The following is a 54,605-nucleotide window of genomic DNA, read 5'->3' on the forward strand; positions in this document are numbered from 1 at the left end:
GTCGCCGAGCGACTCGGATACGAGCCGCCGAAGTTGGTCGAGTCGCTGATGAACGATGCGCTAGACCCGAACACGCACCGCATCTCGTTGCTTGACGAGGTACGGTACGAACCGTTCGCCGCTGACCTCGCGTAATCCGGCATGATCGGGCTAGATCGCGGGACTCTCCAGCTACAGCACTCGCGTTCAACGAACATCTCGGAGCGCTCACGCCGGTGAGCGCTCCTCAACGGGCTCTGATCCAGCCAACGATTGCGTTCTCCGATTGGAAGAGCAGATTTCCGATCAATTCGTCCCAGTCACGACGGGATTAGCCTAGAACGGATGNTCCAGCCAACGATTGCGTTCTCCGATTGGAAGAGCAGATTTCCGATCAATTCGTCCCAGTCACGACGGGATTAGCCTAGAACGGATGGTGGTGAGTCAGGCCTCGGTACCGGGACCTTCGGTTTCGGTGTCGTACTCCCAGTAGCCGTTTTCGCGCATCGTTTCGCCGACCCGCTGATGCATCGTCTGGATGTCCTCGATCTCGTCGCTATCGACGTTGTCGAAGATCTCCGCCAGGCTGACGACCCGCTCGTGATTCAGGCGAATGGGGTCGTCGCCGTGTTCGTCGACGAACGCCGAGACGTCGAGCGGGAAGTCCTCGTGCTCGTCGACCTTCTTCGCGATGACTGCCTGTCCGTACTTGCGCATCCCTTCGCTCCCTTCCTCGCCGTCGGGGTCGTGGGGCCAGTCGGCCATGATTCAAAACTGGTCGGTCGCCGCAAAAGCGTTGCTGCTCACCGCTCACTCTCTGCTTCGGATCCCAACATACTCGTTTCACTCGCTCACGCGGTTGCTCGCGCACGAAGCGCTCGCAGGATGGTTCGCTCGGAAACGGTGGGGATGGGATTCGAACCCATGAGGCCATAGGCCACCTGTTTTCAAGACAGGCGCAATCGTCCACTCTGCCACCCCACCGCAGCCACGACTACCTCCGCGGGCATCTAAGGGCTGTCGGTGTCCGCTTTCCGCAACGAGAGATCGCCGTCTTCCTCAACAAGCGTCGCATCCAGATCGTCGAGACACGCGGCGGTATGCTGGGGCACGTCACGTCCGGCCCGATGGCGCGCACGGACGAGCGCAAGCGCACCCGTGAGGTCCGCGCCCGTCTCGATCACGGAGGTCATCGGTCCGTAGTCGACGTCGAGCCCGGCGTCGTTCGCGCGCGCTGTGAGTGTCTCAACCGCCGGCGGCGTGTAGGCTTCCTCGAAGTCGATCGGCGCGGAGAAGCCGGCGGCGTAGACTCGGCCTTCAGAGGCGGGCCCGAGCACGACGTCGCTCCGACGGAGTTTCATCATCAGCCCATCGATATCGCCGCGCGTGAGGAACGGGGCGGTCGGTTCGACGGCCATCGCCGAGCTCTCCTCCTCGCTTTCGAGCAGATGCGTGATCGTGTTGCCGACGCGACCGGCGAACGTCGATCCGGCCTGCGTCTCGTAGCGCACGCCATCCGGGTTTTCGAGCGCGGCATCGGCGAGCGCGCGCAGTTCCGTCTCGGGATCGCCTGACTCGTTGGGGCGGTAGTTGACGAGCAGGTCGCTCGCGCTCGTCTCGACAGCGCGGAACACGTCGGCGCACATCGCCGCGTAGAGGTCGGCAGTCTCGCTCTCGGTGAGCGGCGTCGACGACGCGAGATCGGCCAGCACGCCCTCGCTCGGCGCGTCACAGAGGACGGCGACTGTAGTCATGGACGCACTCGGCGCGCGGCGCTCTTGAACGCCGTGGCTCGCCCGTCCGATCGCGGGATTTATTCACGCCGGCGCTGTCACTCGTTCCCATAGATGGTTCCTGATATCGATCGTATCGACGGCGACAAACCCGACGAACGATCACGGAGCGCCTGAGATGTGGCTTTCACGGCTGCTCGCCGGGTTCGTCACACTGCTCGTCGCCATCGCTGCCATCGGTAGCCTCGCCGTCCTCGTGCTGAACGCGCTCGCACCGACGACGATCGCCGTGCTCGCGCTGGCGATCGTTGCCCTCGTCGCGATGAGCGCCGTCGGCGCGCGCTCGCGGCGATGGCTGTCGAACCCCTACTGGTAGCGATCAGTCCTCGGTCGGTTCGGCGCTCGTCGGCGCGTCGGGGTCGTTTTCCGGGCTCGATGGATGATAATCTGTGTCGTACTCGCCCACGTCGCCGTCCAGGCGATCGGGGTTGACGCGCCCGCCGAGCAGCATGAAATCGACCATCGTGAGCGCGGCCATCGCCTCGACGACGGGGACGCCACGCGGCGGGAGCACGGGGTCATGACGGCCGATGACCTGGGCTTCCTTCTCCTCGCCCGTCTCCCAGTCGACGGTGGTCTGTTTCTGCGGGATCGAGGTCGGCGCGTGCAGCGTCACTTCGCCGCGGATCGGCTGACCGGTGGTGATCCCGCCCTGGAGTCCGCCGTGGTCGTTGCCGACGGGGATCGGGTCGCCATCGTCGTCGAACTCCCAGTCCTCGTTGCGCTCGCTGCCGCGATAGCGCCGGGCCTCCCGGCCGAGCCCGAATTCGAAACTCGTCGCGGCGGGCACGCTCAGCATTGCCTGCCCGAGTCGTGCCGGCACCGAGTCGAACCGTGGCGCACCGAGCCCGCGGGGCGCACCCCGAATTTCGAACTCGATGGCCCCACCGATCGAATCGCCCTCCTCCTGATATTCGTCGATGCGCTCGCGCATTCGCTCCGCGGTTTCGGGATGGGCACACCGGACCTCGTTCTCCTCGACGTGTTCGCCCATCGCCTCGAAACTCACGTCAGGAGCCTCGATCTCGCCGATCTGGTTGACGTGCGCCCGGATCTCGATGCCCTCGCTCGCGAGGATTTTCTTCGCGATCGCGCCCGCCGCGACCCAGTTCGCCGTCTCGCGGGCCGACGAGCGCCCGCCGCCGCCCCAGTTCCTGGTGCCGAACTTCGCCGAATAGGTGAAATCGCCGTGTGAGGGTCGCGGCGCGGTAATGAACGGCTCGTACTTGCCCGAGCGGGCGTCCTTGTTCTGGATGACCATCCCGATCGGCGTTCCGGTGGTGTAGCCGTCCTGTGTACCACTCTTGATCGAGACGGTGTCGGGCTCGCCGCGGCTGGTCGTGATCTGTGACTGGCCGGGTTTGCGCCGGTCGAGCTCGCGCTGGACGTCCGCCTCGTCGAGTTCCAGCCCCGCGGGACAGCCCGAGACCGTGACACCCATCGCTTCGCCGTGGCTCTCGCCGAAGGTCGTGACCCGGAAGAGCCGACCGAACTCGTTGCCGTTCATGGCTTCGCGTTGGCGCGCAGGGATTTGAACCCACTTTTTTCTGCGTCGGGTGCGCGCTCCGCGCGCACCGCTCCTTGAAAAACCTGGACTAAAAACACCTGCTCACTCGCGGTGCTCGTTCGCAGTGAACCGCGCTCGTTTCACTCGCGCGGATGCTAACACCTCCCGCAAACCGCCCGCCTCCGCCGAAGCCCTTGCATCCCTTCGGGATGCTCGCCCTTCATCCACCAGGACCGCCCGCCCCGCCCCGCTCCACACCACTCCGCCCGCAAACGTTCCCTCCCCACAAACACCGTCGTTTCAGTCGAGACTCACGTCGGCACCAGCATCGGCGAGCATAGCGAAGAAATCCGGAAACGAGACGTCGACGTGCTCCGCGCCGGCGACGGTGGTCGTCCCGTCGGCGACCAGCCCGGCGATCGCGAGCGCCATCACGATCCGGTGGTCACCCCGGCCGTCGACGCGCGCGCCCTGGAGGGCCGAGTCCTCGCCGTGGATCGTGAGCGAGTCCTCCCGCTCGGTGACGCTCGCACCCATCGCTTCGAGTTCGTCGGCCATCGCGCTCACGCGATCGGTCTCCTTGTACCGGACGTGTTCGGCGTTCACGAGCCGCGTCTCGCCGTCGGCCGCGGCCCCGAGAACCGCGAGCGTCGGCAGGAGATCGGGCGTGTCGCCGACGTCGATCTCGACGCCCGACAGCGGCGAGCGCGCGATCGAGATCGTCCCGGCGTCGCGCTCCCACGCGATCTCCGCGCCCATCCGGTCGAGGATCTCGACGATGGCGCTGTCGCCCTGCGCGCTCGGCCGCGCACCCTCCACGGTAAGTTCATCGTCGGCGGCGAGCGCGCCGGCGGCGAGCAGATACGAGATCGACGAGAAATCGCCCGGTACGCGATATTCGCCGCCCGCGTCGTAGGCCTGCCCGCCCGCGACCGCGAACCCCTTTCCGCCGTTCTCGGTCTCGACGCCGAAGTCGGCGAGCAGCTCGCGAGTGATTTCGACGTACGGCGCGGATTTCAGTTCGGTTTCGAGGTCGATCTCGATCCCCGCCTCGGAGCGCGCACCGGCCATGAGGAGCGCGGTCACGAACTGCGAGGAGACGTCGCCAGGCATCGAAACCCGCCCGCCGTCCACCGGCCCGCCGACGACGAGCGGGGCCTGGCCGTTCGCACGCGTGCTCTCCGCACGCCCACCCAGATCCTCGACCGCAGCGAGCAGCGGCCCGTGCGGGCGCGAGCGCAACGATCCGTCGCCGGTGAGCACGGTCAACCCCTCAGCGAGCGCCGCCGTCGCCGTGACGAGACGCATCGTCGTCCCACTGTTGGCACAGTCGACGACATCGGCTGGCGTCTCGGGATGGCCGAATCCCTCCACCTCGATGCGCTCACTATCGTCCGCGATTCCCTCGACACGCCCACCGAACGCCTCGACGGCCCGCGCCGTCGCGCGCGTGTCGGCGGAGACGAGCGGCCGCTCGATCCGCGTGGTACCGTCGCCGTAGCCCGCCGCCAGGATCGCCCGGTGGGTGTAGCTCTTCGACGGCGGTGCTCGGACCGTGCCGCTCACGCGCGAACTCCCGATGTCGGCGTTCATACCCGCTCCTCGGACGGCGGGGCTATCAGACTGCCGGACCTCCACTTTTTTACTTGCTACGAGACGGCGTAGTCATTTGGATNGGTGCGCGCTCCGCGCGCACCACTCTCTGCTCGCGGGCGTGCGAGGCGGCTTCGCCGCCTCGAACTCGCGGCGCGTAGCGCCGCGCATGGCCCGCTCGCACGGTATGAGGGACCGGAGGTCCCTCACTACTCGCAAAACCTGGACTAAAAAGGACCGCTCGCTCCCGACGGTCGCTCACGGTGAACCGCGCTCACATTCGTTCGCGCGGACGGTTCATTCACAGCACCGCACCAACGCCGCCCACATACCTCCCCAGCCGATTCGCTCTGCTCACTTCGTTCGCGTCGCTCATCCCTCGCACAATGTTCGCGCTCGGTGCTCACTTCGTTTCGCACACGAGCGCGAGCGCGCGCCACAGCAACCGCCAGCGATGCATCGTCCATCGTGGTTCACGCGCTCACCTCAACTGGTCCCGTCGGGCGCGTCGACGCCGATGGGGGTCGGAGTTCTGGGGTCGGCACCTTCGCTGACGTAGATGGCGCTGTTGATGAGACCGAGATGGCTGAACGCCTGCGGGAAGTTGCCCCGCTGTTCGCCGGTCTCTCCGTCGACCTGCTCGGCGAACAGACCGAGCGAGGTCGCGTGTTCGAGCACGTCCTCGTAGAGTTCGCGGGCTTCCTCGCGACGGCCGGCCAGCGCGAGCGCATCGACCAGCCAAAACGAACAGAGAACGAATGGATTCTCCTCGCCGTCGAGCCCGTCGTCGGTGTCGTAGCGATAGACGAGTCCCTCGTCGGTCGCGAGATGGTCCTGGACCGCCTCGATCGTCCCGAGAATCCGGTCGTCGTCCGGTTCGAGAAAGCCGACGACAGGGAGACGGAGCAGCGATGCATCGACGTTGTCGGTTCCGAACGAGCGGGTGAAATTCCCCATCTCCTCGTCGTAGCCCTCGTCGAGCACGCGCTCTTCGATCTCGGCACGGACAGCCTCCCACTCGTCGGTCGGGGCCTCGTAGTCGGTCGCCTCGGTCATCGTCAGCGCCCGATCGATGGCCGCCCAGCACATCACCTTCGAGTAGACGAACTGCTTGGGATCGACGCGATCCTCCCAGATGCCGTAGCCCGGTTCGTCCCAGACTTCACAGACGTGATCGATGACGTCACGGAGCACCGCCCAGTTCTCCTCGGTGAGAGTCTCGCCGTACTGCGTCGTCTCGTGGACCGCCAGAACGAGCTCGCCGTAGACATCGAGCTGGCGCTGGTCGCCCGCCGCGTTGCCGATGCGCACCGGCGATGACCCTCGATAGCCTTCGAGATGGTCGAGCTCCTCCTCGTCGGGGAGTTCTTCGCCGTCGACGCCGTAGAAGGGCTGTTCGACCCGTCCAGGTTCGCCCTCGGCGATCCGGGCGAGACACTCCTCGAAGAAATCCTCGACCTCCCCGGCGTGGCCGAGTTCGTGGAGCGCTTGCACGGTGAACGCCGCATCACGGATCCAGTTGAACCGGTAGTCCCAGTTGCGCTCGCCGCCGATCGTCTCCGGCAGCGAGGTCGTCGGCGCGGCGGCGATGGCGCTGGTCTCGCGACGCATCAGCAGTTTGAGCACGAGCTCCGAGCGGATCACGAGCTCGTGCCACGGCCCGTAGAACAGACAGCGCTCCGAATCCGTGCAATGGTGAACCCAGCCCTTCCAGAACTGGGTCGTCGCCTCCAGCATCGCCGCCGCTTCATCGTCGTCGAGTCGTCCGCGCTCGCCTTACTGACAGACGAACCAGACGGTATCGCCCTCGTCGAGCGTGACGGTTCCCGTCGCCGTCGAACCATCGGTATCGAGCGCGACCGAGCTCTGGCAGAACAGTTCCTCGTCGTTGCCGGTCGCGAGCACGCCGCCGTCGACCGCTTCGACGGTCGTCTCGGCGCGCGCGTAGTCGAAGCGCGGCGCGAACTCGACGTCGAATTCGATCGAACCCTCTCCGCACTCGACGCGTCGGTAGAGGGCGTGCTCGGCGATATCGAGAGTCTGCTGCTCGCCGACGATCGGCATGAAGTCGGTGAGGGTTGCCGTGCCGGATTCGGTCGCGAGGGAGGTCTCGAGCTCGTTCGTCCGCTCGACGTACTCCTGATCGCTTTCGAACTCGCCGGTGGGCTGGACCGCGAACTGTCCGCCGACCTCGGGATCCAAGATACCGGCGAAGACGCTCGACGATTCGATATGTGGAGACACCACCAATCGACCGTCCCGTCGCGCCCGACCAGCGCGCAGGTTTCGAGGTTGCCGACGACACCGTAGTCGCCGATCGGCAGGAAATCCATACGGAAGGCTGCGGTGGCGGCTTCATAACGCTCCCGCCCGTGAGACGCCATCGTTTTGTCGGCCACACCCGAATTTCCGTTATGGATCCGGATCTCTCCGCGCTCGACGCGGAACTCGCCGACGACGATGCCGATGGTTACCTGCTCGATGCCGATTCCGACGATCCCGACCAGCGCTATCTCTCCGGGTTCGTCGCACCCGACCCCTTCGTGACCCTCTACGACGGCGACACCCACCTCCTCGTCTCGGCGCTCGAATACGGCCGCGCGAAAACCGAGAGCCGTGCCGCGACCGTCTCCCGTCACGCCGACTATGCCGACGACGCTGGCGGGCGCGAGGCGAACACCGAACTGCTCGGGCGCTTTCTCGACGATCACGACATCGACTCGCTGCTCGTTCCGGAGCGCTTCCCGGTCGGAACCGCCGATGGCCTCCGCGAACAGGGCATCAACGTGACCGCCGAGGACGACGGGATCCTCGTCGACATCCGCTCGGTCAAGACCGACGAGGAGATCGAGAAGGTCAGAGACGCCCAGCAAGTCAACGAGCGCGCGATGGTCGCCGCCGAGAACGCCATCCAGGGAGCCGACGTCGAGGACGGCCAGCTCGTCGCCGACGGCGAACCGCTCACCTCCGAGCGCGTCAAGACGGCCGTCGAGACGACGCTGCTCCAGCACGGCTACAGCTCCGGCGAGACGATCGTCGCCGGCGGTGCCGACGCCGCCGACCCGCACAACGACGGCAGCGGTCCCCTCGCCGCCGGTGAGCCGATCATCGTCGACATCTTCCCGAAGAGCACCGACACGGGCTATCACGCCGACATGACCAGGACGTTCGTGAAGGGTGAGCCGAGCGAGCGCGCCGAGGAGTGGTACGAGCTCTCGAATGAAGCCCTCGACGCAGCGCTCGACGTCGTCGAACCCGGCGCGACCGGCGAGGAAGTCCACAACGCGGTCTGTGACGTCTACGAGGACGCTGGCGAGCCAACGCTGCGCGACGATCCCGAAACCGAGACGGGCTTCATCCACGGAACCGGTCACGGCGTCGGACTCGCGGTCCACGAGATGCCGAGCCTGAGCTTCGAGGGTGGCGAGCTCGAAGCGGGCAACGTCATCACGATCGAGCCCGGCCTCTACGACCCCGACGTCGGGGGCGTGCGCGTCGAGGACTTCGTGCTCGTCACCGACGACGGCTACGAGAACCTCACCGACTACCCGAAGCGCCTCCGCATCGAGTAGCTCCCGACAACGTTTTTCAGCGACACGGCTGTCGGGAAATACATGCGCCGCCCGTCGTTCGATTCGTTGGCCCTGGCGATCGGTCTCTTCGCGGGTGCTGTCGTCTTCGTCGGGGTCGTCACAGCGACCAGAATTCGTTTTCTCGCCCCCACCCCGCTCGTCACCGGCATCATCACACTGCTCGTCGTTTCCGGCATCGCAACGACACGGACGAATCTCGTGTCGTGGATCGTTGATCACCGAATCCACACCACGCTTGCGCTCGGCATGTCCGTCATCACGGCCGTTGTCGGAATCCTGGTATCGTTCGGAATCGTCCCCAGTGAGACTGGGAACAGGCTATTGCTCGTCATTCTGGCTCCCCTGATAGCCGCGTTCCTCGTATACATCACGACGATGCGCCGCTATGAAGCATATCTGCACGATCACGAACGCGTGCTCGCCGAGTGGACCGCTGCGCCCGATACTCGCTACAAACGGATCGTTCGAGGATTGTCGCTCGTCGGTGCAGCGGTGTTCTTCGTTGGCGGAGTGCTGATCGTTCTCGAATTAGATACGGAAGCGAGCTTTATTGGACCGCTGGCGGGCGTCTTGCTCGGGCGCGCAGCAGTAATCGGACGATATCGACGATACACGCTCTACGGGAATGGCCTCGTAATTCGGGTTTCGGGCTCTGTGAGCGGGCTGTTCGTCCCCCGTGACCAGCTCCGCTCGGTTTCGCGCTCGGAACGTGCACTCACCATCCGCCGAGGATTGCCGTGGCCACTCCCGATTCGCTGCTCGACCGCGGATCTCGACGATCCATGTGGACTCGAAGCGACGCTCCGTAAGTGGATCGGCTGACTCGAAGGGGCTTTTGCCAGCCGCTCGCAACGGCGCACAATGACCCTTCTCGTCGTCGGCGCGGGCACGATGGGCGAGTGGTTCGCCCGCACGCTCGCCGAAGCGACCACAGTCACCCTCACCGACACCGATCCCGAGAGAGCCGCCGCAGTCGCCGACCGCCTCGATGCGCGGTCGGTGGCGCTCGACACCGACGAACGGTTCGACACCGTCTGTTTCGCCGTGCCGATGCCGGCGGTCGAAGCGGCCATCGCCGAGCACGCGCCGACGGCCGAGCGCGCCGTGATCGACGTCACCGGGAGCATGGCCGAACCGATCGAGGCGATGCGAACACACGCACCCGATCGCGAGCGACTGAGCCTCCACCCTCTGTTCGCGCCCGAAAACGCCCCTGGCCGGATCGCGACGGTCGCCGACGCGGCCGGCCCGGCGACCGACGAAGTTCGCGCGGCGCTGGCCGCCGAAAACGAACTCTTCGAGACGACGCCCGACGAACACGACCGGGCGATGGAGACGGTTCAAGCCGGCGCGCACGCGGCCGTGCTCGCCTACGCGCTCGCCGCCGAGGACGTCCGCGAGGAGTTTCATACCCCCATCTCCGGCCCGCTCGACGACCTCGCGAGCCAGGTACTGTCTGGATCGCCGCGGGTCTACGCCGAGATCCAGGAGCGATTCGACGGCGCGGAAGCGGTCGCCGAGGCCGCGGAGCGCATCGCCACGGTCGACGGGACGGGTGTCGAGGAGCTGTACCGCGAGGCGCGCGAGCAGCGATGAACGACGACCAGCACGCGGCGATCCGTGCGAACGCGAACTACCTCCGGGAGGTGCGCCCGATCGACCCCGAGGAGATCGACGAGTACGTCACCGGCCAGCCCCACCCCGCCGTCGTCCGGGAGGTGCTCCGCGAGTCGGCCGCCGAGCTCGACCTCATCGAACGCGACGACGGCACGTTCGTCCCCGTTGCCGAGGAACCGATCACGACCGATTTTTCGGGCGTCGCGGCGCTGCCCGAACCCCATGTCAGAGCGCTCGAAGAGCTGCTCGTCGACGAGTACGGGGCCGGCTGGCCGACGGGCGACTCCGGGGAACGCCTCCGTGAGCGGATTCGGACGTTCAAGGAGTCGTACTTCGCCGGCGAGTCGGTGAACTACGACCGCGAGACGGCGCTCGCCTACGCCATCTATCACCACCCCGACTACTACGCGACCGTCCAGTACGTTCTCGCCGATCTCGCACGCGATGGACTGCTTCCGAAGGGGCTCCGCGTGCTCGACGTCGGCGCTGGCGTCGGCGGACCGGCGCTCGGGCTCGCCGACTTCCTCCCCGACGATGCGCTCTGCGAGTATCACGCGGTCGAGCCGAGCGCCGCCGCGGACGTGCTGGACGCGCTGCTCGACGACACGGACAAGAACTTCCATCCGACCGTCCACCGCACGAGCGCCGAGGGGTTCGATCCCGACGGTGAGTACGACCTGATACTGATGGCGAACGTGTTGAGCGAGATCGACGATCCGACCACGGTCGCACGACAATACATGGACGCGCTCGCGCCCGACGGCTCGCTCGTCGCCATCGCACCCGCCGACCGCGAGACGTCGATCGGTTTGCGGGGGATCGAACGCGCACTCGCCGACGGCGGTGAGCGAGCCGGTGGCTTGCGAACGACGGAAGACGAGTGGAGCGAGTCTTCCGGTAGTGAGCGCGCCTCCGGCGCGCGATCCTCGTCGGTCGAGCGAAGTGAGTCCGACGGTAGTCCGGCGACGGCGTACGCACCGACCGTCCGCCTCTGGCCCGGTCACGCACCGACCGACAGGGGCTGGTCGTTCGACGTGAAGGGCGATCTCGACGTGCCACCGTTCCAGCGCCGCCTCGCCGAAACTGCCGACGAGGGCGCGGCGTTCGTCAACGTCGACGTCCAGTACTCGTATTCGATCCTTCGCCGGGACGGAGCGCGCCGCATCGAGTTCACGCCCGATCCGAATCGCGTGGCGAAGATGGCCGACAGCGAGCGCCACGTTTCCAGTCGGGTGGACTGTATCGCCGCGAAGCTCAGCCACTCGCTGTCGGACGGCAATCCCTTATTCAAGATCAGCGACGGCAGCGAGGCGGTCGATCACTACGCCGTGCTGACCCGCGAAACGACACTCAACCGGGCACTCTCGGACGCGGACTACGGCGCGCTCCTGGAGTTCGAGAACGTGCTCGTGCTCTGGAACGACGACGAGGAATCGTACAATCTCGTCGTCGACGACGAGACGATCGTCGACCGGATCCCCGTCTGAGCTACTCCATCGACTCGTCGACCACTGCCCGCAACCGGGCGCGCTGTTCCTGCTGTCGTTCGTGCCCGTCGCGCCCGAGGAGTTTCGAGAGCAGCGCCGGCCCCTTGTGGCTCCGCTGACCGGTTTCATCCGGCTGTCCGTCGTCGCTCCCACTCATGCTCCGAAATAGGTCACGACCGGGTAAAAAGCCACGCTCGCGGTGAGGGCGACGATCCCGACGACGAACAGCGCTTGCGTGTAGAAGAGCAGGCGGCCGTTGTCGGCGATGTCGGCGGCGTTGCTCTCGGTCCACGAGGCGAGTTCGACGAGGAAGTCGAGCTCCCAGTCGGCATCGTCGCCCGTCGCCAGCGAGACGGCGTACGCGCCGCTCGGGCCGACCACGAGGTCGGATTCGCCGTAGGTGAGCACGCCGACGATGGCCGAGAGAACGAGTGCGAGCACACCGACGGCGGCGAGAAGCGGTTGAAAGGTGACGGCCGCGAGACCGGCGGCGGGAACGACGACGCCGAGCAGCAGCGCCGTGATGCGCACCGTGCGTAGCGCCTTGTCGTCGATGTCGTCCATCACGGACTGCTGGCTGTTGAGGACGTCCCGTAGTTCGCGATAGACGGTCTCGCGGCGCTTGCTCGACCAGCCCCGTCGCGGCGCGTCGGATCCCTCACTCATCCGTTCGTTCTCGCACAGCGAAGCGATGACCCTTAACGGTGCGCTTTTGCGCTGGGCCACCGCAGACCGGACATGCAGATCCTGCTGACGAACGACGACGGCATCGAGAGCACGGGGATCGCCGTGCTCGCCGATGCGCTCGCCGATCACGGCGAGGTGACGGTCGTCGCGCCCGCCGAGGACCAGAGCGCCGTCGGGCGCACGCTCTCCGATCGGGTCATCGTCGAGGAGCACGACCTCGGCTATGCCGTCGGAGGAACGCCCGCCGACTGCGTGGTGGCAGGTCTGGGCTCACTCTGTCCCGACGCGGACCTCGTGGTCTCGGGCTGCAATCAGGGCGCAAACCTCGGCGAGTACACGCTCGGGCGCTCGGGGACGATCAGCGCCGCCGTCGAAGCGAGCTTCTTCGACGTCCCGGCGATCGCCGTCTCGCTGTACGTCCCCGGCGGCGACATCGACTTCCGCGAGTACGTCGCTCGTGAAGGCGAGTACGAGGAGGCCATCCGGGCGACGAGACATCTCGTGACGAACGCGCTCGGCGACGGGATCTTCGAGCGTGCCGACTATCTGAACGTCAACGCACCGGTCCCGGCGGCCACCGACGGCGAGCACGCCGGCATGGAGATCACCTACCCGTCGGACGTCTACCAGCTGACCGCCGTCGGCGACGACGGCGACCTCACACTCCGGGATCGCATCTGGCAGCGGATGGCCGACGGGGCGATCCCCGACCCGGAGGGCACCGATCGTCGGGCGGTCTTCGAGGGGCACGTGAGCGTCTCGCCGCTGACCGCACCGCACACGACCGAAGCCCACGACGCACTCAGCGCGGTCGCCGAATCGTACGGGCGGTAGTTCGAGCCAGCGCTACTCCGTATCGAGAAGCCCGTAGTGGCCCGGTTCGTCGTCACTTTCGGGATCGCCGAAACAGAGTTCGTCGGCGTTCGTGACCAGCCACGGGATCGCCCAGTCGAGCAGGATACCCTCCGTCTCGATGTCGAGTTCGGTGTCGGGTTCCAATCCTTGCAAGAGGCGAGCGATCTCGTAGACGGTGTACATCGCGTCGGGATCGAGCACGTCGGCCGGCTCGCGGAACTCGAAGGGACGCAACCGGTTGAAGGAGGATTTCTGGCGCGGCATACCGACAATAGGCCGGAACGGCCTAAATCCTCGGCGGTGTCGGGTTCGATCAGCCGGCCAGCAGGCGTCGCCATCGTCGTTCGGGCTGTTCGTGATGTACGCACGACGAAAACAGAACGGATACGAGAATAATCGGCGGAGGCGGTTTGCGGTGCGGGTGCGGTTTTTCACTACGTTTTTGCCCGGCTGAGCGAGTCGAAGACGAGCGAAGCCGGGCAAAAAGTAGGATGGACTCGTCGGGATTCGAACCCGAGGCCTTCTCCTTGCGAAGGAGACGATCTACCACTGATCTACGAGCCCGCGTCCCGTTCTACCCGGGCGGTCCGCTTGTATGTTGTGTTTGCCCGCGACGCCGGTTCGTCCCCAAGACGCCGAGGCGACCGGTGAGCAGCCCGAGCAGGAAGCCGGTGAAATGCGCCACCAGTGCCACACCCGGCGCACCGGTCAGTAGCGTGACGACGACCGCGAGCAGCGCGAACAGCACGAGCTGGGTGCGCCGGCGTAGTCGGAGCACGTCGAGCACCGAACTCGACACCGGGTTGGCGGCGACGAGATAGCCGAGGAAGGCGAAGATCGCACCGCTCGCGCCGAGCACGCGACTGCCGGGCAACAGCGTGATCTGGGCGAGTCCCGAGAGCGCGCCGGTCGCGATGAAGAAGGCGTGATAGCGCGCGGTCGTCGTGAACGACTCGACGATCAACCCCACGAGGACGAGCATGGCCGCGTTGCCGAGCAAATGGGGCAGACTCCCGTGAGCGTAGATGCTCGTCAACAGCGTCCACGGTCGGAGTGGGACGGTCGGCCCGAGTACGAAGAGAAACCCCATCGCGCCGATCAGCCCGGCGACCTGCTGGCCGAGAAAGACGACGGCCATCACCGCGAGCGTCTGGACGGTCGGACTGCCCCCGAGACGAGCCATACGCCCTCCTCACGGCTGGGGATGGAAAGCGTTGCGGGTGAAAACCGGTAAAATCCTCAGTCTTCGAGGACGATCTCGATGCTGACGTCGTTTGGCACCTGAATGCGCATGAGCTGGCGGAGTGCGCGCTCGTCGGCGTCGAGGTCGATGAGCCGCTTGTGGACGCGCATCTCCCAGTGCTCCCACGTCGCGGTCCCCTCACCGTCGGGCGATTTCCGTGCCGGGACTTCGAGCTCCTTCGTCGGCAGCGGGATCGGCCCGCTGAGGTTGACCCCGGTCTTGGTGGCGATCTCGCGAACGTCGTCACAGATGTCGTCCAGATCCTCGGGGCTCGTGCCGGCGAGGCGGACTCGCGCCTGCTGCATTATGCTTCGTCGACCGAGAGCACTTTGCCGGCGGCGATGGTCTGACCCATGTCGCGGATGGCGAAGCTCCCGAGTTCGGGGATCTCGCCCGATGGCTCGATGCTGAGCGGTTTCTGCGGGCGCACGGTGACGACGGCGGCATCACCCGACTGGATGAAGTCGGGCTCCTCCTCGGCGACCTCGCCGCTTGCCGGGTCGATCTTCGAGTCGATCGACTCGATCGTGCAGGCGACCTGCGTCGTGTGGGCGTGGAACACAGGCGTGTAGCCCGACGTAATCACGCTCGGATGCTGCATCACGACGACCTGTGCCTGGAACGTCTCGGCGACCGTCGGCGGGTCGTCGGCCGGACCACAGACGTCACCGCGGCGGATGTCGTCCTTGCCGATGCCGCGGACGTTGAAGCCGACGTTGTCGCCCGGCTCGGCGTTGGGGACCTCCTCGTGGTGCATCTCGACGGTCTTGACCTCGCCGCCGACGTCGCTCGGCTGGAAGGAGACGTTGTCCCCGGTCTCCAGAACACCGGTCTCGACGCGGCCCACCGGTACCGTACCGATGCCCGAGATGGTGTAGACGTCCTGAATCGGCAGCCGAAGCGGCGCGTCCGTCGGCGGCTTCGGCTCGGGCAGGTCGTTGAGTGCCTCCAGCACCGTCTCGCCGTCGTACCACGACGTGTTGTCGGAGCTCTCGGCGATGTTGTCGCCCTCGAACGCCGACACCGGGATGAACCCCGCGTTGTCGGTGTCGAAGCTGACCTGATCGAGCAGGCCCTTGACTTCCTCGACGGCCTCGTCGTAGCGGTTCTCCTCGTAGTCGACGAGGTCCATCTTGTTGACCGCGATGATGAGCTCGTTGATGCCCAGCGTGCGGGCGAGGAAGACGTGCTCCTGAGTCTGGGGCTGGACGCCGTCGTCCGCGGCGACGACGAGCACGGCGTTGTCGGCCTGGCTCGCGCCCGTGATCATGTTCTTCACGAAGTCGCGGTGGCCAGGGGTGTCGACGATGGTGAAGTAGTACTCGTCCGTGTCGAACTCCTGGTGGGCGATATCGATCGTGACACCGCGCTCTCGCTCCTCGGCGAGGTTGTCCATCACGTAGGCGAACTCGAAGCCACCCTTGCCCTGTTCTTCGGCTTCCTCTTTGTGCTGTTCGATGACGTGCTCGGGAACGTTCCCCGTCTCGTAGAGGAGTCGTCCGACGAGCGTGCTCTTTCCGTGGTCGACGTGGCCGATGACGGCCAAGTTCTGGTGTGGTTTGTCTGCCATTGGTGTCTCACGCGCAGGGGCGCTATGTCGGATGTTTACTGTGGTTCCGGTTAAAACGATTACGATACCTCCCGCAGCGAATCGGGCGCACACGGCCGATTCGACCCGACTGTCGACGGTTTCGGTCTCGTCTCAGGGCAGTCGGCCGATGTCGGCGAGCACCGCCGACGCCGTCGCCCGTCCGCCCGCACCGCGCCCGCTGAGGTTCAACTGCCCGGCGTGGCGCGTCTCCAGCTGGACGATGTTCTGGGTGCCCGTCACCGCGAGCGTCCCGTGCTCGGGGACGAGTCGCGGGCCGACGCGCACGGTCGGATCCTCGCCGTCGGTGACTTCGCCGACGAGTCGCACCGTCCGTCCGTCCTCGCTCGCCAGATCGAGCGCGCTCGGCGTGAGTCGCGTGATCCCCTCGACCTGCGCATCGTCGAGAGTCACGTCGCCGTCGCCGAGTACGTTCGCGAGGATGACGCACTTGAGCGCGGCGTCGGTGCCCTCGACGTCGAAGGTAGGGTCGGTTTCGGCCACCCCGAGATCCTGGGCCTCGGCGAGCACGTGCTCGTAATCCAACCCTTCGGCGCTCATTCGTGAGAGGACGAAGTTCGCCGTCCCGTTGAGAACGCCACGGACCGCCGTCACGTCCTCCGAACCGAGATCGGCGATGGTCGAGAGGATCGGGATCGCCCCGCCGACCGTCGCCTCGAACAGGACCGTTCCCGCGCTGTCACGTTCCGCGGCGCGGAGATCGCCGTAGCGCTCGGCAACCGGTCCCTTGTTCGCCAGCACAACGTGCGCGTCGCGGGCGAGCGCGCGCTCGGCGTGGGAGAACCCGGGTTCGGCGTCGCCGAGCGTCGTCGGCGTGGCCTCGACGAGGACATCGTACTCGCTGGCGAGGGCATGCTCCCGGTCGCCTGATCCGACGGTGCCGCGCTCGGCTTTGCGATCGAGAACGGTTGTGACGTCGAGACCGTTCTCGTCGACGGCAGCGCTCGTCGAGTCGGCGATCGCAGTCACACGATGGCCGTAGCTTCCGGCGAGTTCGCAGACCGCGCGCCCGACCGCACCACAGCCGACGACGGCGATGTTCATCGGTCGCCCCCTGCGAGCGGCTCGACGAGGTGGAGGTCCTTCTCGTCGGCGAGTTCGCGAACGGTATCGAGCGCGCGCTCGCGCTGGCCGGTCTCGGTCGCGAGCCGGAGTCGCGCGCTCGACGGTTCGTCGGTGCCGGCCGGTGCCGAGAGCGCGACGTCGGCCACGGCGGCGTTCGCCTGCTCGACGCGCGAGAGCGTATCCGAGAGGTCGGTCTCGACGAGATCGCCGATGAGCACGACCGAAAGTTCCTCGCCGTAGCGCTCCGCGCCCGCCCGGATGACGTTGACGCCGGCCTCGCGGAGCGCGCTCACGATCGTCTCGAAGCGCTCGGGCGTCGCCTCCAGATCGACCTCGACGGGGATGTGGCCGCGCGGCGTGAGCGAGCCGCGCTCGTGGAAGATCGAGAGCAGATTGCCGCCGTTGTCGGCGATGGGTGCGAGCGCACGGAGCAGCTCGCCGGGTTCGTCGACGAGTTCGAGGCGCACGGTGTAGGCCGAGCGCGATTCCGACGCGTCGCTCATCGTTCCCCACCCGTCGGCCGCTCGACTCGATGCATACCACGCTGTCACACAGCGGCAGTGATAAACACCAGCGTTTCCGCTCGCGTCCGAACCGTTTAGGCCGCCCGCGCTGCTATCGGCCGCATGTCCGTCGCCTATCAGATCGTGGACGTTCTCATCGCAGGGGTGGTCGCCGGCCTCTCGGCGTTCGTCCTCAGCGCCATCACGCCGCGATTTTCCGTCACCATTGGTGTGATCCTCGCGAGCATGTATTACTTCTCGCGCAACCCCTGGGGCTCCCAGAGTGGTGACGATCTCAACCGCCGGATCGACGATCTCTACGATCGCTATCTGCCGTTTTGAGTTGATCGAGCCGCCGTGTCGCGGCCGCGGTGCGGTGGCTGTGCGGTGGTGGTTTTCGGTTCCTGGCGGATGAAGGGCGAACGAGTGAACGTAGTGAGCGAGTGAGGGCTTCTGCGGTGCTGTGCGGTTTGCGGTAGCGGATGTCCGGGCGAGTGAAACGAGCGCGGTTCACGAGAGACGTGGTCCGAGACGCCAAAGGCGTCTCGTCATCACGAGAGAGTTCCGCCCTCTCGAACGACTTCGCGTCTCTCTGGCTCTCGTTCACTCCCTGCGGTCGTTCACGAGAACACTGCGAACGAGGCCGGAGGCCGAGTGAGCAGGTCTTTTTAGTCCAGGTTTTTGCGACGAGCGGTGGCCGACCGCAGGGAGGCCACCCGAGGAGTAAAAAAGTGGAGTTCTAGAAGTAGTCGACGCTCGCGGGCAGTTCGAGCTTCATGCCCTTGCGCTCGCGGATTTCCATGATCGTGTCGGGCTGGAGATTGTCGGCCATCACCTGGAAGCCGGCGTTCTCGGTGTTCCAGGAGGCACGACCCTCGGTGGCCGAGCGGATGTCGGAGGCGAAGCCGATCATCTCGTCGACCGGGGCGACGCCCTCGACGACCATCAGATCGCCTTCCTGATACATGTCGTCGACGCGGCCACGGCGACCCTGGAGCTCGCCGGAGGCGGGACCCATGTGCTCGCTCGGGACGTCGATGCGGACGTTCTGGATCGGTTCGAGCATCGAGATGCGGCCGTCGATGAGTGCGCCGTGGACGGCCTGGCGAACGGCCGGAATGACCTGTGCCGGACCGCGGTGGATGGCGTCCTCGTGGAGGCGGGCGTCTTCGAGACGGATGAGCGTCCCCTGGACGGGTTCGGCGGCCAGCGGGCCGTCATCGAGTGCCTCTTCCCAGCCCTCGACGACGAGTTCCATCGTCTCGTTGAGATGCTGGATGCCCTTCGTGTCGTCGACGAGGATGTTGGTCCCGTGGATGGTCTCGATCTCCTGGGAGGTGTCCTTGTCCATGCCCGCTTCCTGGAGCGCCTCGCGGCGTTCGGTTTCGGGCATGTCCATCGACGCCTCGCCGCGTTTGAGCGTCTCGGTGATCTCCTTCGAGAGCGGTTCGACGGTCAGATAGAACCGGTTGTGCCGGTTCGGCGACTGACCTTCGACCGTGTCGGAGGGCTGCTGGACGGCCTCGCGGAAGACGACGATCGGCTCACCCGTGGTGACGGGGATACCCTGATTGCGCTCGATACGCTGGGTAATCACTTCGAGGTGGAGCTCGCCCTGCCCCGAGATCAGGTGTTCGCCGGTGTCCTCGTTGATCTCGATCCGGATCGTGGGGTCCTCCTTCGAGACCTGCTGGAGTGTCTCGATCAGTTTCGGGAGGTCGTCCATGTTCTGTGCCTCGACGGATTTGGTGATCACCGGCTCGGAGATGTGCTCGATCGACTCGAACGGCGTCATCTCCGACGACGATACCGTGGAGCCGGCGATCGCGTCACGAAGGCCGGTGACGGCGGCGATGTTGCCTGCGGGGACGCGCTCGACCTCCTCGCGCTCGCCACCCATGAAGATCCCGACCGACTGGATGCGGTTCGTGCCGGCGGTGCCGGAGACGTAGAGGTCCTGACCGCGTTCGAGCGTTCCCGAGAACAGTCGTCCGGTGGCGATCTCACCGGCGTGGGGGTCGATACCGATGTCGGTCACCATGAAGACGACATCACCCTCGTCGTCGACGAGACGCATCCCCTCGGCGAGTTCGGTCGTGTCGTCGCCACGCCAGACGGTCGGTACCCGTTCGGGCTGGGCCTTGACCGGGTTCGGGAAGTGTTCGGCGACCATGTCGAGCACGACCGTCGAGAGCGGCGAGTATTCGCGCAGCTCGTCGATCTCGTCGTTGCGGTTGTAGTCGATGATGTCGGCGAAGTCGATGCCCGTCGCCTGCATCTGGGGGACGCTGGTCGCCCAGTTGTAGAGCGCCGAGCCGAAGGCCACAGTCCCGTCCTGAACGGAGACCTGCCAGCCTTCCTCCTCGTATTTCTCCTCGGCCATCCCACGGATGAGCTCGTTGACGTCGCCGATCACGGTTTGGAGGCGCTCCTGCATCTCCTCGGGGCCTTCCTGGAGCTCGTTGATGAGCCGGTCGACCTTGTTGATGAACAGCGCGGGTTTGACGCCCTCGCGGAGCGCCTGGCGCAGCACGGTCTCGGTCTGGGGCATCGTCCCCTCGACCGCGTCGACCACCACCAAGGCCCCGTCGACCGCGCGCATCGCCCGCGTCACGTCGCCGCCGAAGTCGACGTGACCGGGGGTATCGATGAGGTTGATGAGGTGGTTGGTCTCTTGGTACTCGTGGGTCATCGAGACGTTCGCCGCGTCGATGGTAATTCCCCGTTCCTGCTCGTCCTCCTCGGTGTCCATCGCCAGCTGCTCGCCGGCGAGGTCCGAGGAGATCATGCCCGCGCCCGCGAGCAGGTTGTCGGTGAGGGTGGTTTTGCCGTGGTCGATGTGTGCGGCGATGGCGATGTTCCGGATGTTCTCCGGATTGTCCATCAGCCGTTCGCATTCCTGAACGATCTTCTTACGTCGGCCCATTATGCGAATTCGTATCGGAAGGAGGGTCAAAAGGGTGCTGTTTCCAGTCCCGGAGCCGATGACGTCGGGAAATTCGGCCGGCTTCGCTACTCACGACGAATAGAAATCGAACGACGAACCGTCGTGACACACAGCGCCCGACGAAAGCGGAACGGGATCGAGAGTCCGGCCCGATCACGAACTCCGGCGGGCGTCTTGCCCCCGACACAAGAATCATACCGCCACAGCCCGTGTTAATAGAACACATGGACGTTCGCGTGCATTCGCCCGGTCCGGCGGACCCGTTCCTGGGGGCGCAGGATCTCTTCACGACCGAACACGACCTCGCGCTCCCGGTTCACGTCCACGTTCGCACCGATCCCGATTCACGGACGTGGAGCGCTCACTACGACGACCGGCATGTGCTCAACATTTCCCGTCAGACCGCGACCAGCGCGATGGCGCGCCCGCTCGCGCTCCACGAATACTCACATATGCGTCGGTACGAGCAGTCGCATCCGTCACATATCCAATCGACCACGGAGGCGCTCACGCTCGCGCTCGCGGGCCACTCGGTCGAGCGCCGGCGACTCGTCCACTGCCATCAGATCGCGAACCACATGAAGGACATCTACGCCGACGACATCACCCTGAGCGTTGGACCGGCCGACAGGCTCGTGTCCTTCCTCGAATCGAGTCTCGCGGGTGCGATCGCCGACAGACCGGTCGACCCGCCCCGCTGGACGCGGCTGACGCCCGCGGCCGACCCCGAGATCACGGCCGTCAACGCGGCCTTCGCGCTCGCCCTCCTGGAACGCCACGACTGCATCGCCGACGATCACCGCCTCTACGACCTCGCCCACGCCGCCGCCAACGACGCTCCGGGAACCGATCTCGCAGCGTTCAAACACCGCTTTCGAGAGCTCGTCGACGATCCCGACGAGAGCCAGTACCGACAGGCGCTCGTCGACGCGACCCGCGAATACGCCCTCCAGACGGGTTCCGCCGCCGACTGACGGACCCGACACCGTGCTCAATCGGCGGTTTCGTTCCCGTCGGCCGGCTCGCCGGCCGGGAACTCCTCGACGGCGACGGTCGATCGCTCCGTCGTGGTCCGTTCGGTCGCCGACGGGGTCGTTATCGGCGTGTTCCGTGTCGACCGCGCTGTGTCCCGCGTCGACGAGCGATTGGGTACCGATGCGTCCGTCGTCGGTGGTGCGACCGTCACCACGATCTCCGTCGAGGGGTCGGTCGGCGTTGTCGGCGTCGAAACGTTCCCCGAGCCGCCACCGTCTCCCGGCACACGCCCGTCGGTCGGTCCACCGGTGTCGAACGCACCCATCACGACCGGATAGGCCACCGCCCCGGCGACGGCGACCAACACGGCCACCAGCACCACCGTCGCGACCGTCGTAGTGATGCCGTCAAGCGACGATCGTTCAGGGGATGCGGCTCCGTCGTTCGACCCGAAGCGTCGCTCGCCGTTGCTTGACGCCGTATCGGACGACCCGAACAGCGATTCGTCCTCGTCGCCGAAGACGAACCCGTCGTCATCGTCGCTCATCGGCCCACCCGTGCTGGACGGACGGTGGGGGGACAAGGGACGCGGGACGCAGTCGATGCTGTCATCGGTTGCACTCGACCGCGCGGGGAGTTAGCTCTCCGCCTCGGGCTGCCAGGCATAGCAGAGGTTGCCGCCGAGGATCGAGAGCACCACGCCGAGGACGGCTCCGAGCGGCGTGCCGACGAGCGAAACGACGACGGAGACGACGCCGGCCACGCCGAGCAGCCCCGCGAGATCGGGTTCGACGAGCGCGAAGACGCCACAGAGAAAGGTCGCCGTCGCCGCGACGAGTGCGAACGCCGACGGGCTGGCTCGGGCGAACGTGATCCCCATCGAAAATATCAGCACGAACGCGACGGTGACGCCACCGAGTGCCAACAGCACGCCGCCGAGAAACGGCCGCGATGCCCGCCACTCGCCGAACCGTGCCCGATGGGCCGACAGCCCCAGCCGTTCGGTGCTCATCGTCGCCTCTGACGATCGCTCGCCAACACGGGGGTGCCGATGAGCGCCGAGCCGTTCGTGCTGTTTTGCCGAGCGGTCGGGGCCGCCGTCTCCGTGGTCGCCGATGCGTTTCCGGCTCCCGCTGCCGCGGCCGTGGCGGTTTCCGTGGTCGTCGCCGTCGGTGCATCGGTTGCTGTCGGCGTCGGCGAGGCGGTGTCAGTTGCGCTCGTCGACGGAGCGTCGCCCGATGGAGTCGGAGTGGGCGTCGCCGTCGTCGGTTCGGCTGCCGTCGTTGGCTCAGCCGTCGTCGGCTCGGACGTCGTAGTCGTCCCGTTTTCGTCGGGCATGCTCGTCTCGTTCCCTGTACTCGTCCGGTTCGGACTGCTCGTCGCGTTCGCCGATTCGTTCGTGCCGTTTGCAGCCGCAGTCGACACGTTGGTCGAGGCGTTGCTCGCGTTGGCCGAGGCGTTGGACTCGTTCGCCGAGCTGTTCGGCGCGGTGATGGTGAGGGTTCCGGTGGTCTCGTTCGCGCCGGCCGTGATAGCGTGGTCGTACTCGCCCGGGCTCAGTCCGTCCGTACCGATATCGGTGAACGAGACGGTCGTCTCGTTGTCCGGACCGAGCGTGACGTTGCGCTGGGCCAGCGTCTCGCCGTCACGGCGATAGGTGACGGTCGTCTCGTCCTCGATGTAGCCCGCGTTCGTCACGGTCGCGTTCACGTCGTAGCTCTCGTTTCGCTGGACCTCGGCGGGTGCCGCAAAGTCGCTGACCGTGAAGTTGTTGGTCGTCACGTTCGGGCTGATGACGCCCTCGTCGGTCAACAGCGCGAGCGCGTTCGCCGTGATGAGGTCCAACACTGGCTCGATCGGGTTTTTCGTACACTCGGGGGTCCCCGAGACGCTCGTCGATTTCGTCCCGCCCTGCATCGTGAGCTCGAGGTTCTCGATGGTGATCGACTGCGCGGACAGCTGATGCGTGTTCGTCACCACCTTGCTCGAATCGATCGGCGGACCGGGCAGCGGCCCCAGATCACCGATCGAGAACAGGAAGTCCTCGCCGGGACACGTCGACCACTTCTTGCGTGCCGCCGGGATGACGACCGGATCCTTGCCGATCCCCAGTCGTCCGAAATACGCCTCCGAGGCCGTCAGCGAGAGCCCGCCCGGAGCCGACGCCGACGATCCCTTGATCGTGAGATGTGACGCTCCACCCGGGCCGCCACGGAAGTTCTTGTACATCGTCAGCCCCTCGATATTCACGTTGCTCTTGAACGAGAACTTCCCCGCCGGGACGCTCTCGCGGTTCGAACTGTCGGTCGTGACGTTTTCGTGGTTGAAGCCGCTGCCCGAGAACTCATCGGCGACGACGACGGTGCCGTCGATCCCCTCCTGTTTGGGGAAGTCGCGGGCTGCCGCCGTCATGAACGGATGGGCGAACGCCCCGAGAACGATCACCGAGACGAGCAGGAGGGCGATCGACGCGGTTCGGCCGCCCGCACCGCCGCCGTCGGCGCTCGTCGCACGCCGCACGCGCGATCGAGTCCCGAACAGTCCGTCGTCCGACTCCTCGGCAGCCGTCTCGTCGTCGGTGAACTCGAAATCGGCCTCCGTGGTCCCGCCGGAGCCGCCCCCGCCGTTGTCCCCGTCTTCGGTGTCCTCGTCACGCCAGGCGTAGCAGAGCACGCCGCCGATGATGCCGAGACCGGTACCGATGACGAAGCCGCCGAGCGCGCCGTAGAGCGAGAAGATCGAGAACACGACGCCGAAGATCCCGAAGATGTCGGCGTTGCCGGGACGAGTGAGCGCGAAGATGCCACAGAGGAACACCAGCGCGGCGAACAACAGCCCGATCGGCGAGAGCGTCTCACCAATGAGGATGGTGTCGGGCGCGATGTTGATCGGAATCCACGCGATGACGAGCGACGCCACCACCAACAGCGCACCGCCGGCGAACGGCCGGCCGCGCCGCCAGCGGTCGAACCGGGCGCGTCGCGTTCCAACCGACCCGTTACCACCGCCCGACCCGGACTGTGTCATTTCAACCATTCTGTGTGTCGTGGTGGAAAAACGTATCGACCGTCGTTAGCTCAGCGTGACGTCGCCGTCGTCGGTGTAGTCACCGTCACCGTTGTTGTCGTACTCGGCGGCGAGCGTGAGACCCGGAATCGAGATCTCGTTGACCGCCTGGTAGTGGGCCCGGATCGTCGCGTTCTGGAGGACGATCCCCGGGTTCGACGCGTTCGAGAAGTCAAGCGTCTTCGGACCACCCGTCGCGCTATCGACGCCTTCCTGACGCTGTTCGCCCGTCGATGGGGCGACCTGCTTGAACGAGTCGCTGTATTTCGCGTTCTCTTCGTCGATCAACAGTCCGTTGAACGTCGACGAACTGGCCTGAAGCTTGGTCTGTTTGACGAGGAGTGAATCCGCCGTCACGGTGTCCGTCGAAGTGATCACGATACGCGCGTTACCGCCGATGGCCGGCACGTCCTCGAGCTCCTTGGCGAGTTCGAGGCCGTCGATCTCGACCGAGGAGAACTCCGCGGTCGCCACCGGGACACCCTCACGCTCGCTCGTGTCGCTCACGCCCGGATAGAGGTACAGGTCGTCGCCCCGGAGCTCGTCGGCCTTGATCGTGAACCCGCCGATGCCGCTGATCGGTGCGGCGAAGGCCATGCCGCTGCTCACGATGAGCATCGCCACGAGCGCGACGACGCCGAACGACACCGCCGTCCCCTTCGCCAAGACTTTCTTATCGTACATGGTGTATCACCTGTTGTCGAGTGCGACGCCCGAACGGTGTGTGCCGGCAACCCACCGCCATCGGTGGCTCCCCGCGTGTGCGGCCGGGGGACGCCTGCGTGGAGGCTTCCGCATCGCGTCGACGTCCCACGCTACGACACCGTCCATGACACCCGTACTAACCATACCCATGCCTGTGACTGTTCCCCCCGCTATACATGGTTGTTTATATAACAGTCGTTGCTGTCAAAGCGATGGCTGACCGAACGGCAAGGATCGAAAACCGAAAAGAACTGTGCGAACGGTCAGCGGGCGGCGGCCGCGACGCGCTCTTTCTCCTCTTTCTGGTTGACGGCGTACGTCTGGACGTCGTAGTTCGCCGCACCGGTGAGCTGCTCGGCGAGCGCCTCGTGGGCGTCGGTCGGCGACTTGAACGAGGCGCTGTGGGTCCCTTCGGCGATGAACTTGAGCGCCTGATCGACGCGGCGCTGGGGAGCGACGTCGACGGCCTGGGGGACCGAGATCCCGCCATATTTCAGCCGGACGGTCTCCTCGCGCGGGGCGGCATTCTCGACGGCGCTGACGAGCACCTGCACCGGGCTCTCCTCTGTGCGCTCGGCGATGAGATCGAAGGCGTTGCGCACGATACGGGTGGCCTGCTGTTTCTTGCCCGTGTTCTCGTCGGTCTGCATCAGTCGGTTGATGAGTCGCTCGACGATGGAGATCTCGCTTTTCTGGAACTGCTTGCCGGCGTGACGACCCATCGTGTGCTCGACCGGCGTCACGGTGATGTAGCGCTCGGTGCTCGGATCGTCGTACTCGATCCCGGTCACGTCCCAGCGCTCGAACAGCTTCGCGCCGGTCGCTTCCTCAGCGCCGGCGGGCTGGTCGGGCTCGGGGGCTTCGGATTCGCTCATCGGACGGGTTTCTCCGCGTTACCGCGCACGAGTTCGATGAGCGAGACGCCGTTGACCTTCTCGACCTTGTAGTTCACCGCAGAGAGGTCGCCCATCGCACGACCCTTCGCGCCGCCGATGCCGGCGATCGTGACCTCGTCGTGCTCGTCGATGAACGAAATCGCGCCGTCGCCCGGACAGAAGGCCGTGACCTGCTGGCCGTTCTTGATGAGCTGGACCCGCACACACTTGCGGATCGCGGAGTTGGGCTGTTTGGCCTCGATGCCGACTTTCTCCAGGACGATGCCCCGACCCTGCGGCGCGCCTTCGAGCGCGTCGGTCTTCTCCTTCAGTCCGCGGGCGCGTCGGGCGTACTTCGAGTCGGACCACCGATGATTTTGGCGGTCCTTTTTGAGTTTCCGCGCAGCGTACTTGCCGTTGGCCATATACCCCTGCTATCCGATGGGCGCACTTATGCCTCCCGTTTCAGGCCGCCCCGAGCGCCGACGGGCGAGTTCCTGGAACGAGTCGGTCATTGAACCGAGTCAGTAGCGGTGGCGCGCGATGAATCCGGCCGGAGGCCGGAGAACGCGCGAGGGATGAGCACCACAGCGAGCGGAGCGAGCGAGGAGCGCAATCGGCTGGGGAGGCATGTGGGCTGTGCGGGTAGTGCGGTTGCGGTCCCTCATTGTCGTCGGTTTTCGCAGCGTTGCGGTGGAACACCGAACGCGACACTAACTTCACAGATACAATAGAGTGACGAACACGGCACCGATAGCAGGATTTCAGGGAAAGCTCAGATCGTTCGATTCAGGCCAGTTCGATGTCGTCGATGTCGAACTGACGCTCCGCCAGCCGGCGAGCGGTCTCGATCGTCTCGCCGTCGCGGCCGATCGCGACGCCGGTGTCGGCTCGATCGACCTCGGCGTAGGCCACGGTCGAAGCGTTCTCGCTGATCGTCACGTTGTGCACCACCGCGGGTGCGAGCGCGTTGGCGACGAACAGTTCGGCCGTGTCGGCGTTCTCGACGAGCGAAACCCGCTTGTCGAGGCGCTCTTCGACCTGCTCGACGGTCGTCCCGTCGGGGCCGATCGCGTCGCTCATCTCGCCGGTGGCCACCAGAAAGCAGACGCGGTCGTCGTCGACGAGACAGTCGACCGCGCTTGCGCCCGTGACGTCCTCGAACAGGGCGATGTGTCGGAGTGCGGTGTCGGAAAGCGTGACGCGCATGGTGAGTGAAGTGTGGTTCGGCGGGCGATGCGGGGTCGGGAGTCAGTCCGCGCGGCCGGAGCCGTCGGTCGTCGCGCCGCCCATTCGGAGGTTGACGTCGCCGGTGCCGAGCTTGATCGGCTTGCCGACGATGACGTTCTCGGTCACGCCGTCGAGATCGTCGACCTCGCCGTGGACCGCGGCGTCGAGCAGGTGGTTGACCGTCACCTCGAAGGCCGCGCGCGCGAGCACGGAGTTCTTGTTGCCCGAGATGCCGTGGCGGCCGATCGACTCGATCGTCCCCTCGGCGGTCATGATATCCGCGACCAGCATGAGATGGCGGATGTTCACGTCGCCGAGCCCCTGCTCTTCGAGCGTGTTCATCGTCTCGTCGATGATCGTCTCGCGGGCGGCCTCGACACCCAGGTTTCGGTAGACCTCGTGGATGTTGTTACAGGTCGTCCGCGAGGCGTCGACGCCCTCGATGTCGAGTACGTCGCCGAAGGCCGACCCCTCGGTGTAGAGGATGAACTCCTCACCGTCATCGACATCCTCTTTGCGGATGACGACCCGCGATACCTCCTCGATGCCCTTGAAGACGATCTCGCGCAGCTCCTCGACCAGCTGGAGCAGACGGCGATAGCTCGGCTCCGCGGGGCCGAACTCGATCGTCGTGCCCGTCTGCGTGACCTCCACGCCGAGTGAGTCCTCGATGATCTCGGCGACCGTCTCGGCCGAGATCATCCGCTCGTCCAGAGTCTGCTCGTTCAGGTTCACCTGCACGAGCATGTCGGCGACGTTCGTCGAGACGTCGCCGAGCGCCAGGATCCGCGTCGATTCGATGTTCCAGACGACCTCGTGGGCTTTCTCCCGATTCTCGGCGTGCTGATCGTCGAGATACACCGTCATCATCGGCGTATCCGGCGTCTTCCGCGCGTCGACGAGCTCGATGAGCCTGGGCAGCCCCTGCGTGACGTCGATCTCGGCGACGCCCGCGTAGTGGAACGTGTTCATCGTCATCTGCGTTCCCGGCTCGCCGATCGACTGTGCCGAAACCGTTCCAACGGGATCGAGCGGTTCGACACGCGTGTCGAGATAGCGCGATTCGACGGCCTCGGCGATCGAGACCGCCTGCTCGTCGGTGACGTCGCGCCCTTCGATGCTCTCGTACACCTCGTCCTTGAGCCGCTTCGGGAGATCCGTCCCCTCGACGGTGCGCTCGATCGCGTTCGTGATCTCAGTCATCGCCCACCTCCGGGACGTCGATCGGCGAACTCGGCCGATCGCGGTCCATCCGATCGTCGGCGCTCTCCGAGAGGTTCGTCGCCTGCTCGCCGGCGAACTCCTCGCCCTCGTCCTCGAACTCCGCGGCGAGAACGCGGTCGGCGATCTCGTCGACGTCGATCTCGTTGTCGTCGCTCGACGAGACCTTCACCGGACTCGTGTTGTCCTCGCCGAACTCGAACTGGACGATGTTGTCCGAGGTGTCCCGAACAGTACCGTCGTACTGCGTTTCGAGCTCGGAGAGTGCGTTGATGAGGCGGCGCTGGAGATAGCCGGACTTCGAGGTTCGCACTGCGGTGTCGACCAGCCCCTCACGACCGCCCATCGCGTGGAAGAAGAACTCCCGGGGCGTCAGCCCGCTGCGATAGGAGTCCTCGACGAAGCCGTGCGCCTCGGCCGAGAGATCGCCCGGCTTGAAGTGACTCAGCGTGCGACCCTCGTAGCCGCGGTTGATGCGCTCGCCACGTACTGCCTGCTGGCCGACACAGGCGGCCATCTGCGTGAGGTTGAGCATCGAGCCACGCGCGCCCGACTCGGCCATGATGACCGCCGGGTTGTCGTCGTCGAAGTGCTCGTCGGCGATGTCACCCGCCGAGTCACGGGCCTTTCCGAGCGTCTGCATGATCTTCATCTCCAGGGTCTCGTCGACCGTCCGCCCGGGCAGCGATTCGAGATCGTCGTTCTCGTAGGTGTCGATGAGCTCCTGGACGCGCTCGTAGGCGTTGTCCATGCTCTCGTCGATCTGTGCCTCGGCGGCGTCGGAGATCGACTCGTCGTCGATACCGATCGAGAAGCCGAAGTGCATGATGGCGCGCATCGCCAGCGAGGCGACCTCGTTGATGAACACGCGGGCACGCGTCTCGCCGTACTGCTTGACGATCGTGTCGACGATCTCGCCGCCGAACGCGCCGACGGCGTCCTCGTCGATCGTGCCCTCGACGAGTGCGCCCTCGTCGATCATCACTGTGTCGCCCGTCGAACTCGTGAATTCGAGATCGAGCGCGCTCGGCAGCAGTTCGGAGAAGATCGTTCGGCCGGTCCAGTACGGTCTCCCCTGCTCGTCGTCGTCATCGGGCTCGGGCAGCGTGTCGACGCCCGTCGCGCGCAGCAGGTCGAGCGCCTGCGTTTCGTTGAACCGCGGCAGCCCACCCATCTCGGGATCGTCGTGGGTGAGGAGATAGGTGCCCGAAACGTGGTCCTGAATCGCACCGATGATGTTCTCGCCGAACCGCGGCGAGAGGATCTGTTCCTGGACGCGCATCAGCACGCGCGCCTCGGCACGCGCCTCCTCGTTCTGGAGGGCGTGCATGTTCATCTCGTCGCCGTCGAAGTCGGCGTTGTACGGCGGACAGACAGTGGTATTCAGCCGGAACGTCTTGTACGGCATCACGACCACCTCGTGGGCCATGATACTCATCCGGTGGAGCGACGGCTGGCGGTTGAAGATCACGATGTCGCCATCGGAGAGATGGCGCTGGACCTGCCAGCCCGGCTCGATGCGCTCGGCGAGCTCCTCCTTCGCCTGATCGAGAATCTTCATCACCTTTCCATCGGGCCGAATCACCCGATTCGCACCCGGATGCGCCTCGGAGCCGTTCCGGACGTACTGGCGCGCCTCCTCGATGTTCTGCTCGTTGACGTTCATCGTCTGGGTCATCTCGCGCGCGACCCGTTCGGGAACGCCGACCTCGTTCAGGCTCAGTGTGGGGTCCGGCGAAATCACCGTTCTGGCCGAGAAGTTCACGCGCTTGCCCGACAGGCTCCCACGGAATCGACCCTCTTTCCCTTTGAGCCGCTGAGAGAGCGTCTTCAGGGGCCGGCCGGAGCGGTGACGGGCCGGCGGCGTGCCCGAGATCTCGTTGTCCATGAACGTCGTCACGTGGTACTGGAGCAGCTCCCAGAGGTCCTCGATGATGAGCTGGGGCGCACCCGCCTCACGGTTCTCCATGAACCGCTGATTGATGCGGATGATGTCGACCAGCTTGTGCGTGAGGTCGTCCTCGGAACGCTGGCCGTTGTCCAGCGTGATCGAGGGGCGTGCCGTCACCGGCGGCACCGGAAGCACGGTCAACACCATCCACTCGGGCCGCGAGCGCTCGGCGTTGATCCCGAGCACCTCGATGTCCTCGTCGGGGATGGCCTCGAACCAGTCACGGATGTCCGACGGCATCAGCTTGTTCAGGTCCTCCTCGGAGAGATCGACGTCGAGCGCGCGCTCGATCGCCTCCCGGCCCTCCTCGCGCGGGCGGAACTCCCCACCCAGAATGTCGTTGATCCGCGAGAGCTCGATATCCGTCGCGTCGGCGAGCTCCTGGGGCGAGGTCGCCGGCCGCTCTTCCTCCTCGTCGGGCTGCATCGCCTCGGCGATGAGCTGGGGATATTCGGCGGCGAGCACGTCCTGGACCTCGTAGTAGGTCGTCGGCTTCTCGTGCTGGACATCGTACTGCTCCTCGCCGCAGTACGGACAGCGATCGGCCTTCCGTGCCTGCCGGATCGCCGCCTTCGTCACGTCGTTGACGTCGTCGTCGAGATCGCGCGCCCGCTGGAGGCGCTCGGCGAACTCGTCGCGCTCGTGCTCGTCGAGCAGCAGGCGCGAACACTCCCGGCAGGTTCCCCGGAGGAGCCGCCGGATGAGCTTCGTGAAGCCGACGTGGATGACGGGTGCGGCGAGCTCGATGTGGCCGAAGTGGCCGTTGCAGGAGCCCGAATGCTGGCCACAGGTCTTACACTCCAGCCCGGGATCGATGACGCCCAATCGCGGGTCCATCAACCCCATGTCGATCGGGTAGCCGTCGTCGTCGTAGGTGTCGGCGGTGATGATCTTCGTCGCGCTCATGTCGCGATACTCCTCCGGGTTCATCAGCCCGAAGTCGATCGCGCCGATCTCTTTCGGTGTTGCGTTGGTACTCATGGTTGTCGTGATCTCAGACCGCGTCCAGCAGTTCGAGCCGCGGGGCGATGCCGAGCGCCTTCATCTCGTCGAGCAGGAGCTTGAACGCGTAGCTCATCTCGATCTCGTGGATGTCGGTCTCCTCGCCACAGTTCGGACAGTAGACACGGCGCTGTTCGACGTTCTCGACCGCACTCATCCCACATTCGCCGCAGACGTAGATGAACTCCCTGTCGGACTCGTCGAGCAGGCGCTCCTTGAGCGCCATCGCCGCACCGTGCCCGATCAAGACGTCGCGCTCCATCTCGCCGACCCGGAGCCCACCCTCGCGGGCACGCCCCTCGGTCGGCTGGCGGGTGAGGACCTGCACCGGCCCGCGGGAACGGGCGTGGATCTTGTTCGAGACCATGTGGTAGAGTTTCTGATAGAAGATGGTCCCGACGAAGATCTCGGCGTCGATCTTTTCGCCTGTCACGCCCGAGTGCATGATCTCCTTGCCGCTCGAATCGAAGCCGTGCTCTTCGAGCGACGAGCGGAGCTCCTCCTCTTCCTCGCCGGTGAAGGCGGTCCCATCGACGCGGCGGCCTTCGAGCGAACCGACCTTGCCGCCGAGCATCTCCAGAACGTGACCGACCGTCATCCGCGAGGGCAGCGCGTGCGGGTTGACGATCAGATCGGGGACGACACCCTCCTCGGTGAACGGCATGTCCTCCTGCGGTGCGATGTGGCCGACGACGCCCTTCTGGCCGTGTCGGGAGGCGAACTTGTCGCCGAGTTCCGGTACTCGCTGGTCGCGCACGGAGACCTTCGAGAGCTTCGAACCGTCCTCGCCCTGCATCAGCGTCACCGTGTCGACGATGCCCGATTCGCCGCTTCGCATCGTCACGCTCGTCTCGCGGCGTTTCTGCGGGCTGAGACCGCCCATATCGTCCGGCTCTTCGAGGAATCGCGGCGGGCTCGTCTTCCCGAGCAGGACGGCGCTCTCGCCGACCTTCGTCTCGGGGTTCACCAACCCGTCCTCGTCGAGATGGGTGTAGGCCTCCTCGCCGTGTGCGCCGCGCACGTCGTCGTCGGGGATCTCGAAGCGATCCTCCTGACCGCCGGGATAGCGGCGCTCCTCGCCCTCGTAGGTACGGAAGAAATGCGAGCGCGCGAGCGCACGGTCGACCGACCCCTCGTTGAGCACGAGCGCGTCCTCGATGTTGAACCCCTCGTAGCTCATGACGGCGACTACGAAGTTCTGGGCCGCCGGCCGGTCGTCGTAGCCGATCTGCTCGGTGGTCTGGGTCTTGACCATCGACAGCTGCGGGTAATGCAGCAGATGCTGGCGCGTGTCCGGGCGAATGCGGTAGTTCGCCGACGGCAGCCCGAGCGACTGCTTGATCATCCCCGCACCCATCGTGATCCGGGGGGAGGCGTTGTGCTCGGGATACGGGATCATCCCCGCACCGATCCCGAAGATGAGCTGCGGGTCGATCTCCAAGTGAGTGTGATCCTCGGTGAGGTCCTCCTCGTCGACGCCGACGAGGATGTCCTCCTCTTCCTCGGCGTCGATGAACTCGATATACCCTCGCTCGACGAGCTCCTCGAACTCGGTGTCGCCCTCGGTGAGTGACTCGACCTCCGATTCGGTGATGAGCGGCTCGCCGTCTTCGACGATGATCAGCGGCCGGCGGGCCCGTCCCGCGTCGGCGTTGATGATGACCTCGTTGGTCGTGTCCTTGACCGAGACGTTGACCGTCCGGCCGACGTCGCCGCGTCGGCGTGCCTGCCGGACCTGGGTTGCAAGCTGTTCGGGGTCGGCATGCGTGCCGACCAGACTTCCGTTCACGTAGACTTTGGCGTCGCGTGCCTGGCTTTGGCTACTCATATCAGTCTCCCGCCGATGTGACGCCCTCGATACCGGGGATGCCGTCGACCCCCATCGAGGACAGTTCGCGTTTGAGTTCCCGTTCGTCGTCGACGTCCTGCGACAGCTCCATCGACTGCGCGAAGTTCTTCACCAGCCCACAGTTCGGGCCTTCGGGCGTCTCGGAGGGACAGATGCGCCCCCACTGCGTGGCGTGCAGATCGCGCGCCTCGAAGTGTGGCTGACTCCGCGAGAGCGGGCTGCGGAGCCGCCGGAGATGCGAGAGGACGCCCATGTAGTCGGTGCGGTCGACGAGCTGGGACACGCCAGAACGCCCGCCGACCCAGTTGCCCGTCGCGATCGGATGCTCCAGGCGCTCGGTGAGAACGTCCGAACGAACGACCGTGTTGACCGAGAGCTGCCGATTGCGCATGTTCGCGCGCTCCAGCTGGTATTTCACGTCGCGCGCGAGCTTGTTGAGCGCCGTGCGGAACAGGTCGGTCATCAGATCGCCCGACACCTTGAGGCGCTTGTTGGCGTAGTGGTCCTTGTCGTCGGCCTCGCGCCGGTCGAGCGCGAGCTCGAAACAGGCCTCGGCCATCCGACAGAGGTAGAACGCCTTGTTGATCCGGGTCTCCTCGTCGGGAACGCCCTCCTCGTGGAGATGCGGCAGCAGGTAGCGGTCGATGACGTAGTTCGCCCGCTTCAGCTGGTAGTTCTTCCCCTGGCCGGAGGCGACGCGCTCGCCGAGGGTCTCGATGGCTTCCTCTTCGGTCTGGACCTCGGCCATCTCTAGGTTTTCGAGCATGAACTTCACGACCTCGGGATCGTCGCTGACCCGATGGACGATCTCCTCGTCGGATTCGAGGCCGAGCGCACGAACAAGGGTGACGAAGTCGATCGATCCCGAGACGCTCGGGAAGGAGACTTCGAGGAGCCCCTCACGATTTCGCTCGCAGAGCACGAGCGCGCGGTAGCCACGACGCTGGCTGAACGTCTTGGCGACCTGGATCTCGTCGTCGTATTTCGTGTCGTACTCCGCGAGGATCTTGTTCGGTGCGAGATCCTCGCTGGTCATCAGCACGCGCTCGGAGCCGTTGACGATGAAGTAACCACCGGGGTCGGCGGGATCCTCGCCGAGATCGATGAGCTCCTCGTCGCTCGCATCGGCGATGTTGCACTTGTCCGAGCCGACCATGATCGGCATGCGCCCGATCTGTGTCTCGGTCGTGTCGACGACGCGCTCCTCCTCTTCCTCGCCGCCGACGACGACCGCCATCTCCATGAAGACGGGCGCGGCGTAGGTGATGTTCCGGAGGCGCGCTTCCTGGGGGTTGAGCCGTTCTTCGCTCCCGTCGGCCTCGCGGACGCGCGGCGTCACGACACGGACGTCGCCGAGTTCGACGAAGACGGGCTCTTCGCCCTCCTTGTCGCCGATGTCGGTGTCGATCGTCTCCTTCTCGTCGACGACCTGCTGCATGCCGCCGTTGAGAAAGGCGTTAAACGAGCTGAAATGGTGTTCTGCGAGCCGTTCACGGGAGAAATACTCCCTCGATATCGAGCGCCGTAGTTCCCTGTTCATTATTCGATGACGAGTCGATGGACCACCGCACGGTCGGTCGTTCGCGAGTCCCGTTCGATCCGGACGACGTCGCCGGTCGCCGCCTCGTCGGGCAGCGCCGGATCCGTCCGTTTGATCTTCGGAAGGTCGGTGCGACTGATGTCGTACTCCGCGAGCAGCGCGTCGATCTCGTCGTCGTCGATGAGGCGATGCTCGGGAACGAGTGTGTGTTGGCTGACCTCTACCATGTGTACCTATCCGGGGGAGAAGTTGCTATCACGAGAGACTACAGTCCATATATCACCGGCGAACTTAAGCATTGCTACCGACGACCCGAACGAGTCGCCGACAGCGCAGCAGTCGTGAGAGCCGCGCTTGCCCGGCCCGACGCGGCCATGGACTATAGCGCTTTGGGCCACCGTGGGCGAGGTCGTTTGAAAACCCTTAAGTTCGTCTCCGGAGTACGGATGGTTGTTGCCCGGGTGGTGTAGTGGCCCATCATATCACCCTGTCACGGTGATGACGCGGGTTCAAATCCCGCCTCGGGCGCTTTCTGCCGACGCCAACTCGTGAGCGAGAGGAGCGAAGCGACTGGGGGCGACGTCGAGGGCGTCGAATGCCGATCGTTTATGTGGTCCGGCATGAACTACATACCCAATGTACGAACTGCGGCAGCTGCGGCGCGTGCTTGAGGAACCGAAACTCTTCGTCCGTGAACTGAACCGGCTCTACTACACCCGTCTCAACAGCCGGGAGTACAACCCCGACGGCGTCGACGTCATGGCCGCCGACTGGGACAACCTCCTGCTTCTCGATGCCTGCCGATACGACGCCTTCGCCGCCCGTGCCGATCTGCCCGGTCGGCTGGAAAAGCGGCGCTCGCGCTCGTCGATGACCAGCGAGTTCTTCGCAGCCAACTTCGATGGACGCGAGATGCACGACACGGTCTACGTCACCGCCACGCCGATGCTCTACTGGAACCGCAACCGAGGCGACGTCGAGGCGAGCTTCCACCGCGAGATCAACGTCTGGCGCGACGGTGGCTGGGACGAGGAGTTCAACACGGTCCGCCCCGAGACGGCCGCCGAACACGCCAAACGCGCCGCCGAGGAGTATCCCGACAAGCGTCTGTTCGTCCACTTCCTCCAGCCGCATTTCCCCGCGATCGGCCAGACGGGTCGCGAACATCCCGAGCTCAACGATCTGCGGGCGTGGGACGCCATCAACAGCGGCAGGCTCGATCTCCCCGATTCGGTGCTCCGGCGTGCGTTCGTCGAGAACCTCGATGCGATACTCCCGCACGTCGAGGACCTCCTCGAAACGCTCGGCGGCAAGACGGTCGTCACCGCCGATCACGGCCAGATGATCGGCGAGCGCTCGTTTCCGATCCCGTTCAGGGAGTACGGCCACCCGCCGGGCATCTACACCGACGAGCTGCTTTCGGTGCCGTGGCACGTTCACACCAACGGTCAACGCCGGGAGATCGTCGCGGAGGAGCCCGAGCACGAGCCCGAACGCGGCGACGAGACGGAGCCGGCGGACATGGGCATGGACAACGATGTGGTGGCCGACCGACTCGAAGATCTCGGCTACAAGATGTAACTCCCGATCCGATCGGGAACCGTATCGCGAACGAGCAGCGTCGTGTCCGTGAGCGTCAGCGGGGTGTTCGAGGATCCGTGGCGATCAGTGGAGGGGACGGTTCACGACTGCCGCTCGAACGGCTGCGTGTCGGTGCCGCACGCAAAAAACGGGACGACCCGTCGGGGGTCGTTACTCGTCGAGCGTTTCGGGGTCGGTGGTGATCGAGACCGAGTCCTCGATCGATGCCTGGACGAGTTCGCCGGTGTAGGTGTACTCGTCGCGGAAGCTGCCGACGCCGCCCGAGACCGAGCTGTTGTCGTCGGAGATCGGGTCGGTCGAGTCGTCGGCGTGTTCGAGTTCACCGGTGACTTCGAGCGAGTAGTCGGTGCCGCTCCCGTCCTCGCCCATCACCGTGATGGTGCCCGCGTCGCCGTCGAGCTTGATCGTCGCACGGTCGTCGACTTCGAGTGAGACGATCTCGCCCTCGTACTCGTAGGCGTCGCGCCACTCGTTGACGCCGCCCGAGGCGCTCTTGCCGGAGATGTCGTCGTTGGAGTCCTTGGTCGCCCCGCCAGTCCCGGCCTTGTCGATGTTGCCGCTCGTCTCGACGTCGTAGGGGATGCGTCCGCCCGAGGTGTCGGTATCCGTGACGACGAAGTTGGCGTTGTCGGATGGTTCGGGGACGTCGGACTCGTTGACGTCGCCGCTCAGTTCGTCGTCGGAGCCCGCACCGTCGTCGTTGTTCGACGAGTTGTCCGAATCGGACGAGGAATCCTTGGAATCGGAGTCGTCGCTCGATTCCGAGGAGGAGTCGTTCGACGAGGACTCACTCGACGAATCGTCGCCCGACGACTCGTTACTGGACGAGTCGCTGCTGGACGAGTCATCGCCCGAAGAGCTGTCGGAGCTATCCGAATCGGAACCGCTCGAACCCGACGAGCCGCTGTAGCTCGACGAGTCGAGGTTCGGGGCGGGACAGCTGCCGCTCTTGTCGATCCCGCTGACGTTCACGTCACCGTTGCGGACGCGGACCGCCTGTGCGCCCGCGTTGATGGTGGAGTTCTTGACCGTACTGCCACCACAGTTGTGCAGTGCGAGACCGGTCCGCCCGCCGCCGGTCTGCTGGATACAGCAGTCCTTGACGGTCGTACCGGAACGATCCTCGATGAGGACGCCGACCCAGTCGGAGGCGTCGCCGGTGACGCTCACGTTCTTGAACGTGCCGCTGCCGGAGCCGCCCGGCTTCGCGCGGATCGAGTAGCCCTGTGGGTTGTACTCAACGTTCGTGTTCTCGATGGTGAACTCGCCGTAGTTGCCGAAGATCTGGATCCCACCGTCGGCGTTGACCTCGGGGCCGACGCGGACGTCACAGTTGCGGACGACGGCACCGGAGCCGCCACGGTCGCTTTCGAGGCGGATGCCCGAGCCGTTGAGCATGTCCTTGGGGTTCGGCGATCGGCTGTCGGAGACGTCGGCCTCGATCGTCGCGCCATCGACGTAGCTGCCCGAGCTGCCGATCCGGACCTGCGAGAGGTCGTTGTTCCGGTAGGTGCCGCCCTCGACCTTCACCACACCGGGGGTACGGCTGGCGTAGACGCCGTTGTTCGAGAAGCCCTCGACGTTGCAGTTGCGCAGGGTGATGGTCCCCTTGTTCGAGCTGCCGATCCAGATACCGGAGCGGGCGTAGGCACCCATCCGGCCCTCGTTGTGCGCGACGAGGTTTTTGACCGTCCCCGAACCGCCCGAGGAGCGAATCATCGGCGTGAACGCGTCCTCGGCGCTATCGCTCGATTGGAGGCTCTGGCCTTTGATCGTGACGTCGTGAACCTGGAGGTTGTCGTCGGGAGCGACCTGGAGGTTCGGACACGCGCCGCTCTGGTCGATCGTGATGTTTTCGACCAGCGCGCCCGACCCGCCGTTGATCGCCAGCAGCGTGTCGTTGAAGCCGTCGGGGACGGTGAAGGTGACGTCGCCTTCGCCGACAATACCGACGCTACCGCCGCTGATGACGTTCTTCTGGGTGAACTTGTACGTTCCCGAGGGGAACTTGAGCAGGGTGTTGCTGCTTGCGGCCGACTGAAGTGCACCGTCGGACGCCTCGTTGCCGTTCGGGTCGGCACCGGCATCAGCCATGTTTACAACGTTATCGAAGCTGATCCCGTGGCGTTCGGTCGCCGCCGCCCCCTCCCCAGCGAGCAGCGGAACCGACACGGCAGCCGCACCGGCAGCCTTGAGATACGACCGTCGGCTTGGTTTGAAACCGTCGTCTGTGCTATCGCTATCGTTGCGTACTCCGTCGCGTGGCATCGTCTGCTCATTAGGCATTTGTAAAATACCGCTTCTGGCCAATTAGTTACGTTTACGTATTTTTCAGCTAGCATAGACGGCATTTCGTGACGAACCGAAATAGATGCGCTTTCGGTTTTCCTGTAATAATATGTCTGAGGGCATCGAGACGGTGATCCGTGCGCGAGTGGTAGATCGTGGCATGACACGGTAGCGGCCGCCGCGGGCCGTCTCGCCGGGAAACGGGCTACTGATGGTCCCAGTCGATCCAGTCGTGTTCCCAGCCGTTGTGCCGCTCGGCGCTCGCCCGTGCGCGCTCGCGGTCCTCACGAACAGTTCTATTGCGCTCGACCGCGTCCGACTGTTCGCCCTCGACGAGCAGCGGCGCGAACCGCACCGGGCCGAACCGCTCGCGCGCTCCCTGTTCGTCGACGGCGACGAGCGACTGCTCGTGGTTTCCAACGGGTGCGACGAGCCGTCCATCGGGGGCGAGCTGGTCGACGAGCGCGCTCGGTGGTCGGACGACGGCGGCTTCGAGAAGGATACGATCGAAGAGTGCGTAGTCGGGAAAGCCGTACGTTCCGTCGCGCCTGTCGACGAGCACGCCGCCGTAGCCCGCGTGCGAGAGGTTCCGGCGCGCGTCGACGACGAGCCGACGGGCGATGTCGACCGCGTGAACGTTCTCCTGACCCACGATCTCGGCGGCCACCGCGGCCGTATAGCCGACACCAGCGCCGACGACGAGCACGCTATCGCCAGAAGCGGGCGAAAGCGCCTCGAACAGGCGTGCGACCGTACTTGGTGCGAGCACGCGCGTGTTCGCGTGCTCGGTCGTCCGATCGGCGTAGGCCGCACGCTCCTCGGGGAGGAACTCGTGGCGCGGGACGGTCCGCATCGCCACGCTGAGTGCCTCGCTCTCGACGACCCCCTTGCTCTCGTGTTCGAGGCCGTCGACCATGTCCTCGCGCACCGCCGCAGGCTCCATGCGGAACGAACGCCGCGTAGAGCCTTGAATCGCGTGCCTTCGGCTGCGCGCTAGCCTTGCATCGGGACGAACCGCACGCCGCCGTGCTCGGTCCTGTCGAGGCTGCCGTCGGCCCGCCGGCGAGCACGCACGAGCGTCTGTCGTCTCGTACCGATCGGCGCGACGATCGCTCCGCCAGGACGGACCTGCTCGGCGACCGCCTCGGGGATCTCGGGGGCTGCACATGTGAGATACGCGCCGTCATAAGGCGCGTGCTCGGGCCAGCCGTCGTGGCCATCGCCGACGCGGATGTCGACGGTGTAGCCGAGTTCCGAGAGACGTTCACGGGCGTTCTCGGCGAGCGATGCGTGATACTCGATGCTCTTCACGTCGCCGGCGATCGCGGCCGTGACGGCGGCGTGATAGCCACAGCCGGTGCCGATTTCCAGGATCGAGTCGTTCGCCTCGGGCGCGAGCAGATCGCTCATGATCGCCACCATATGTGGGGCACTGATCGTCTGATCCGCGCCGATCGGCAACGGCCGGTCGTCGTAGGCGTCTTTCCGTCGACTCTCGGCGACGAACTCGTGGCGGGGGACGGCGAGCAGCGCCTCGCGGGTTGCGTCGCGCTCGATGCGACCCTGCTCGTCGAGCCGAGCGACGAGTCGCTCGCGGGCGCGCTCGTGATCCATCACCAGGCGGACCAGGCCGAACTCGACTCGTCATCGGCGTACACCCGGTTGATGTCCTTGGCGAAGGCCATGTCGTCCTCGTGATCCAGGTGCTCGAAGCCGTATCCCTCGGCATCCGCGCGCAGGTGGATCCCCTTCACCGTGAAGCTCTCGTCGGCGAGGTCCTCGCGCTCGCCGACGGTAAACTCGTAATCGCCGGGCACGCGGAGTTCGATGCCGCGCGTCTCGTCGCCGCCGCCGGTGGGGTTGAGCGTCACGTCGACGGCGACGTTGCCGACGACGCGCGTCCAGACGGTCCGGATGTCCGGGACGTCGGCCTCCTCGGTGCGCCCGCCCTCGACTTCGAGGCTCGTGATCCGCACAGTCAGGAGTGCCTCCGGCGTGTCGAGGACGAACTCCTCGCCGACGGCGAGTTGCTCCTCGCGCGGGATCTCGGTCGTCGTCGAGAACGACTCGCCGTCCTGGGAGACGATGACGTCGCGCTGTTCGGTGGTGGGTTCTTCGAGGCGCGTCTTGTGGACGTGACTGCACTCGCCGCAGCGGACGGTCGACTGGCCGCCGGATTTCAGCAGTTCGTGGACCACGGGTGTGTCGGGTGAACACGCCGGACAGGTGGTGCCGACGCGCTCGGTGGCTTCGCTCATGGACGACCTATCGGTCGCACGGATAAAAGCCCGTGGCGTTCGCTACGCCCCGTTCGGCGTCGGCAGGTCGATTGCCTCGCCGTCAGCATAGACGGTCGGCTCGCGGAGAATCCCGTCGAGATGGAGCGGTGCCTGCGTGTCGCCGCCGATGCCGTGGTCGTCGCCGATGGCGATATGAACTGTGCCAGCGGCCTTCTCGTCTAGGAGAACGGATCCAACTAGTTCGGTGACGGCGACGTTCGTCCCGATGCCGAGTTCGGCGAGGTTGTAGGCGTCGTCGCCGACCTCCTCGGCACCGCGCTCGACCTGCTCGCGAACCTCCCGATCCGAGATCTCGGTCACGAAACCGTCCTCGACGGTGAACTCCAGCTCCTCGTCGAGCAGCCCGTGTGGCATCATCGTGCCGTCGACGACGTAGGTTCCCGACGCGCTCTCGGGGCTGACGAACACTTCTCCTGCTGGAAGGTTCGACATCGCACCCGCCTCGTGGACGATGCCCGTATCGGCGAGCCACTCGCGTTCGCCGGGCTCGAACGTGATGTCCGTGCCTGCGGGCGAGGTGACGCGGATCTCGCTCGCGTCGGCGACCACATCCAGGATCGACTCACAACTGCCCTCGATGGAGCGATAGTCGGCATCGAGCCCGGTGCGGAACACCTCCTCGGTGATTCCCGGTAGAGTCGCGACGCGCGCGCCGGCCTCGTTGGCCCCCGAGCGGGCGCGCGTGTGACTCAGGCTCTTCGTCGTCGGGCAGAACACGACGTCCGCCCCGCGCATCGCCGCGGCGACGGGTGCCGGCGGTTCGGTGCCGTGCTGGTCACCCGGCGGATAGCGCAGCAACACGACGTCGTCGCTCACCGCGCATGCAGCGTCGTACAGCGCCTGCCCGATCGAGAGGCGCTCGTCGTCGGTGATCACGGCACAGGATTCGTCGTTCCCGAGCGCGAGACACTGGTCGACGGCCGTCTCGGCGGCGCTGTCGAGCGTCGCGTCGGTGTTCGTCCGGCTCATAGAACCACCGACGGGGCAGCCGTGCCTGAGGCTTTCGGCTGTCGGAGCCGTCCCATCGGGCCATCCGTCGAGCGACAGTAGAAACGATTATCCCGGTCGGTCGAACAGCATTACTATGCTCAGCGTCGGCGTCAACGGCTACGGCACGATCGGCAAACGCGTCGCGGACGCGGTGGTCGCCCAGCCGGACATGGAGCTCGTGGGAGTGGCAAAGACTCGGCCGAACTACGAGGCCGAACGTGCTGTCGCGAACGGCTACCCGCTCTACGCCGCCATCGAGGAGCGCGCCGAAAAGTTCGACGCGGCCGACATCGATCTCGCGGGACTGGTCGAAGAACTCGTCGAGGAGGCGGACGTGATGGTCGACGCCACCCCGTCGGGCATCGGCGCGGAGAACAAATCGCTCTACGAAGAACACGACACGCCCGCGCTCTACCAGGGTGGCGAGGACGCCGATCTCGTGGACACGAGTTTCAACGCCCGCGCGAACTTCGCCGACGCCGCAGGGGCCGACCGCGTGCGCGTCGTCTCGTGTAACACCACCGGATTATCGCGGCTCGTCGCCCCGCTCGAAGAGGAATACGGCATCGAGAAGGTGCGCGCAACGCTCGTCCGGCGCGGCGGCGACCCCGCCCAGACCGACCGCGGCCCGATCAACGACATCCTGCCGAACCCGCGGACGATCCCCTCCCATCACGGCCCCGACGTCCAGACGATCTTCCCCGATCTCGCCATCGACACCTTGGGGCTCAAGGTACCCGCGACCCTGATGCACACCCACTCGATCAACGTCTCCCTGACCGGGGACGCCACCGCCGACGAGGTTCGTGAGCTGCTTGAATCCCAGACCAGGACGTTCGTCATCCCCGAACACCTCGACATCGACGGGGCGGGCAAACTGAAGGAGTTCGCGCTCGACGCCGGCCGCCCGCGCGGCGATCTCTGGGAGAACTGCATCTGGGGCGAGTCGATCTCCGTCGAGGGCGACGATCTCTATCTGTTCCAGGCGATCCACCAGGAATCCGATGTCGTCCCCGAGAACGTCGACGCCATCCGCGCGGTGGCCGAGACGGCCGACGCCGACGAAAGCATCGAGACGACGAACGACGCCCTCGACATGGGCCTCTGAAGCCCCGCGAACACGAGTCGCGCGATCACCGAATCACAGTTCGGATCGACCATCTCACGGCCGATCGCAATCGTTCCCCTGACGCGAACCCTTTTGTCCCGTCCGCACCAACCGATGGTCATGCAACCGGGCGACCGTGACGACCGCGATCCCTTCGACGACATCTTCGACGAAATCGAACGGATGATGAACGGCATGATGAACGGCAACGTCGATATCCGAACCGAGGGTATGGGCACCGACGCCCACATCGACATCCAGGAGGACGGCGAACTCGTGCGCGTGATCGCCGACATGCCGGGCGTCGCCAAGGAGGCCATCGATCTCACCTGCGACGGTCGCCACGTCACCATCGAGGCCGCGAGCAACCGCCGCGAGTTCGACGAACGCGTCTCATTGCCGGTCCGTGTCGACGAGCAGTCCGCGAACGCCTCCTACAACAACGGCGTCCTCGAAGTCGTCTTCGAGCGCGCCGACACCTCCGCCGACATCGATCTGTAGTACCTTTTTACTTCGTCGGGTTCGCGCGAAGCGCGAACCACTCCTCGCAAAAATCTACGCTAAAAACTCCCCGCTCGTTCGCTGCGCTCACTCGCGGTGAACCGCGCTCACATTCGTTCACGCGGACAGGACCACTCTCCACAACTGCCCTCCGCACAGCACCGCCGAAGCCCTCAACCGCTTCGCGGTCTCGCCCTTCATCCGCCAGGAGAGCAAGCTCTCCTGAGCCTGCGGTCGCAGAGCGACCGCAGACGCCAGGACAACACCGCTACCGCCACCGCACCGCGGCCGCGGGCCGCCACAGCCGGCCGCACCGCGATCACACCTGCGCTTCGATCAGAGCAGCTAATTCGTCGTAGAACCCAGGTTCGTACTTCGTTTCGTCGTCGATCGTCGGGCGCGCGTTGGTCTCGGAAACCACTACGCGATCATCGGTGACGAGCAGATCGACGCCGAGCCACGGGATATCGAGCAGTCGTGCGGTGCGCTCGGCGATCCCCCGAAGGTTTTCGGGGAGGTCGACACCCGTGGCCTCGGCCCCCCGGTGGACGTTGTGTTTCCAGTCACCCGCGGCGCGGGCTGCGTCAGGAAGTCGGCGTTCGACCGCGCCCGCGTAGCGACCGTCGATGCACATCGCGCGGTAGTCAGTCGCGTCCTCGATATATTCCTGGACCAGAAACGAACGGTCGCCGGTCGCCGGGTTGCGGTGGATGAGTCCGAGATAGTCCGCCACGCCGAGAAACGAATCGCGATCGGTGATCTTCACCACGCCTGTCCCCCGCGTCGTCGAGTTCGGTTTCACGACGAGCGGCGGATCGAACCGGGAGAACACCGCCACGAGCTCGGCCTCGTCGACGGGGTTCGAGATCAGCGTCGTCCGCGGAACAGGGAGTCCCGCGCGCGCGAGGCGGGCGATGACCCCGGCCTTGTTCCGCGAGGTCAAGATCGCGTCGCGGTCGTTGACCCACGGCACGTCGAGCAGTGCGTCGGCGACGCCACCCTCCATGAGACGCGACGGATGGACAAAGCCGACGTCGAAGCCCGCCCACTCGTCTCCGGGGTCAGTGAGCGAGACGGTTCGCTCCTCGGTTGCGACGTGGCGAACCTCTATGCCGCGCTCGGCGAGCGGGTCGGCCATCCGTCCGAAGGTCTCCTTTCTGGTGGCGACGGCGAGAGTGAGCATGGGACGTCGAAAACAGCCGCAGAGAGGCTTTATCTGACGAGCAGCTCGGCACCGCGCTCGACGGTGATGTCGCAGGGCGAGCCGAGCTTGTTGTACGCACGCCGGAACGCCTCTTTGGCCACGTCGGCCTGATCGACGTCACACCAGATGGTGAAGATGCGCTCGTTGGCACCGACGCGGGCAGCGGTGCCCACGGGTTTGCCGAACGCCTGACGCATCCCGTCCGAAACGCGGTCCGCGCCCGCACCGGTCGCCTGTTTGTTCTCCCGAAGCACGTGGTGGGGGAACTTCCGGAGGATCATCTTGTAGTTTCCCTCGCCGAGGTTCTTCAGGAGATAGCGGTTCGCCGAGAGCCGCGAGGATTCGAGCGCGCCGTGGCGGAGCTGGATCTCCTCCTCAACCGAGAGGCTGATCTGGACCGGGAACTCCTCGGGGTCGGCGCGAACGTCACCCATCTTGTGCTGGGCGATCTTCGAACCGGGAATGCCGGTGATGTACTCCTTGCGGGTGTATGCGGGTTTGGAGATCTCCCGATACATCGAGGCGGGTTTGTCGGCCATGGGAATCGGAGGCCGAGGGCGCGAATAAACCCTTCGAAGCCACCGTAACGGGCGGGAAACACCCGCGACGGGGCTTTATTCGTCGAGACCCTACCCGCTACGTGAACCAACTCGTCGACGGGGAGTGGCGGACCGACGTCTACGAAACGACGAACGACGACGGCGAATTCGACAGAGAGGAGACCAGTTTCAGGAACTGGGTGAAAGCCGATCCCGACGCGGAGTTCCCGGCCGAGGCGGGGCGCTACCACCTCTACGTCTCCTATGCCTGCCCGTGGGCACATCGGACGCTCGTGACGCGGGCGCTACGCGGTCTCGACGATGTCATCTCTGTCGACATCGTCGATCCCTACCGCGCCGAGGACGGCTGGCAGTTCACGCCCACGCGCGAGGGCGCGACGACCGACTCGCAGAACGATTTCGACTATCTCCGTGAGACCTACGTCGCGGCCGATCCCGACTTCACGGGACGGGTAACGGTGCCCGTGCTCTGGGACACGGAGAAAGAGACCATCGTCAACAACGAATCCGAAGAGATCATGCGGATGCTCAACCCGGCCTTCGCGGAGTTCGGCAACGACGTGACGCTCTATCCCGAGGGGCGTCGAGAGGAGATCGACGAGACCATCGACGCCATCTACGACCCGATCAACAACGGCGTCTATCGCGCGGGCTTCGCCGACACCCAGGAGGCCTACGAGAACGCCGTCGGCGATCTCTTCGACGCACTCGACCACTGGGAGGGAGTACTCGCCGATCAGCGCTATCTCTGTGGTGACGTTCTCACCGAAGCCGACGTTGCCATGTTCACGACGCTCATCAGGTTCGACGACGTCTACCACACCCATTTCAAGTGCAACGTCCGGAAGATCGCCGAATATCCGAATCTCTGGAACTACCTGAAGGAGCTCTACCAACTCCCTGGCGTGGCCGACACGGTGTGGATGGACCACATCAGGGAACACTACTACGAGACCCACACCGACGTCAACCCGAAAGGCATTGTCGCCGTCGGGCCCGATCACGATTTCGACGCCGAGCACGACCGTGATCGGCTGGCCGGCGGGCCGCCAACCGATCTGTTTGCTGCTATTTAGATAAATCTGAAGACTGGTGTAAATAACAACTATCCTATATCTGGAGGCTGAGCCGTTACTGGTAGACGGCCCGGTTGCGTCCTGTTATTCTTCGAGTACGACCCGCTCAATGGCGATATCGTCGAACGCTTGGTCGCTCGACAGAATCGCGTCGCCCGCAAGCGCCGCGTGAAACGCATCGAACGTGTTCAGGCCGTCGTCGATGTACTCCGAGGCCTGAAAGACGATGTCCGTGTCAACGGTCGTCTCGGCCAGCTCGAAGATCGCAAGGGTGGCCTGTTCGCGGTCGAAACCGTATCGCTCCTCGATAAGGAACAGTTCCACGAAGGTCACGAGAGAGACTTCGGGGTCACCGTCGTGCATTTCGAGGTACTGTTCGGCGCGCTCGGCCAGCCAGTCGTCGTCCTTCAGCAGGGCGAGCCAGAAATCGACGTCAGCGTACATTCTCACCCGCCTGCTCCTGTGCCTCGTCGAGGCCTTCTGCACGCAGTTCGTCCATCGCCGCCTGTTTGAACGCCTCGCTTGCCGCCCCGCGGAGCGCGGCCACGGGATCGTCCGGCCGCGGCAGGAGTTTGATCCCGTCACGGAGTTCGACAAGTCGATAGCGTTCGCCGAACCGTTCGCGGAGCTCCTTCGGGATGGTGATGCGCCCGCGTTCGTCGGTCGCCACCTCACTCGTTCCCATACAGATACAAGAAGTGGGAAACCTATGAATATATCCCCGCTCAACCGCGCTGGCCGGTTCACTTGAGCAGCGGCCGAATCAAAAATTCTCGAATGTGAACTGGAGCAAGACGGTCCTGCTCGTTCGCGTCGCTCACGGTCTCGAAGTATGCCGCCTCCCGGATTTGAACCACGGTCGTTCCGGTCACATCACTCTCTGATTCAAATCACGGTCGGCGTCGTTTCTTCGGCCACTCACTCCGTTCGTCGCCGCAGAATATGCCGCCTCCCGGATTTGAACCGGGGACAGCTCGATCTTCAGTCGAGTGCTCTCCCAGTCTGAGCTAAGGCGGCTCACTCCGATCGATGTCGACCGAACGAAAAAGGATTTCGAAAGGCGGCTCAGTGGACGAACAGATCCGCCACGTCGAACTCGGTCCCACAGTCGGTGCAGACGTAGCCGAGTCCGTCCTGGGTCTGCACGTGACCGCCGCATTCGGGACACGTCGAGCCGGATATCATCACCATTATTTCGCCACGGCGGGCAAAGCCACTTTCGCTCGGCGAACGTCGCCCGACCGGTTTTTGCGCTCCAGCGACAACTCACACCATGACGACTGGACAGACGATGGCGGTGCTCTTCGGGCTCGTAATGGTGATGTTCACGGCGGGGTTCGTGATCGTCATCCTCCTCGGTTGATCGACGAAACCACACAGATCCGATGGGCTCGGGCGGAGTCGAACCACGCGAACGTCGCTCGCTCCGCTCGCTCGTTCTCTCCTTCGAACCGCCCTCGCGTGATACGGACGCGGCTCGCGTCCGCTCGCCGCGGTCCGGTATGGGCTCGGGCGGAGTCGAACCACCGATCTCGGCCTTGTAAAGGCCGCGTCATAACCAACTAGACCACGAGCCCTCATCGGGGGAACTGCCGCACGTCGAATAACCCTTTCTCTCCGTCGGAACGTTTAGGCCTCCGCTCGTCAATCTCCATCCGTGAACCGCGGACGCGTTCTCAACGTCCTGTTCGCGCTGGCCGTCGTCGCGCTGGCCCTGACGACGGCCGTCGCCACCGGCGTCGTGCCGCCGCCAGCGACGCTGTTCGACGCCGGCGAATACGATCACGCGGAGATCACGATCACGAACAACTGCTCGCAGGAGTTGGGGACGGTCGACGTGCGCATCGCCGACTCGCGCCAGCAGAAGATCGTCGGCCTCTCCGAAACGCCGACCCTCCGGAACGGTTCGGGCATGCTCTTCCCATACGATGACTCGGGCGACCACACCTACGTGATGCGCGGGATGGACTACCCGCTCGACATCGTGTTCGTCGGGGGCGACGGGCGGATCAACGCCATCGAGAGCGCGCCCGCACCCGGACCGAACCAGGACGGTAACGACATCCAGCGCACCGGCACGGGGAAATACGTCCTCGAAGTGCCTCGTGGCTGGATGGAAAGTCATGGGATCGACATCGGCCATCGCGTGACGATCGATCGTTCGTGAGCCAACGGCGATGCCCGAGTTCGAGGGTATGGAACTGTTTCACAGGCCCGAGAAGCCTTTTAGGTGCGCATCCGCTTTATTGGTTCAATGAGTTTTTCTTCCGACGACGAGGATCCCTTCGAGGATCAACGGGAGGGGACCGACAACGCCATGCGACGGCTGTTTGCCGAGTACGGTCGCAAGAACGCGTTCTCCTTTCTCGTCGGTACGCTGACAAGTGTGGTCGCGCGGATGCTCGATCTGCTGCCGCCGCTGCTGCTCGGTATCGCAATCGACGCCGTGCTCAATCAGAACCAGCCGTTCGGGCTGGGGCCGGTTCCACAGGCGTGGTTGCCGACCACCCGCACCCAGCAGTTCTGGCTCATCGCCGGCATCATCGCCTTCGCCTTCTTCGGCGGCGCGATCTTCCACTACGGACGTAACTGGGGCTGGAACTCCTTCTCGCAGAACATCCAGCATCAGATTCGGACGGACACCTACGACAAGATGCAGCGGCTGAACATGGATTTCTTCGCCGACAAACAGACCGGCGAGATGATGTCCGTGCTCTCGAACGACGTGAATCGGCTCGAACAGTTCCTCAACGGCGGGATGAACTCGGTGTTCCGCCTCGCGGCGATGGTGCTCGGGATCGCGACCGTAATGTTCCTCACGAACTGGCAGCTCGCACTCATCGCGCTCTCGCCGATCCCGCTGATCGCGGCGTTCACCTACTACTTCGTGAAGAAGATCCAGCCGAAGTACGCCGCCGTCCGCTCGTCGGTCGGCGAGATGAACTCCCGCCTCGAAAACAACCTCGGCGGGATCCAGGTGATCAAATCAACCAACACCGAGGGCTACGAGTCCGACCGCGTCGACGACGTCTCGCAGTCGTACTACGATGCCCAGTGGGGCGCAATCAAGGTGCGCATCAAGTTCTTCCCCACACTGCGCGTCATCTCGGGGATCGGCTTCGTCGCGACGTTCATCGTCGGCGGCATCTGGGTGTTCCAGGGCCCACCGGGACCGTTCACGAACAGCCTCTCGGTCGGACTGTTCACCACGTTCATCCTCTACACCCAGCGGTTCATCTGGCCGATGGCGCAGTTCGGTCAGATCATCAATATGTATCAGCGCGCCCGCGCCTCCGCCGAGCGCATCTTCGGGCTGATGGACGAGCCGAGCCGGCTCGCACAGGACCCCGACGCGGATGAACTCGCCGTTTCGGAGGGGCGCGTCGAATACGACGACGTGAACTTCGGGTACGACGACGAGCGCACGGTCAAGGACGTCTCCTTCGACGTGGACGGTGGCGAGACGGTCGCGCTCGTCGGCCCCACGGGAGCGGGGAAATCGACCGTGCTGAAACTCCTCCTCCGGATGTACGACGTCGACGACGGCGCGATCCGGATCGACGGCCAGGACATCGGTGACGTGACGCTGTCGAGCCTGCGCCGGTCGATCGGCTACGTGAGCCAGGATTCCTATCTGTTCTACGGCACGGTGAAGGAGAACATCGCCTACGGGAGTTTCGACGCGAGCGACGAGGAGATCGTCGAAGCCGCGAAGGCGGCCGAGGCCCACGAGTTCATCGAAAACCTCCCGGAGGGCTACGAGACGATGGCCGGCGAGCGCGGCGTCAAACTCTCGGGCGGCCAGCGCCAGCGCATCACCATCGCACGGGCGATCCTCAAGGACCCCGCGATCCTCGTGCTCGACGAGGCGACCTCCGACGTCGACACCGAGACGGAGATGCTCATCCAGCGCAGCCTCGATCGGCTGACCGCGGATCGCACCACCTTCTCGATCGCCCACCGACTCTCGACGATCAAGGATGCCGACCAGATCGTCGTTCTGGAGGACGGACAGGTGAAAGAACACGGCACGCACGACGAACTGCTCGAACTGGGCGAGCTGTACGCGAACCTCTGGGCCGTCCAGGCCGGCGAGATCGACGAGCTTCCCGAGGAGTTCGTCGAACGTGCGACCCGCCGACAGGCCCAAACGGAAGCCGGAACCGGCGACTAAAGCGACTGCTCGCCGTCGCCGTCAGTCACCGTCGAGGTACCGCGGTCGGAGTAGTTCTCGCGGCCGATCGCGTCATCGCCGACCAGGTTCAGGATCATCGTTTCGAGCTCGTCGGCATTCTGGTAGGTCTGCTCTTCGTCCTGTAGCGGTGCGAGCAGTTCGTCGAGACGCGTCTCGCCGTCGGACAGCCCGATCTCGGCGTCGCCGTGTTCGTCGAGCAGCGTTTCGTGATCGAGCGGGTAGTCGAATGAGTCCATGCGATCGCCGAACGAACCGAACTCGACGCCATGCTGTCGCGTGTCGTCTGCGTCGGTCATGCACCCGCCCTGCGCGGAGCACGGTCAAATCAGTTCTGCCTGCTTAAGCCGCTGGCTCCGTTCGTCGGGATATGCAGCTCACCGAGGCGACGTGGACCGACGCCGACGGGCTCGATACGGACCTCGCGCTCCTCCCCGTCGGCAGCACCGAACAGCACGGCCCGCACGCCCCGCTCGGTACCGATCGACTGACCGCCCGCGCGGTCGCAAGGAGCGCAGCCGACGTTCGCGAGGAGAACGGTGAAGAGACCGTCGTCGCGCCCGCGATCCCCGTCGGCATCGCCGAAGAACACCGCCAGTTCACGGGCACGCTCTGGGTCTCGCCCGACAGCTTCCGGAAATACGTCCGCGACGTCCTCACGAGCCTCGCGTCACACGGCTGGCGGAAGATCGTGGTCGTCAACGGACATGGGGGCAACGTCGGCGCGCTGCGGGAGGTCTGCGCGGACGTGACGCGCCACGAGGAGGCCTACGCCGTCCCGTTCACGTGGTTCGACGCCATCGGCGCAACGGAGATGGGCCACGGCGGCCCTGTCGAGACGGCCATGCTCAGAGCCACCGATCCGGAGCTCGTCCACGACGAGCGCATCGAGGAGGCGAGCGCGGGCGCGAGCGACGGCTGGGGCGAGTGGGTGTCGGGGACGAACCTCGCCTTCGACTCGGCAGAGTTCACCGACAACGGCGCGGTCGGCGACCCCGGTGAGGGAACCATCGAGCGCGGCGAGGAGCTGCTGGAGGAAGCGACGGCGGCGCTCGTGACGCTGCTCGATGCCGTCGACGAACGGGATCGTTGAGCCTGACTACTCGGCGACTTCCTCGCGGTCGTCGCCCGCCTCGGTGCTCATCTCGCTTTCGTCCTCACTCTCCCCGTCTGCATCCCCACCGTCCGCACGGAGATCGTCGAGCGCACCGCGGAGTTCGGGAACCGTGCTCGCGAGTTCGCTCGCGTGCTCGTGGGCCGCTTCGACGTCGGCCATCGCATCTTCGAGCGCCACGATCCGTCCGTTGAGTTCGTCGGAGTCGTCGAACACCTCGGCGCGCTTGCCCATCATGTACGACTTCTTCGCGTCGCGGAGATGCCCGGTGGCGTCGCCGATGTCGAGCGCCGATCTGAGCGCGTTGAGCACCCCGAGCGTGTTCTCGGCTTCGGCCTCCCAGATGGCGTCGCCGTCGGGTAGCGCCGCCTCGGCCGCGTCGAGATGCCCCTCGACGTCCGCCCGGATGTCGTCGGCTGCCTCGTCGAAGAGGTCGTCCTCGTCGAACGTCGCCTGGCTCATGCCATGGGATTCGGTCCCATGTGATTTAAAAGCGTGCCCGAAAGCGAAAGTGAAAATCGGTTCGACAGTGAGGTTCGCCGTTGCTCAGCGATCTTCGACCGATGCGATCTCCATCAGCGGGTAGCCATCGTCCATCGCCATCCGTGCGGTGACGGTCCGCCCTTCGCGTGCGACCACGATCTCGACGGTCATGAACCGGCCGGTGAGCTCGGTGTATTCTCCATCGGCGGCTGCCGCGAGCGCTTCCTCGTCCATTTCGATCGCGACTGACTCGCAGTGGGGTTGGTTCTTGATTGCGTCCTCCATCGCGCGGGCGAGACTGTCGGCGCTCTCTGGGTTCACGGGGGTGCCCGCGAACTGGTGGTACAGCGTCCCGAACTTGATGCCGACCTCGAAACACGCGATCTCGGCCTTGGTCGGGTCCGTATCGTCGCTCTCTGCGCTGCTCATTGTCGGTCGGTTCGTGATGCCCGAACTAATGTGCTATCAATCGAATACACGAGAGCTGATCGACGACGTGTATCAGCGGCGTATCGGCGATGGCGATCACGTCCTCAACAGCGATCTCAGCCGCCGCGTAAACTAACAAAAAGGAGAGACCGCAACCGCCCCGCACAGCCCACACACCTCCCCAGCCGATTCGCTCGCTGCGTTCGCTTCGCTCACTTTGCTCGCTCATCCACCGTCAGAACGAAGTTCTGACGAGCCTGCACTCACTTCGCTCGTGCAGACCTCGCACGTTCTCCGGCCTCCGGCCGGATTCATCGCGCGCCACCGCGTTCGGTATTTGGTGAGATTCGGGAAGTGACGGGGCTGCGAGCGGACAACGGGCCTGTTGCGCTCTCTCACGGAATCCATTTAGGTCGGAAGCATCGATTTCGGGTATGGACTACGAAGCAAGCCTCGATCGCGCGATGGACTCGGTGCCGGATCTCGACACCGGCGATTCGCGCCTCGACGTCCCCGATGCGGAGGCCCAGAAGGACGGTGCGTTCACCCGGCTGACGAATCTCGGCAACGTCGCCGATGCGCTCTCGCGCGATCCCGAACATCTCCATCGGGTGATCCAGCGCGATCTCGGGACCAACGGCCAGTTCAGCGGCGATCGCGCGCGCTACAACGGCACCTTTTCGGGCGAGGACTTCGACGCGGCCATCGACAGCTACAGCCAGGAGTTCGTCATCTGCTCGGAGTGTGGGCTTCCCGACACGCGACTGGAGATGGAGGGTCGAACCCAGATGCTGCGCTGTGAGGCCTGTGGCGCGTTCCGCCCCGTCGAGAAGAACACCGGCTCCCAGGAGACCGAACAGCGCCCCGACGTCGAGGAGGGTCGCACCTACGAGGTGAAGATCACGGGCACGGGCCGCAAGGGCGACGGCGTGGCCGAACAGGGCAAATACACCATCTTCGTCCCCGGTGCGCAGGAGGGTGACGTGGTCGATATCTACATCGAGAACATCAGCGGAACGCTCGCGTTCGCGCGACTGGCCTGAGCGGAAAAAACCGCACGGTACTTACCGGTGCCTGCCCGATCCACACCCGAATGTCGGGGAGGCCACGGGAGCCGACGGTGTTACTCACCGGCGCGTCCGGGCGCGTCGGTCGCGCGATCCTCGGCCGGCTCGGCGACACCTACGACTGGCGACTCGTCGACCGCGAGCCACCGACCGGCGAGACCGAACACATCTATCTCGTCGCCGACGTCACCGATTCGGAAGCGATGGTCGAAGCGATGGCCGACGTCGATGTCGTGGTCCATCTCGCGGGCGATCCGCGCCCGGAAGCGCCCTGGGACAGCGTGCTCGCGAACAACATCGACGGCACCCAGACCGTGCTCGACGCGGCCGCGACCGCCGGCGTCGAGAAATTCGTCTTCGCCTCCTCGAACCACGCCGTCGGTGGCTACGAGACCGACGAGCGGACGCCGGGGATGTATCGTTCTGACGATGACTTCGACCTCGACGGCACTGAACTTCCGCGCCCGAGCAATTTCTACGGCGTGAGCAAGGCCACCGGCGAGACGCTCTCTCGGTACTACCACGACGAACACGACATGAGCGTCATCTGTCTGCGCATCGGCAATCTGACGGAGAACCATCCGCCCGAGGACTACGAACGCGGGCAGGCGATGTGGCTCTCCCATCGGGACTGCGCACAGCTCTTCGAGCGCGCCATCGAGGCCGACTACGACTACGAGATCGTCTACGGCATCTCCGACAACGATCGAAAATACTACTCGCTGGAGGGTGCTCGCGAGGTGCTCGGCTACGAACCGGAGGACAACTCCGCGGAATACTGAGTTACGCCTCGAACAG

Annotated in this window: 57 protein-coding genes and 5 tRNA genes (1 of these 62 running past the window's edge); 18 read left to right on the plus strand and 44 right to left on the minus strand. The window is 65.3% G+C overall.

What is annotated here, in order from left to right:
• Positions 1 to 423 precede the first annotated feature (423 nt).
• The 3 genes from C448_RS02140 to C448_RS02150 form a co-directional block, all read right to left on the minus strand.
• Positions 424 to 744, minus strand: a complete 321-nt coding sequence (locus tag C448_RS02140; RefSeq protein WP_004051564.1) for a DUF5785 family protein — start codon at positions 742 to 744, stop codon at positions 424 to 426.
• A 136-nt stretch (positions 745 to 880) separates the two neighbouring features.
• Positions 881 to 963: transfer RNA gene (locus C448_RS02145), tRNA-Ser, on the minus strand.
• A gap of 26 nt (positions 964 to 989) precedes the next feature.
• The gene (locus tag C448_RS02150) at positions 990 to 1,733 is read right to left on the minus strand and encodes a glycosyltransferase family protein (RefSeq protein WP_004051565.1); all 744 of its coding nucleotides are present in this window, start codon (positions 1,731 to 1,733) and stop codon (positions 990 to 992) included.
• 157 nt (positions 1,734 to 1,890) lie between these two features.
• Between C448_RS02150 and C448_RS02155 the strand changes: the two genes are divergently transcribed.
• Positions 1,891 to 2,088: a hypothetical protein gene (locus C448_RS02155; protein ID WP_004051566.1), complete on the plus strand. Its 198-nt coding sequence runs from the start codon at positions 1,891 to 1,893 to the stop codon at positions 2,086 to 2,088.
• A 3-nt stretch (positions 2,089 to 2,091) separates the two neighbouring features.
• On the opposite strand, the gene aroC is transcribed toward C448_RS02155, so the two are convergent.
• The 4 genes from aroC to C448_RS16620 all read right to left on the minus strand — a co-directional run bounded on the left by aroC (position 2,092) and on the right by C448_RS16620 (position 7,116).
• The gene (gene aroC, locus C448_RS02160) at positions 2,092 to 3,279 is read right to left on the minus strand and encodes a chorismate synthase (protein WP_004051567.1); all 1,188 of its coding nucleotides are present in this window, start codon (positions 3,277 to 3,279) and stop codon (positions 2,092 to 2,094) included.
• Positions 3,280 to 3,579: 300 nt separating this feature from the next.
• Positions 3,580 to 4,872 (minus strand): 3-phosphoshikimate 1-carboxyvinyltransferase, encoded by a 1,293-nt coding sequence (aroA, locus tag C448_RS02165; protein ID WP_004051568.1) that lies wholly within the window; start codon positions 4,870 to 4,872, stop codon positions 3,580 to 3,582.
• A gap of 486 nt (positions 4,873 to 5,358) precedes the next feature.
• Entirely contained in the window at positions 5,359 to 6,609 is a 1,251-nt protein-coding gene (locus C448_RS02170) for a glycoside hydrolase family 15 protein (protein ID WP_239640510.1), read from the minus strand.
• Between the two features lie 39 nt (positions 6,610 to 6,648).
• Positions 6,649 to 7,116: a trehalase-like domain-containing protein gene (locus C448_RS16620; protein ID WP_239640511.1), complete on the minus strand. Its 468-nt coding sequence runs from the start codon at positions 7,114 to 7,116 to the stop codon at positions 6,649 to 6,651.
• Between the two features lie 170 nt (positions 7,117 to 7,286).
• Between C448_RS16620 and C448_RS02175 the strand changes: the two genes are divergently transcribed.
• From C448_RS02175 to C448_RS02190, 4 genes are read left to right on the plus strand one after another with little or no spacing between them, the layout of a single operon-like run.
• Entirely contained in the window at positions 7,287 to 8,444 is a 1,158-nt protein-coding gene (locus C448_RS02175; protein ID WP_004051569.1) for a M24 family metallopeptidase, read from the plus strand.
• A gap of 42 nt (positions 8,445 to 8,486) precedes the next feature.
• On the plus strand, positions 8,487 to 9,287 hold the full coding sequence (locus C448_RS02180; protein ID WP_004051570.1) for a hypothetical protein: 801 nt from the start codon (positions 8,487 to 8,489) through the stop codon (positions 9,285 to 9,287).
• A gap of 39 nt (positions 9,288 to 9,326) precedes the next feature.
• The gene (locus C448_RS02185) at positions 9,327 to 10,061 is read left to right on the plus strand and encodes a prephenate dehydrogenase/arogenate dehydrogenase family protein (protein WP_004051571.1); all 735 of its coding nucleotides are present in this window, start codon (positions 9,327 to 9,329) and stop codon (positions 10,059 to 10,061) included.
• Positions 10,058 to 11,569, plus strand: a complete 1,512-nt coding sequence (locus C448_RS02190; protein WP_004051572.1) for a small ribosomal subunit Rsm22 family protein — start codon at positions 10,058 to 10,060, stop codon at positions 11,567 to 11,569. The genes C448_RS02185 and C448_RS02190 overlap by 4 nt, the downstream gene beginning before the upstream one ends.
• A 1-nt stretch (position 11,570) precedes the next feature.
• Here the strand turns inward: C448_RS02190 and C448_RS16080 are convergent, their stop codons facing one another.
• Positions 11,571 to 11,726, minus strand: a complete 156-nt coding sequence (locus tag C448_RS16080; protein ID WP_160162770.1) for a hypothetical protein — start codon at positions 11,724 to 11,726, stop codon at positions 11,571 to 11,573.
• Positions 11,723 to 12,235, minus strand: coding sequence for a hypothetical protein (locus C448_RS02195; protein ID WP_004051573.1), 513 nt, complete (start codon positions 12,233 to 12,235; stop codon positions 11,723 to 11,725). Before C448_RS02195 ends, C448_RS16080 begins: the two co-directional genes overlap by 4 nt.
• Before the next feature lie 72 nt (positions 12,236 to 12,307).
• Here C448_RS02195 and surE point away from each other — a divergent pair, with 72 nt between their 5' ends.
• A complete protein-coding gene (gene surE / locus C448_RS02200; protein ID WP_004051574.1) occupies positions 12,308 to 13,090 on the plus strand; it encodes a 5'/3'-nucleotidase SurE in 783 nt (260 codons plus the stop codon).
• 12 nt (positions 13,091 to 13,102) lie between these two features.
• Here the strand turns inward: surE and C448_RS02205 are convergent, their stop codons facing one another.
• The 7 genes from C448_RS02205 to C448_RS02235 form a co-directional block, all read right to left on the minus strand.
• On the minus strand, positions 13,103 to 13,375 hold the full coding sequence (locus C448_RS02205; protein WP_004051575.1) for a DUF5827 family protein: 273 nt from the start codon (positions 13,373 to 13,375) through the stop codon (positions 13,103 to 13,105).
• 228 nt (positions 13,376 to 13,603) lie between these two features.
• A tRNA-Ala gene (locus C448_RS02210) sits at positions 13,604 to 13,675 on the minus strand.
• A gap of 10 nt (positions 13,676 to 13,685) precedes the next feature.
• The gene (locus tag C448_RS02215; protein WP_004051576.1) at positions 13,686 to 14,294 is read right to left on the minus strand and encodes a rhomboid family intramembrane serine protease; all 609 of its coding nucleotides are present in this window, start codon (positions 14,292 to 14,294) and stop codon (positions 13,686 to 13,688) included.
• 56 nt (positions 14,295 to 14,350) lie between these two features.
• Positions 14,351 to 14,662, minus strand: coding sequence for a 30S ribosomal protein S10 (gene rpsJ, locus C448_RS02220; RefSeq protein ID WP_204365460.1), 312 nt, complete (start codon positions 14,660 to 14,662; stop codon positions 14,351 to 14,353).
• Positions 14,659 to 15,924: a translation elongation factor EF-1 subunit alpha gene (gene tuf / locus C448_RS02225; protein ID WP_004051578.1), complete on the minus strand. Its 1,266-nt coding sequence runs from the start codon at positions 15,922 to 15,924 to the stop codon at positions 14,659 to 14,661. Before tuf ends, rpsJ begins: the two co-directional genes overlap by 4 nt.
• A 132-nt stretch (positions 15,925 to 16,056) precedes the next feature.
• Positions 16,057 to 17,007, minus strand: a complete 951-nt coding sequence (locus tag C448_RS02230) for a homoserine dehydrogenase (RefSeq protein ID WP_004051579.1) — start codon at positions 17,005 to 17,007, stop codon at positions 16,057 to 16,059.
• Positions 17,004 to 17,531 carry an amino acid-binding ACT domain-containing protein gene (locus C448_RS02235; protein ID WP_004051580.1) on the minus strand — a complete coding sequence of 176 codons (528 nt, stop codon included), beginning with the start codon at positions 17,529 to 17,531 and terminating at the stop codon, positions 17,004 to 17,006. Before C448_RS02235 ends, C448_RS02230 begins: the two co-directional genes overlap by 4 nt.
• Before the next feature lie 123 nt (positions 17,532 to 17,654).
• Between C448_RS02235 and C448_RS02240 the strand changes: the two genes are divergently transcribed.
• The gene (locus C448_RS02240; RefSeq protein WP_004051581.1) at positions 17,655 to 17,873 is read left to right on the plus strand and encodes a hypothetical protein; all 219 of its coding nucleotides are present in this window, start codon (positions 17,655 to 17,657) and stop codon (positions 17,871 to 17,873) included.
• Positions 17,874 to 18,270: 397 nt separating this feature from the next.
• Here C448_RS02240 and C448_RS02245 read toward each other — a convergent pair whose 3' ends face one another.
• Positions 18,271 to 20,457 (minus strand): elongation factor EF-2, encoded by a 2,187-nt coding sequence (locus C448_RS02245; RefSeq protein ID WP_004051582.1) that lies wholly within the window; start codon positions 20,455 to 20,457, stop codon positions 18,271 to 18,273.
• Between the two features lie 245 nt (positions 20,458 to 20,702).
• On the opposite strand from C448_RS02245, the gene C448_RS02250 reads away from it, so the two are divergent.
• Positions 20,703 to 21,452, plus strand: coding sequence for a DUF5781 family protein (locus tag C448_RS02250; protein WP_004051583.1), 750 nt, complete (start codon positions 20,703 to 20,705; stop codon positions 21,450 to 21,452).
• Between the two features lie 17 nt (positions 21,453 to 21,469).
• Here the strand turns inward: C448_RS02250 and C448_RS02255 are convergent, their stop codons facing one another.
• The 12 genes from C448_RS02255 to C448_RS02310 all read right to left on the minus strand — a co-directional run bounded on the left by C448_RS02255 (position 21,470) and on the right by C448_RS02310 (position 35,119).
• On the minus strand, positions 21,470 to 22,000 hold the full coding sequence (locus C448_RS02255) for a hypothetical protein (protein ID WP_004051584.1): 531 nt from the start codon (positions 21,998 to 22,000) through the stop codon (positions 21,470 to 21,472).
• Positions 22,001 to 22,090: 90 nt separating this feature from the next.
• Entirely contained in the window at positions 22,091 to 22,465 is a 375-nt protein-coding gene (locus tag C448_RS02260) for a DUF6114 domain-containing protein (RefSeq protein ID WP_004051585.1), read from the minus strand.
• Positions 22,462 to 24,480, minus strand: a complete 2,019-nt coding sequence (locus C448_RS02265; protein ID WP_004051586.1) for a DUF6114 domain-containing protein — start codon at positions 24,478 to 24,480, stop codon at positions 22,462 to 22,464. The genes C448_RS02260 and C448_RS02265 overlap by 4 nt, the downstream gene beginning before the upstream one ends.
• A 45-nt stretch (positions 24,481 to 24,525) precedes the next feature.
• Entirely contained in the window at positions 24,526 to 25,203 is a 678-nt protein-coding gene (locus tag C448_RS02270) for a DUF6230 family protein (protein WP_004051587.1), read from the minus strand.
• A 284-nt stretch (positions 25,204 to 25,487) separates the two neighbouring features.
• Positions 25,488 to 26,099: a 30S ribosomal protein S7 gene (locus tag C448_RS02275; RefSeq protein ID WP_004051588.1), complete on the minus strand. Its 612-nt coding sequence runs from the start codon at positions 26,097 to 26,099 to the stop codon at positions 25,488 to 25,490.
• Positions 26,096 to 26,524, minus strand: a complete 429-nt coding sequence (locus C448_RS02280) for a 30S ribosomal protein S12 (protein ID WP_004051589.1) — start codon at positions 26,522 to 26,524, stop codon at positions 26,096 to 26,098. The genes C448_RS02275 and C448_RS02280 overlap by 4 nt, the downstream gene beginning before the upstream one ends.
• Before the next feature lie 364 nt (positions 26,525 to 26,888).
• Positions 26,889 to 27,308: a NusA-like transcription termination signal-binding factor gene (locus tag C448_RS02285; protein ID WP_004051590.1), complete on the minus strand. Its 420-nt coding sequence runs from the start codon at positions 27,306 to 27,308 to the stop codon at positions 26,889 to 26,891.
• A gap of 42 nt (positions 27,309 to 27,350) precedes the next feature.
• Positions 27,351 to 28,532, minus strand: coding sequence for a DNA-directed RNA polymerase subunit A'' (gene rpoA2 / locus C448_RS02290; protein ID WP_004051591.1), 1,182 nt, complete (start codon positions 28,530 to 28,532; stop codon positions 27,351 to 27,353).
• Positions 28,525 to 31,482: a DNA-directed RNA polymerase subunit A' gene (locus C448_RS02295; RefSeq protein WP_004051592.1), complete on the minus strand. Its 2,958-nt coding sequence runs from the start codon at positions 31,480 to 31,482 to the stop codon at positions 28,525 to 28,527. The genes rpoA2 and C448_RS02295 overlap by 8 nt, the downstream gene beginning before the upstream one ends.
• Positions 31,483 to 31,495: 13 nt before the next feature.
• On the minus strand, positions 31,496 to 33,331 hold the full coding sequence (gene rpoB, locus C448_RS02300; RefSeq protein WP_004051593.1) for a DNA-directed RNA polymerase subunit B: 1,836 nt from the start codon (positions 33,329 to 33,331) through the stop codon (positions 31,496 to 31,498).
• A 1-nt stretch (position 33,332) separates the two neighbouring features.
• A complete protein-coding gene (locus C448_RS02305; RefSeq protein WP_004051594.1) occupies positions 33,333 to 34,892 on the minus strand; it encodes a DNA-directed RNA polymerase subunit B'' in 1,560 nt (519 codons plus the stop codon).
• A complete protein-coding gene (locus tag C448_RS02310) occupies positions 34,892 to 35,119 on the minus strand; it encodes a DNA-directed RNA polymerase subunit H (RefSeq protein WP_004051595.1) in 228 nt (75 codons plus the stop codon). The genes C448_RS02305 and C448_RS02310 overlap by 1 nt, the downstream gene beginning before the upstream one ends.
• A gap of 228 nt (positions 35,120 to 35,347) precedes the next feature.
• Between C448_RS02310 and C448_RS02315 the strand changes: the two genes are divergently transcribed.
• Both C448_RS02315 and C448_RS02320 read left to right on the plus strand, forming a co-directional pair.
• Positions 35,348 to 35,420 (plus strand) — tRNA-Asp (locus C448_RS02315).
• Between the two features lie 108 nt (positions 35,421 to 35,528).
• Positions 35,529 to 36,473: an alkaline phosphatase family protein gene (locus C448_RS02320; RefSeq protein ID WP_004051596.1), complete on the plus strand. Its 945-nt coding sequence runs from the start codon at positions 35,529 to 35,531 to the stop codon at positions 36,471 to 36,473.
• Between the two features lie 171 nt (positions 36,474 to 36,644).
• Here the strand turns inward: C448_RS02320 and C448_RS02325 are convergent, their stop codons facing one another.
• From C448_RS02325 to C448_RS02345, 5 genes are all read right to left on the minus strand, one after another.
• Positions 36,645 to 38,762, minus strand: a complete 2,118-nt coding sequence (locus C448_RS02325) for a right-handed parallel beta-helix repeat-containing protein (protein WP_004051597.1) — start codon at positions 38,760 to 38,762, stop codon at positions 36,645 to 36,647.
• A 226-nt stretch (positions 38,763 to 38,988) separates the two neighbouring features.
• Positions 38,989 to 39,726, minus strand: coding sequence for a protein-L-isoaspartate O-methyltransferase family protein (locus C448_RS02330; protein WP_004051598.1), 738 nt, complete (start codon positions 39,724 to 39,726; stop codon positions 38,989 to 38,991).
• 50 nt (positions 39,727 to 39,776) lie between these two features.
• Positions 39,777 to 40,397: a protein-L-isoaspartate(D-aspartate) O-methyltransferase gene (locus tag C448_RS02335; RefSeq protein WP_004051599.1), complete on the minus strand. Its 621-nt coding sequence runs from the start codon at positions 40,395 to 40,397 to the stop codon at positions 39,777 to 39,779.
• A complete protein-coding gene (locus tag C448_RS02340; RefSeq protein WP_004051600.1) occupies positions 40,397 to 41,041 on the minus strand; it encodes an HVO_0476 family zinc finger protein in 645 nt (214 codons plus the stop codon). The genes C448_RS02335 and C448_RS02340 overlap by 1 nt, the downstream gene beginning before the upstream one ends.
• A 42-nt stretch (positions 41,042 to 41,083) precedes the next feature.
• The gene (locus tag C448_RS02345) at positions 41,084 to 42,052 is read right to left on the minus strand and encodes an aminopeptidase (RefSeq protein WP_004051601.1); all 969 of its coding nucleotides are present in this window, start codon (positions 42,050 to 42,052) and stop codon (positions 41,084 to 41,086) included.
• Positions 42,053 to 42,167: 115 nt separating this feature from the next.
• Here C448_RS02345 and C448_RS02350 point away from each other — a divergent pair, with 115 nt between their 5' ends.
• Both C448_RS02350 and C448_RS02355 read left to right on the plus strand, forming a co-directional pair.
• Positions 42,168 to 43,181 carry a type II glyceraldehyde-3-phosphate dehydrogenase gene (locus C448_RS02350; protein WP_004051602.1) on the plus strand — a complete coding sequence of 338 codons (1,014 nt, stop codon included), beginning with the start codon at positions 42,168 to 42,170 and terminating at the stop codon, positions 43,179 to 43,181.
• A 120-nt stretch (positions 43,182 to 43,301) separates the two neighbouring features.
• Positions 43,302 to 43,682, plus strand: coding sequence for an Hsp20/alpha crystallin family protein (locus C448_RS02355; RefSeq protein WP_004051603.1), 381 nt, complete (start codon positions 43,302 to 43,304; stop codon positions 43,680 to 43,682).
• Between the two features lie 319 nt (positions 43,683 to 44,001).
• Here C448_RS02355 and C448_RS02360 read toward each other — a convergent pair whose 3' ends face one another.
• Complete coding sequence (locus tag C448_RS02360) at positions 44,002 to 44,865, minus strand: ATP-grasp domain-containing protein (RefSeq protein WP_004051604.1); 864 nt, start codon at positions 44,863 to 44,865, stop codon at positions 44,002 to 44,004.
• A 29-nt stretch (positions 44,866 to 44,894) separates the two neighbouring features.
• Positions 44,895 to 45,425 carry a 50S ribosomal protein L16 gene (locus C448_RS02365; protein WP_004051608.1) on the minus strand — a complete coding sequence of 177 codons (531 nt, stop codon included), beginning with the start codon at positions 45,423 to 45,425 and terminating at the stop codon, positions 44,895 to 44,897.
• Between the two features lie 101 nt (positions 45,426 to 45,526).
• On the opposite strand from C448_RS02365, the gene C448_RS02370 reads away from it, so the two are divergent.
• Entirely contained in the window at positions 45,527 to 46,522 is a 996-nt protein-coding gene (locus C448_RS02370; protein WP_004051610.1) for a glutathione S-transferase family protein, read from the plus strand.
• 84 nt (positions 46,523 to 46,606) lie between these two features.
• Here the strand turns inward: C448_RS02370 and C448_RS02375 are convergent, their stop codons facing one another.
• The 4 genes from C448_RS02375 to C448_RS02390 all read right to left on the minus strand — a co-directional run bounded on the left by C448_RS02375 (position 46,607) and on the right by C448_RS02390 (position 48,099).
• Positions 46,607 to 47,008 carry a type II toxin-antitoxin system VapC family toxin gene (locus C448_RS02375; RefSeq protein ID WP_239640512.1) on the minus strand — a complete coding sequence of 134 codons (402 nt, stop codon included), beginning with the start codon at positions 47,006 to 47,008 and terminating at the stop codon, positions 46,607 to 46,609.
• Entirely contained in the window at positions 46,956 to 47,207 is a 252-nt protein-coding gene (locus C448_RS02380) for an AbrB/MazE/SpoVT family DNA-binding domain-containing protein (protein ID WP_004051614.1), read from the minus strand. The genes C448_RS02375 and C448_RS02380 overlap by 53 nt, the downstream gene beginning before the upstream one ends.
• Before the next feature lie 258 nt (positions 47,208 to 47,465).
• Positions 47,466 to 47,539, minus strand: a tRNA-Phe gene (locus C448_RS02385).
• Between the two features lie 486 nt (positions 47,540 to 48,025).
• A tRNA-Val gene (locus C448_RS02390) sits at positions 48,026 to 48,099 on the minus strand.
• 80 nt (positions 48,100 to 48,179) lie between these two features.
• Between C448_RS02390 and C448_RS02395 the strand changes: the two genes are divergently transcribed.
• Together C448_RS02395 and C448_RS02400 are read left to right on the plus strand one after the other, a co-directional pair.
• Positions 48,180 to 48,689 (plus strand): DUF192 domain-containing protein, encoded by a 510-nt coding sequence (locus tag C448_RS02395; RefSeq protein WP_004051619.1) that lies wholly within the window; start codon positions 48,180 to 48,182, stop codon positions 48,687 to 48,689.
• An 87-nt stretch (positions 48,690 to 48,776) separates the two neighbouring features.
• Positions 48,777 to 50,696, plus strand: coding sequence for an ABC transporter ATP-binding protein (locus tag C448_RS02400; RefSeq protein WP_004051621.1), 1,920 nt, complete (start codon positions 48,777 to 48,779; stop codon positions 50,694 to 50,696).
• Here C448_RS02400 and C448_RS02405 read toward each other — a convergent pair.
• A complete protein-coding gene (locus tag C448_RS02405; protein WP_004051623.1) occupies positions 50,693 to 51,013 on the minus strand; it encodes a DUF5789 family protein in 321 nt (106 codons plus the stop codon). The genes C448_RS02400 and C448_RS02405 overlap by 4 nt on opposite strands.
• Positions 51,014 to 51,084: 71 nt before the next feature.
• Here C448_RS02405 and C448_RS02410 point away from each other — a divergent pair, with 71 nt between their 5' ends.
• A complete protein-coding gene (locus C448_RS02410) occupies positions 51,085 to 51,807 on the plus strand; it encodes a creatininase family protein (RefSeq protein ID WP_004051625.1) in 723 nt (240 codons plus the stop codon).
• A gap of 6 nt (positions 51,808 to 51,813) precedes the next feature.
• Here the strand turns inward: C448_RS02410 and C448_RS02415 are convergent, their stop codons facing one another.
• Together C448_RS02415 and C448_RS02420 are read right to left on the minus strand one after the other, a co-directional pair.
• Positions 51,814 to 52,290 carry a DUF5790 family protein gene (locus C448_RS02415; protein WP_004051627.1) on the minus strand — a complete coding sequence of 159 codons (477 nt, stop codon included), beginning with the start codon at positions 52,288 to 52,290 and terminating at the stop codon, positions 51,814 to 51,816.
• Positions 52,291 to 52,374: 84 nt separating this feature from the next.
• On the minus strand, positions 52,375 to 52,740 hold the full coding sequence (locus C448_RS02420) for a dihydroneopterin aldolase family protein (protein WP_004051628.1): 366 nt from the start codon (positions 52,738 to 52,740) through the stop codon (positions 52,375 to 52,377).
• Between the two features lie 434 nt (positions 52,741 to 53,174).
• Here C448_RS02420 and C448_RS02425 point away from each other — a divergent pair, with 434 nt between their 5' ends.
• Together C448_RS02425 and azf are read left to right on the plus strand one after the other, a co-directional pair.
• Positions 53,175 to 53,783 carry a translation initiation factor IF-2 subunit beta gene (locus C448_RS02425; protein WP_004051629.1) on the plus strand — a complete coding sequence of 203 codons (609 nt, stop codon included), beginning with the start codon at positions 53,175 to 53,177 and terminating at the stop codon, positions 53,781 to 53,783.
• Between the two features lie 50 nt (positions 53,784 to 53,833).
• Positions 53,834 to 54,589, plus strand: coding sequence for an NAD-dependent glucose-6-phosphate dehydrogenase Azf (azf, locus tag C448_RS02430; protein ID WP_004051630.1), 756 nt, complete (start codon positions 53,834 to 53,836; stop codon positions 54,587 to 54,589).
• A gap of 1 nt (position 54,590) precedes the next feature.
• On the opposite strand, the gene C448_RS02435 is transcribed toward azf, so the two are convergent.
• On the minus strand, positions 54,591 to 54,605 hold the 3' portion of the coding sequence (locus C448_RS02435; protein ID WP_004051631.1) for a DUF309 domain-containing protein. It continues 597 nt past the right edge of the window; the window shows 15 of its 612 coding nt (coding positions 598-612); the start codon falls outside the window, past its right edge; its stop codon occupies positions 54,591 to 54,593.

It is taken from the genome of Halococcus morrhuae DSM 1307, from assembly GCF_000336695.1.
Lineage (GTDB): Archaea > Halobacteriota > Halobacteria > Halobacteriales > Halococcaceae > Halococcus > Halococcus morrhuae.

Excerpts from the sequence above, each read along its gene's own strand:
- tuf (WP_004051578.1), bottom strand. The coding sequence starts at position 15,924 with ATGGCAGACAAACCACACCAGAACTTGGCCGTCATCGGCCACGTCGAC.
- C448_RS02355 (WP_004051603.1), top strand. The coding sequence starts at position 43,302 with ATGCAACCGGGCGACCGTGACGACCGCGATCCCTTCGACGACATCTTC.
- C448_RS02410 (WP_004051625.1), top strand. The coding sequence starts at position 51,085 with ATGCAGCTCACCGAGGCGACGTGGACCGACGCCGACGGGCTCGATACG.
- C448_RS02240 (WP_004051581.1), top strand. The coding sequence starts at position 17,655 with ATGTCCGTCGCCTATCAGATCGTGGACGTTCTCATCGCAGGGGTGGTC.
- C448_RS02265 (WP_004051586.1), bottom strand. The coding sequence starts at position 24,480 with ATGACACAGTCCGGGTCGGGCGGTGGTAACGGGTCGGTTGGAACGCGA.
- C448_RS02155 (WP_004051566.1), top strand. The coding sequence starts at position 1,891 with ATGTGGCTTTCACGGCTGCTCGCCGGGTTCGTCACACTGCTCGTCGCC.
- C448_RS02305 (WP_004051594.1), bottom strand. The coding sequence starts at position 34,892 with ATGAACAGGGAACTACGGCGCTCGATATCGAGGGAGTATTTCTCCCGT.
- C448_RS02420 (WP_004051628.1), bottom strand. The coding sequence starts at position 52,740 with ATGAGCAGCGCAGAGAGCGACGATACGGACCCGACCAAGGCCGAGATC.
- C448_RS02400 (WP_004051621.1), top strand. The coding sequence starts at position 48,777 with ATGAGTTTTTCTTCCGACGACGAGGATCCCTTCGAGGATCAACGGGAG.
- C448_RS02275 (WP_004051588.1), bottom strand. The coding sequence starts at position 26,099 with ATGAGCGAATCCGAAGCCCCCGAGCCCGACCAGCCCGCCGGCGCTGAG.
- C448_RS02285 (WP_004051590.1), bottom strand. The coding sequence starts at position 27,308 with ATGCGCGTCACGCTTTCCGACACCGCACTCCGACACATCGCCCTGTTC.
- azf (WP_004051630.1), top strand. The coding sequence starts at position 53,834 with ATGTCGGGGAGGCCACGGGAGCCGACGGTGTTACTCACCGGCGCGTCC.
- C448_RS02340 (WP_004051600.1), bottom strand. The coding sequence starts at position 41,041 with ATGAGCGAAGCCACCGAGCGCGTCGGCACCACCTGTCCGGCGTGTTCA.
- C448_RS02295 (WP_004051592.1), bottom strand. The coding sequence starts at position 31,482 with ATGAGTACCAACGCAACACCGAAAGAGATCGGCGCGATCGACTTCGGG.
- C448_RS02140 (WP_004051564.1), bottom strand. The coding sequence starts at position 744 with ATGGCCGACTGGCCCCACGACCCCGACGGCGAGGAAGGGAGCGAAGGG.
- C448_RS02335 (WP_004051599.1), bottom strand. The coding sequence starts at position 40,397 with ATGGATCACGAGCGCGCCCGCGAGCGACTCGTCGCTCGGCTCGACGAG.
- C448_RS02190 (WP_004051572.1), top strand. The coding sequence starts at position 10,058 with ATGAACGACGACCAGCACGCGGCGATCCGTGCGAACGCGAACTACCTC.
- C448_RS02365 (WP_004051608.1), bottom strand. The coding sequence starts at position 45,425 with ATGGCCGACAAACCCGCCTCGATGTATCGGGAGATCTCCAAACCCGCA.
- C448_RS02310 (WP_004051595.1), bottom strand. The coding sequence starts at position 35,119 with ATGGTAGAGGTCAGCCAACACACACTCGTTCCCGAGCATCGCCTCATC.
- C448_RS02350 (WP_004051602.1), top strand. The coding sequence starts at position 42,168 with ATGCTCAGCGTCGGCGTCAACGGCTACGGCACGATCGGCAAACGCGTC.
- C448_RS02215 (WP_004051576.1), bottom strand. The coding sequence starts at position 14,294 with ATGGCTCGTCTCGGGGGCAGTCCGACCGTCCAGACGCTCGCGGTGATG.
- C448_RS02245 (WP_004051582.1), bottom strand. The coding sequence starts at position 20,457 with ATGGGCCGACGTAAGAAGATCGTTCAGGAATGCGAACGGCTGATGGAC.
- C448_RS02380 (WP_004051614.1), bottom strand. The coding sequence starts at position 47,207 with ATGGGAACGAGTGAGGTGGCGACCGACGAACGCGGGCGCATCACCATC.
- C448_RS02270 (WP_004051587.1), bottom strand. The coding sequence starts at position 25,203 with ATGTACGATAAGAAAGTCTTGGCGAAGGGGACGGCGGTGTCGTTCGGC.
- C448_RS02175 (WP_004051569.1), top strand. The coding sequence starts at position 7,287 with ATGGATCCGGATCTCTCCGCGCTCGACGCGGAACTCGCCGACGACGAT.
- C448_RS02320 (WP_004051596.1), top strand. The coding sequence starts at position 35,529 with ATGTACGAACTGCGGCAGCTGCGGCGCGTGCTTGAGGAACCGAAACTC.
- C448_RS02230 (WP_004051579.1), bottom strand. The coding sequence starts at position 17,007 with ATGAACATCGCCGTCGTCGGCTGTGGTGCGGTCGGGCGCGCGGTCTGC.
- C448_RS02425 (WP_004051629.1), top strand. The coding sequence starts at position 53,175 with ATGGACTACGAAGCAAGCCTCGATCGCGCGATGGACTCGGTGCCGGAT.
- C448_RS02405 (WP_004051623.1), bottom strand. The coding sequence starts at position 51,013 with ATGACCGACGCAGACGACACGCGACAGCATGGCGTCGAGTTCGGTTCG.
- rpoA2 (WP_004051591.1), bottom strand. The coding sequence starts at position 28,532 with ATGACTGAGATCACGAACGCGATCGAGCGCACCGTCGAGGGGACGGAT.
- C448_RS02250 (WP_004051583.1), top strand. The coding sequence starts at position 20,703 with ATGGACGTTCGCGTGCATTCGCCCGGTCCGGCGGACCCGTTCCTGGGG.
- C448_RS02280 (WP_004051589.1), bottom strand. The coding sequence starts at position 26,524 with ATGGCCAACGGCAAGTACGCTGCGCGGAAACTCAAAAAGGACCGCCAA.
- C448_RS02170 (WP_239640510.1), bottom strand. The coding sequence starts at position 6,609 with ATGCTGGAGGCGACGACCCAGTTCTGGAAGGGCTGGGTTCACCATTGC.
- C448_RS02360 (WP_004051604.1), bottom strand. The coding sequence starts at position 44,865 with ATGCTCACTCTCGCCGTCGCCACCAGAAAGGAGACCTTCGGACGGATG.
- C448_RS02235 (WP_004051580.1), bottom strand. The coding sequence starts at position 17,531 with ATGAGCGACGCGTCGGAATCGCGCTCGGCCTACACCGTGCGCCTCGAA.
- rpoB (WP_004051593.1), bottom strand. The coding sequence starts at position 33,331 with ATGAGTAGCCAAAGCCAGGCACGCGACGCCAAAGTCTACGTGAACGGA.
- surE (WP_004051574.1), top strand. The coding sequence starts at position 12,308 with ATGCAGATCCTGCTGACGAACGACGACGGCATCGAGAGCACGGGGATC.
- C448_RS02325 (WP_004051597.1), bottom strand. The coding sequence starts at position 38,762 with ATGCCACGCGACGGAGTACGCAACGATAGCGATAGCACAGACGACGGT.
- C448_RS02205 (WP_004051575.1), bottom strand. The coding sequence starts at position 13,375 with ATGCCGCGCCAGAAATCCTCCTTCAACCGGTTGCGTCCCTTCGAGTTC.
- aroA (WP_004051568.1), bottom strand. The coding sequence starts at position 4,872 with ATGAACGCCGACATCGGGAGTTCGCGCGTGAGCGGCACGGTCCGAGCA.
- C448_RS02330 (WP_004051598.1), bottom strand. The coding sequence starts at position 39,726 with ATGGAGCCTGCGGCGGTGCGCGAGGACATGGTCGACGGCCTCGAACAC.
- C448_RS02185 (WP_004051571.1), top strand. The coding sequence starts at position 9,327 with ATGACCCTTCTCGTCGTCGGCGCGGGCACGATGGGCGAGTGGTTCGCC.
- aroC (WP_004051567.1), bottom strand. The coding sequence starts at position 3,279 with ATGAACGGCAACGAGTTCGGTCGGCTCTTCCGGGTCACGACCTTCGGC.
- C448_RS02150 (WP_004051565.1), bottom strand. The coding sequence starts at position 1,733 with ATGACTACAGTCGCCGTCCTCTGTGACGCGCCGAGCGAGGGCGTGCTG.
- C448_RS02345 (WP_004051601.1), bottom strand. The coding sequence starts at position 42,052 with ATGAGCCGGACGAACACCGACGCGACGCTCGACAGCGCCGCCGAGACG.
- C448_RS16080 (WP_160162770.1), bottom strand. The coding sequence starts at position 11,726 with ATGAGTGGGAGCGACGACGGACAGCCGGATGAAACCGGTCAGCGGAGC.
- C448_RS02255 (WP_004051584.1), bottom strand. The coding sequence starts at position 22,000 with ATGAGCGACGATGACGACGGGTTCGTCTTCGGCGACGAGGACGAATCG.
- C448_RS02260 (WP_004051585.1), bottom strand. The coding sequence starts at position 22,465 with ATGAGCACCGAACGGCTGGGGCTGTCGGCCCATCGGGCACGGTTCGGC.
- C448_RS02180 (WP_004051570.1), top strand. The coding sequence starts at position 8,487 with ATGCGCCGCCCGTCGTTCGATTCGTTGGCCCTGGCGATCGGTCTCTTC.
- C448_RS02415 (WP_004051627.1), bottom strand. The coding sequence starts at position 52,290 with ATGAGCCAGGCGACGTTCGACGAGGACGACCTCTTCGACGAGGCAGCC.
- C448_RS02195 (WP_004051573.1), bottom strand. The coding sequence starts at position 12,235 with ATGAGTGAGGGATCCGACGCGCCGCGACGGGGCTGGTCGAGCAAGCGC.